This is a genomic window from Acidicapsa ligni (assembly GCF_025685655.1).
GTDB lineage: Bacteria > Acidobacteriota > Terriglobia > Terriglobales > Acidobacteriaceae > Acidicapsa > Acidicapsa ligni.
This window is the reverse complement of the sequence record NZ_JAGSYG010000003.1, coordinates 173,015-230,197: the sequence shown is the minus strand read 5'-3', so window position 1 is coordinate 230,197 and position 57,183 is coordinate 173,015. Positions and strand designations below refer to the sequence as shown.

Annotated in this window: 52 protein-coding genes (2 of these 52 only partly in view); 24 read left to right on the top strand and 28 right to left on the bottom strand. The window is 56.2% G+C overall.

What is annotated here, in order from left to right; genetic code table 11:
- From metX to OHL19_RS11450, 4 genes are all read left to right on the top strand, one after another.
- Positions 1-1,148: the 3' portion of a homoserine O-acetyltransferase MetX gene (metX, locus tag OHL19_RS11465; RefSeq protein WP_263357835.1), read on the top strand. The gene continues 28 nt to the left of window position 1, outside the view; the window shows 1,148 of its 1,176 coding nt (coding positions 29-1,176); its start codon lies beyond the left edge, outside the window; the stop codon is at positions 1,146-1,148.
- 172 nt (positions 1,149-1,320) lie between these two features.
- Positions 1,321-2,640, top strand: a complete 1,320-nt coding sequence (locus tag OHL19_RS11460) for a tetratricopeptide repeat protein (protein ID WP_263357834.1) — start codon at positions 1,321-1,323, stop codon at positions 2,638-2,640.
- Positions 2,641-2,712: 72 nt separating this feature from the next.
- Positions 2,713-2,976, top strand: a complete 264-nt coding sequence (locus OHL19_RS11455) for a hypothetical protein (protein WP_263357833.1) — start codon at positions 2,713-2,715, stop codon at positions 2,974-2,976.
- Positions 2,977-2,991: 15 nt separating this feature from the next.
- Positions 2,992-3,915 carry a hypothetical protein gene (locus tag OHL19_RS11450; protein WP_263357832.1) on the top strand — a complete coding sequence of 308 codons (924 nt, stop codon included), beginning with the start codon at positions 2,992-2,994 and terminating at the stop codon, positions 3,913-3,915.
- A 141-nt stretch (positions 3,916-4,056) separates the two neighbouring features.
- On the opposite strand, the gene OHL19_RS11445 is transcribed toward OHL19_RS11450, so the two are convergent.
- The gene (locus OHL19_RS11445) at positions 4,057-5,010 is read right to left on the bottom strand and encodes a site-2 protease family protein (protein ID WP_263357831.1); all 954 of its coding nucleotides are present in this window, start codon (positions 5,008-5,010) and stop codon (positions 4,057-4,059) included.
- A gap of 186 nt (positions 5,011-5,196) precedes the next feature.
- Positions 5,197-5,499 (bottom strand): HU family DNA-binding protein, encoded by a 303-nt coding sequence (locus tag OHL19_RS11440; RefSeq protein ID WP_263357830.1) that lies wholly within the window; start codon positions 5,497-5,499, stop codon positions 5,197-5,199.
- 189 nt (positions 5,500-5,688) lie between these two features.
- On the opposite strand from OHL19_RS11440, the gene dcd reads away from it, so the two are divergent.
- From dcd to OHL19_RS11410, 6 genes are all read left to right on the top strand, one after another.
- On the top strand, positions 5,689-6,243 hold the full coding sequence (gene dcd, locus OHL19_RS11435) for a dCTP deaminase (RefSeq protein ID WP_263357829.1): 555 nt from the start codon (positions 5,689-5,691) through the stop codon (positions 6,241-6,243).
- Positions 6,244-6,457: 214 nt separating this feature from the next.
- A complete protein-coding gene (locus OHL19_RS11430) occupies positions 6,458-7,123 on the top strand; it encodes a response regulator transcription factor (protein WP_263357828.1) in 666 nt (221 codons plus the stop codon).
- A gap of 805 nt (positions 7,124-7,928) precedes the next feature.
- Positions 7,929-8,630: a lipid-binding SYLF domain-containing protein gene (locus tag OHL19_RS11425; protein ID WP_263357827.1), complete on the top strand. Its 702-nt coding sequence runs from the start codon at positions 7,929-7,931 to the stop codon at positions 8,628-8,630.
- 328 nt (positions 8,631-8,958) lie between these two features.
- Positions 8,959-9,861, top strand: coding sequence for a lysophospholipid acyltransferase family protein (locus OHL19_RS11420; protein WP_263357826.1), 903 nt, complete (start codon positions 8,959-8,961; stop codon positions 9,859-9,861).
- Between the two features lie 88 nt (positions 9,862-9,949).
- A complete protein-coding gene (lpxD, locus tag OHL19_RS11415) occupies positions 9,950-10,945 on the top strand; it encodes a UDP-3-O-(3-hydroxymyristoyl)glucosamine N-acyltransferase (RefSeq protein ID WP_263357825.1) in 996 nt (331 codons plus the stop codon).
- Between the two features lie 126 nt (positions 10,946-11,071).
- Positions 11,072-12,235 (top strand): ATP-grasp domain-containing protein, encoded by a 1,164-nt coding sequence (locus OHL19_RS11410; RefSeq protein WP_263357824.1) that lies wholly within the window; start codon positions 11,072-11,074, stop codon positions 12,233-12,235.
- A gap of 34 nt (positions 12,236-12,269) precedes the next feature.
- Here OHL19_RS11410 and OHL19_RS11405 read toward each other — a convergent pair whose 3' ends face one another.
- Positions 12,270-13,616: a nucleotide sugar dehydrogenase gene (locus OHL19_RS11405; RefSeq protein WP_263357823.1), complete on the bottom strand. Its 1,347-nt coding sequence runs from the start codon at positions 13,614-13,616 to the stop codon at positions 12,270-12,272.
- A 162-nt stretch (positions 13,617-13,778) separates the two neighbouring features.
- On the opposite strand from OHL19_RS11405, the gene OHL19_RS11400 reads away from it, so the two are divergent.
- Positions 13,779-14,609 carry a 3-keto-disaccharide hydrolase gene (locus tag OHL19_RS11400; protein ID WP_263357822.1) on the top strand — a complete coding sequence of 277 codons (831 nt, stop codon included), beginning with the start codon at positions 13,779-13,781 and terminating at the stop codon, positions 14,607-14,609.
- Between the two features lie 53 nt (positions 14,610-14,662).
- Positions 14,663-15,604 (top strand): SDR family oxidoreductase, encoded by a 942-nt coding sequence (locus OHL19_RS11395; protein ID WP_263357821.1) that lies wholly within the window; start codon positions 14,663-14,665, stop codon positions 15,602-15,604.
- Between the two features lie 69 nt (positions 15,605-15,673).
- Here OHL19_RS11395 and OHL19_RS11390 read toward each other — a convergent pair whose 3' ends face one another.
- On the bottom strand, positions 15,674-16,057 hold the full coding sequence (locus tag OHL19_RS11390) for a hypothetical protein (protein ID WP_263357820.1): 384 nt from the start codon (positions 16,055-16,057) through the stop codon (positions 15,674-15,676).
- Positions 16,058-16,184: 127 nt separating this feature from the next.
- On the opposite strand from OHL19_RS11390, the gene OHL19_RS11385 reads away from it, so the two are divergent.
- The 5 genes from OHL19_RS11385 to OHL19_RS11365 all read left to right on the top strand — a co-directional run bounded on the left by OHL19_RS11385 (position 16,185) and on the right by OHL19_RS11365 (position 23,723).
- A complete protein-coding gene (locus OHL19_RS11385; protein WP_263357819.1) occupies positions 16,185-17,528 on the top strand; it encodes an amidohydrolase family protein in 1,344 nt (447 codons plus the stop codon).
- A 155-nt stretch (positions 17,529-17,683) separates the two neighbouring features.
- Positions 17,684-20,218 (top strand): polysaccharide biosynthesis/export family protein, encoded by a 2,535-nt coding sequence (locus tag OHL19_RS11380; protein WP_263357818.1) that lies wholly within the window; start codon positions 17,684-17,686, stop codon positions 20,216-20,218.
- A 55-nt stretch (positions 20,219-20,273) separates the two neighbouring features.
- The gene (locus OHL19_RS11375; RefSeq protein WP_263357817.1) at positions 20,274-21,527 is read left to right on the top strand and encodes an O-antigen ligase family protein; all 1,254 of its coding nucleotides are present in this window, start codon (positions 20,274-20,276) and stop codon (positions 21,525-21,527) included.
- 22 nt (positions 21,528-21,549) lie between these two features.
- Complete coding sequence (gene murJ / locus OHL19_RS11370; protein WP_263357816.1) at positions 21,550-22,950, top strand: murein biosynthesis integral membrane protein MurJ; 1,401 nt, start codon at positions 21,550-21,552, stop codon at positions 22,948-22,950.
- Complete coding sequence (locus tag OHL19_RS11365) at positions 22,947-23,723, top strand: DUF2334 domain-containing protein (protein WP_263357815.1); 777 nt, start codon at positions 22,947-22,949, stop codon at positions 23,721-23,723. The genes murJ and OHL19_RS11365 overlap by 4 nt, the downstream gene beginning before the upstream one ends.
- Positions 23,724-23,771: 48 nt before the next feature.
- Here OHL19_RS11365 and OHL19_RS11360 read toward each other — a convergent pair whose 3' ends face one another.
- Together OHL19_RS11360 and OHL19_RS11355 are read right to left on the bottom strand one after the other, a co-directional pair.
- Positions 23,772-24,896, bottom strand: a complete 1,125-nt coding sequence (locus OHL19_RS11360; RefSeq protein ID WP_263357814.1) for a glycosyltransferase — start codon at positions 24,894-24,896, stop codon at positions 23,772-23,774.
- Complete coding sequence (locus OHL19_RS11355) at positions 24,893-25,987, bottom strand: glycosyltransferase (protein WP_263357813.1); 1,095 nt, start codon at positions 25,985-25,987, stop codon at positions 24,893-24,895. Before OHL19_RS11355 ends, OHL19_RS11360 begins: the two co-directional genes overlap by 4 nt.
- Positions 25,988-26,180: 193 nt before the next feature.
- On the opposite strand from OHL19_RS11355, the gene OHL19_RS11350 reads away from it, so the two are divergent.
- Positions 26,181-27,422, top strand: coding sequence for a glycosyltransferase family 4 protein (locus OHL19_RS11350; protein WP_263357812.1), 1,242 nt, complete (start codon positions 26,181-26,183; stop codon positions 27,420-27,422).
- Positions 27,423-27,471: 49 nt separating this feature from the next.
- On the opposite strand, the gene OHL19_RS11345 is transcribed toward OHL19_RS11350, so the two are convergent.
- The 13 genes from OHL19_RS11345 to OHL19_RS11285 all read right to left on the bottom strand — a co-directional run bounded on the left by OHL19_RS11345 (position 27,472) and on the right by OHL19_RS11285 (position 41,721).
- A complete protein-coding gene (locus OHL19_RS11345) occupies positions 27,472-29,001 on the bottom strand; it encodes an NADH-quinone oxidoreductase subunit N (RefSeq protein WP_263357811.1) in 1,530 nt (509 codons plus the stop codon).
- Positions 28,998-30,572, bottom strand: coding sequence for a complex I subunit 4 family protein (locus OHL19_RS11340; protein ID WP_263357810.1), 1,575 nt, complete (start codon positions 30,570-30,572; stop codon positions 28,998-29,000). The genes OHL19_RS11345 and OHL19_RS11340 overlap by 4 nt, the downstream gene beginning before the upstream one ends.
- A gap of 3 nt (positions 30,573-30,575) precedes the next feature.
- Positions 30,576-32,552 carry an NADH-quinone oxidoreductase subunit L gene (nuoL, locus tag OHL19_RS11335; protein ID WP_263357809.1) on the bottom strand — a complete coding sequence of 659 codons (1,977 nt, stop codon included), beginning with the start codon at positions 32,550-32,552 and terminating at the stop codon, positions 30,576-30,578.
- Complete coding sequence (gene nuoK, locus OHL19_RS11330) at positions 32,549-32,860, bottom strand: NADH-quinone oxidoreductase subunit NuoK (protein WP_317890568.1); 312 nt, start codon at positions 32,858-32,860, stop codon at positions 32,549-32,551. The genes nuoL and nuoK overlap by 4 nt, the downstream gene beginning before the upstream one ends.
- Positions 32,857-33,357 carry an NADH-quinone oxidoreductase subunit J family protein gene (locus OHL19_RS11325; RefSeq protein WP_263357808.1) on the bottom strand — a complete coding sequence of 167 codons (501 nt, stop codon included), beginning with the start codon at positions 33,355-33,357 and terminating at the stop codon, positions 32,857-32,859. Before OHL19_RS11325 ends, nuoK begins: the two co-directional genes overlap by 4 nt.
- Positions 33,358-33,462: 105 nt before the next feature.
- Positions 33,463-34,509 (bottom strand): NADH-quinone oxidoreductase subunit NuoH, encoded by a 1,047-nt coding sequence (gene nuoH, locus OHL19_RS11320; RefSeq protein WP_263358367.1) that lies wholly within the window; start codon positions 34,507-34,509, stop codon positions 33,463-33,465.
- Between the two features lie 76 nt (positions 34,510-34,585).
- Positions 34,586-36,970 carry an NADH-quinone oxidoreductase subunit NuoG gene (gene nuoG / locus OHL19_RS11315; RefSeq protein ID WP_263357807.1) on the bottom strand — a complete coding sequence of 795 codons (2,385 nt, stop codon included), beginning with the start codon at positions 36,968-36,970 and terminating at the stop codon, positions 34,586-34,588.
- 186 nt (positions 36,971-37,156) lie between these two features.
- Positions 37,157-38,467, bottom strand: coding sequence for an NADH-quinone oxidoreductase subunit NuoF (nuoF, locus tag OHL19_RS11310; protein WP_263357806.1), 1,311 nt, complete (start codon positions 38,465-38,467; stop codon positions 37,157-37,159).
- Positions 38,460-38,975: an NADH-quinone oxidoreductase subunit NuoE family protein gene (locus OHL19_RS11305; protein WP_263357805.1), complete on the bottom strand. Its 516-nt coding sequence runs from the start codon at positions 38,973-38,975 to the stop codon at positions 38,460-38,462. Before OHL19_RS11305 ends, nuoF begins: the two co-directional genes overlap by 8 nt.
- On the bottom strand, positions 38,972-39,325 hold the full coding sequence (locus OHL19_RS11300; RefSeq protein WP_263357804.1) for a transcriptional regulator: 354 nt from the start codon (positions 39,323-39,325) through the stop codon (positions 38,972-38,974). Before OHL19_RS11300 ends, OHL19_RS11305 begins: the two co-directional genes overlap by 4 nt.
- Positions 39,326-39,495: 170 nt before the next feature.
- Positions 39,496-40,716 carry an NADH dehydrogenase (quinone) subunit D gene (gene nuoD, locus OHL19_RS11295; protein WP_263357803.1) on the bottom strand — a complete coding sequence of 407 codons (1,221 nt, stop codon included), beginning with the start codon at positions 40,714-40,716 and terminating at the stop codon, positions 39,496-39,498.
- A 106-nt stretch (positions 40,717-40,822) separates the two neighbouring features.
- On the bottom strand, positions 40,823-41,317 hold the full coding sequence (locus OHL19_RS11290; RefSeq protein WP_263357802.1) for an NADH-quinone oxidoreductase subunit C: 495 nt from the start codon (positions 41,315-41,317) through the stop codon (positions 40,823-40,825).
- Positions 41,317-41,721 (bottom strand): NADH-quinone oxidoreductase subunit A, encoded by a 405-nt coding sequence (locus OHL19_RS11285; RefSeq protein WP_263357801.1) that lies wholly within the window; start codon positions 41,719-41,721, stop codon positions 41,317-41,319. The genes OHL19_RS11290 and OHL19_RS11285 overlap by 1 nt, the downstream gene beginning before the upstream one ends.
- Positions 41,722-42,099: 378 nt before the next feature.
- Here OHL19_RS11285 and OHL19_RS11280 point away from each other — a divergent pair, with 378 nt between their 5' ends.
- Positions 42,100-42,432, top strand: coding sequence for a hypothetical protein (locus OHL19_RS11280; protein WP_263357800.1), 333 nt, complete (start codon positions 42,100-42,102; stop codon positions 42,430-42,432).
- A 35-nt stretch (positions 42,433-42,467) separates the two neighbouring features.
- Here OHL19_RS11280 and OHL19_RS11275 read toward each other — a convergent pair whose 3' ends face one another.
- The 4 genes from OHL19_RS11275 to OHL19_RS11260 form a co-directional block, all read right to left on the bottom strand.
- Positions 42,468-43,232 (bottom strand): cytochrome c oxidase subunit 3 family protein, encoded by a 765-nt coding sequence (locus OHL19_RS11275; RefSeq protein WP_263357799.1) that lies wholly within the window; start codon positions 43,230-43,232, stop codon positions 42,468-42,470.
- Positions 43,233-43,348: 116 nt separating this feature from the next.
- A complete protein-coding gene (gene pdxT / locus OHL19_RS11270; RefSeq protein WP_263357798.1) occupies positions 43,349-43,990 on the bottom strand; it encodes a pyridoxal 5'-phosphate synthase glutaminase subunit PdxT in 642 nt (213 codons plus the stop codon).
- The gene (locus OHL19_RS11265; protein WP_263357797.1) at positions 43,987-44,430 is read right to left on the bottom strand and encodes a type II toxin-antitoxin system VapC family toxin; all 444 of its coding nucleotides are present in this window, start codon (positions 44,428-44,430) and stop codon (positions 43,987-43,989) included. The genes pdxT and OHL19_RS11265 overlap by 4 nt, the downstream gene beginning before the upstream one ends.
- A gap of 3 nt (positions 44,431-44,433) precedes the next feature.
- Complete coding sequence (locus OHL19_RS11260; RefSeq protein WP_263357796.1) at positions 44,434-44,691, bottom strand: type II toxin-antitoxin system Phd/YefM family antitoxin; 258 nt, start codon at positions 44,689-44,691, stop codon at positions 44,434-44,436.
- Between the two features lie 189 nt (positions 44,692-44,880).
- On the opposite strand from OHL19_RS11260, the gene OHL19_RS11255 reads away from it, so the two are divergent.
- On the top strand, positions 44,881-45,645 hold the full coding sequence (locus tag OHL19_RS11255; protein ID WP_263357795.1) for a TIGR03435 family protein: 765 nt from the start codon (positions 44,881-44,883) through the stop codon (positions 45,643-45,645).
- 22 nt (positions 45,646-45,667) lie between these two features.
- Here the strand turns inward: OHL19_RS11255 and OHL19_RS11250 are convergent, their stop codons facing one another.
- Together OHL19_RS11250 and pdxS are read right to left on the bottom strand one after the other, a co-directional pair.
- A complete protein-coding gene (locus OHL19_RS11250) occupies positions 45,668-47,872 on the bottom strand; it encodes a glucoamylase family protein (protein WP_263357794.1) in 2,205 nt (734 codons plus the stop codon).
- A 251-nt stretch (positions 47,873-48,123) separates the two neighbouring features.
- The gene (gene pdxS, locus OHL19_RS11245) at positions 48,124-49,077 is read right to left on the bottom strand and encodes a pyridoxal 5'-phosphate synthase lyase subunit PdxS (protein ID WP_263357793.1); all 954 of its coding nucleotides are present in this window, start codon (positions 49,075-49,077) and stop codon (positions 48,124-48,126) included.
- Between the two features lie 408 nt (positions 49,078-49,485).
- Between pdxS and OHL19_RS11240 the strand changes: the two genes are divergently transcribed.
- Positions 49,486-51,912 (top strand): Orn/Lys/Arg family decarboxylase, encoded by a 2,427-nt coding sequence (locus OHL19_RS11240; RefSeq protein WP_263357792.1) that lies wholly within the window; start codon positions 49,486-49,488, stop codon positions 51,910-51,912.
- 344 nt (positions 51,913-52,256) lie between these two features.
- The gene (locus tag OHL19_RS11235) at positions 52,257-52,940 is read left to right on the top strand and encodes a DUF6843 domain-containing protein (RefSeq protein WP_263357791.1); all 684 of its coding nucleotides are present in this window, start codon (positions 52,257-52,259) and stop codon (positions 52,938-52,940) included.
- Positions 52,941-53,018: 78 nt separating this feature from the next.
- Here OHL19_RS11235 and OHL19_RS11230 read toward each other — a convergent pair whose 3' ends face one another.
- Positions 53,019-53,648 carry a TetR/AcrR family transcriptional regulator gene (locus OHL19_RS11230; RefSeq protein ID WP_263357790.1) on the bottom strand — a complete coding sequence of 210 codons (630 nt, stop codon included), beginning with the start codon at positions 53,646-53,648 and terminating at the stop codon, positions 53,019-53,021.
- 150 nt (positions 53,649-53,798) lie between these two features.
- Between OHL19_RS11230 and OHL19_RS11225 the strand changes: the two genes are divergently transcribed.
- Both OHL19_RS11225 and OHL19_RS11220 read left to right on the top strand, forming a co-directional pair.
- Positions 53,799-54,419: an FMN-dependent NADH-azoreductase gene (locus OHL19_RS11225; protein WP_263357789.1), complete on the top strand. Its 621-nt coding sequence runs from the start codon at positions 53,799-53,801 to the stop codon at positions 54,417-54,419.
- Positions 54,420-54,466: 47 nt separating this feature from the next.
- Positions 54,467-54,850, top strand: coding sequence for a hypothetical protein (locus OHL19_RS11220; protein WP_263357788.1), 384 nt, complete (start codon positions 54,467-54,469; stop codon positions 54,848-54,850).
- Between the two features lie 28 nt (positions 54,851-54,878).
- Here the strand turns inward: OHL19_RS11220 and OHL19_RS11215 are convergent, their stop codons facing one another.
- Both OHL19_RS11215 and xrtE read right to left on the bottom strand, forming a co-directional pair.
- On the bottom strand, positions 54,879-56,945 hold the full coding sequence (locus OHL19_RS11215; RefSeq protein ID WP_263357787.1) for a RecQ family ATP-dependent DNA helicase: 2,067 nt from the start codon (positions 56,943-56,945) through the stop codon (positions 54,879-54,881).
- 27 nt (positions 56,946-56,972) lie between these two features.
- Positions 56,973-57,183 carry the 3' end of an exosortase E/protease, VPEID-CTERM system gene (xrtE, locus tag OHL19_RS11210; RefSeq protein WP_263357786.1) on the bottom strand. It continues 1,328 nt past the right edge of the window, so only the last 211 of its 1,539 coding nucleotides appear in the window; its start codon lies beyond the right edge, outside the window — the gene reads right to left on this strand; the stop codon is at positions 56,973-56,975.

Genomic DNA, 57,183 nt, shown 5'->3' with positions numbered 1-57,183 from the left:
CAGAATTGCGGGAGAAGCGAGAAGTCCGGATTCCAGTGCCGACCTACGAGGGCGATTTTGTTCTCGAAGAGCATCTGCTGCTGGAGTGCGGGCGCACGCTGGTAAATCCGACGCTGCATTATGCCGTCTATGGGCGGCTGAATACGGCGTCGGGCGGTTCCAGCGAGAGTAATGCGGTGCTGGTTTGCCACGCTTTGTCCGGCTCGGCTCTGGTCGGCGGCTGGTGGCCGGAGCTGTTTGCGGATGGCGGCATCGTCGATCTCGCTGAGGATTGCGTGATCTGCGTAAATATCTTTGGCTCCTGCTATGGCTCGACGGGGCCGGGGTCTGTCGATCCGGAAACAGGGCAGGTTTACGGGCCACATTTTCCGCTGGTTTCCATTCGGGATAATGTGCGGGCCCAGGCGCGTTTGCTGGATTCGCTGGGGATTGCCCAGCTAAAGCTGGCGATTGGCGGATCGATCGGCGGCATGCAGGCGCTGGAGTGGTCGATTCTTTATCCGCAACGGGTGAGGCGAGCCGTGGTGATCGGGGTGGCTCCGCTCAACGCGATGGGGCTGGCGCTGAACCATTTGCAGCGGCAGGCGATTCAGAACGATCCGGATTGGCAGGGTGGGAATTATCTGCCGCGAAAGCAGCCTTTAAAGGGGTTGGCCCAGGCGCGGGAGATTGCAACATTGAGCTACAAATCTTCGGAGCTGTTTACGGAGCGATTCGGGCGCAATCCCAACCGAAACGGGGAAGACCCGTGGGCTCTGGACGATAACGGCGGTGGATTAGGCAATTTGCACGGGGGGCGGTTTGATGTTGCGGGGTACTTGGATCATCAGGGCAAGATCTTTCTGAGTCGGTTCGACGCCAATGCTTACCTGGCGATTTTGCGGACTATGGATATCTGGGATCCGGTGAATTCATCGCATGGGCATCGTGATCCGCTGGACATCTACGGGCGTATTACGGCGCATCTTACTTTTGTAGGCATCAGTTCGGACTGGTTGTTTCCTTCGCGGGAGGTGCGGGAACTGGCGCTGGCGGTACAGGCCTGCGGGGTTCGCGCCGAGTACCGGGAGATGACTACCGCGCATGGACATGATGCGTTTTTGGCAGAGCAGGCGGAACTGGTTCGCCTATTGCAATGGGAAGAATGATTCACCGCTTGTCACTTGGCGTTTGTGTTTCTATAATCCCCTCAACACCGCAAGGAAGGCAGAACGTGAAAATTCACGCTCTGTTCATCGGCTACCGGGGCAGCCCGGCTGTTTCTTTTTCTTGTAGGTGCATGATTTGTTTGCGATTTTCTTGATCTCCCAGGAGCATTGAATGAAGAAGTATTACCTCGCGTCCGTGTTCGCGTCTGTTTTGTTTGCAGGGATCAGCCTTGCCACAGCGCCTACTCTTCTGGCTCAGGCGGCACCCGCGTCCTCTGACCAGATCACAATTAAAGATCCTGCCGAGTTCAGCGCATATCAGAATGCGATTACGCAAACCGATCCAGCGGCCAAAGCTGCTGCCAGCGAAACCTTTCTTTCAACCTACCCCCAGAGCGTGGTGAAGAAGTCGGTTCTGGATGGGCTGATCGACGCTTACATGGGCGCCAAGGATCTGGTCAAAGCCGCCGACGCCGCCAAGCGTATGTTACAGCTCGATCCCAACAATCTGCGTGCGATGTACCTGATTGTCGCGATCGATAAGCAACTGGCAAGCCAGGCAGCGGCATCCGATCCGGCCAAGCAGGCACAGTTGCTGGATGATGCGGCAGCGATGTCTCAGAAGGGCCTGGCCGCTACCAAGCCGGCTGATGTAAAGGACGAGGACTTCAAGAAGCAGAAGGAAGCGACTGATCCTGTCTTCGACTCAGCGATTGCGTACGACGATATTTTCTCGAAGAAGGACTTCAAGGCCGCGATTGAGCAGCTCCGTGCGGAACTAGAGGCCACTCCGGTAGAGCAGACAAAGGTCGTTCCGGCGTTGAACGATACGCTGACCCTGGGCGATGCGTACACGCAGTTGACCCCTCCAGATATGGTGAATGCGGTTTGGTTCCTGGCGCGCGCTCAGGCGTTTGCTCCTGACAACTTCAAGCCGGTGATCGATAAGAAGGCCAAGTACTGGTACAAGCGCTACCACGGCAGCGTGGATGGCTATGACGCCATCCTGGCGCAGGCCGCTACTTCGCTGTTCCCGCCTGCGGATTTCAAGATCAAGCCTGCCGATACACCGGCGGATATTGCCAACAACGTTGTCGCCACGACTTCAGACCTCTCTACGCTTGCACTGGGTGACAAGGAATTCATCCTGGCCAATGCTTCAAAGGAGAATGCTGACAAGGTCTGGGACACGATCAAGGACAAGACCAGCGAGATTCCGGGTACTGTCATTGCCGCGACCGCGAGCCAGCTTCAGATTGCTGTAACGGACGACGCCAAGCAGGACAAGAAGGCTGACTTCACGGTAAACATGAAGACTCCGCTTGCAGACAAGGCAATTCCCGCTGTGGGTTCGGATGTGAAGGGGCTGATCGGCACCTTTGATTCGTATACACAGAGCCCGGCTCAGATCATCCTCAAGGATGGCGAGATCCAGGTCGAGAAGAAGCCAGTTCACAAGCCCGCCGCAGGACACCGCAAACCGACGGCTTAGTTCGAAAATTGGACCAGGGTTAATCAAACCCAGTGAATCAAGAGGGCATCCTGATCAGGATGCCTTCTGTGTTTGCCTGATGCCCTGATCCTAACCATTGTTTTTGCCCTAGCCTTTGTTTTTGCCGTTGCCTTTGTTTTTGCTCTTGCTTTTGCGGTTGCCTTTCTAGTTGTCATTCCCGCAGGGAATCTGCTTCTGCCCTTGGCTTTTGCCGTTGCTGTTGCCCTTGCCCTTCTGTCTGTCATTCCCAAAGGCAATCTGCTTCACCGAACAACAACCACGCAACCCGTCCCAATATCAAAGAACAACTCCGGCAGCGGTAAAGGCCGCCGATGATAATCTGGAGCAGATATGAAGTCTTCCGCTTTGCTGATTGCGCTGCCTGTCGTAATGCTGGCCCTGGCTGGTTCGAGCTGCTATGCACAGAGTTCCGGTACTGCTTCCAATACCGACGCTGTTTCAGCGGAGAATATGCACGGCTTTCGCGTAAAGGAGATTCATCCTCCCTCGACGCCTACGCCGTTTCCGCTGGGCGTTCCATCGCGGACGCTGCAGGCGCTGGAGTTTCGATCGCCAGAAGCGATGACGGCAGCAGATCGCGCAGTAGTCGACGCGGACGAGGCAGAGATTACACGGCGCGCCGATTTGCAGGGCCTTGGGGTGGGTAAAGAGAGCCCCGTAGGGGGCAAGTGGGGATATGAGCAGGCTGTGTGTCCTGCGCTGCCGCAGCATGTGCTGCTGGAGTACAGCCGGGATAATGGCCGTGGCGACGTCACGCTGTTTGGAGTAGCTCTGCCACGAGGCGAAGGGCATGTAAGGGTGATTCCAGTCCGGCGGCGGAGTTATTCGCTGTTTACTCCGGCGTCGTCGAATGCGCTGACTATCAATGACTTTAACCACATTGTGAAGGAAGAACCAGCGGGGCTTGATCCGGACTGGTTCACGCTCGGTCTGTGCTATTCGGCGTTGGCAGGCGGGCATGTGCGGGCTGCGTTGCAGGTGTCTAATCCCACGGAAGAGCATTATCCGTTGCAGTTTCCTGCACAGTTGATGGTTTCAGGGCATGGCGGGGCTGAGGTGCATTTTGCCGACACTACTCCAGAAGTACGAAAGATGGATTGGGTTCTCAACTTTGCGCAGGATGGACGGCTCTTGAAGGTGAAGCATAAGGACTCGCACGAACTGAAGGAAGTACTGGCTAAGGGGCAGCAGGTCGACGCGCAGGGAGTCCCGGCCAAGGGACAGATCGTCGATGTAAATAAAGCGGGGAATTAGAGCATTTCTCCTATCGATGTAGCCTTCGAGACAACTGATTGCGTGGTTTTTCACCCGGAAAAAGCCACGCCTCGCAAGTCCTGACATGTGCATGTTAATTAGGAGAAATGTTCTAGGATCTTATATATCAAGTGCAGATATCTAGTGCAGGTAATAGAGCAGGGAACTGTCAGCAAAGGGCGTCAGCGAAAAGGTTAGAGCAAAGAGCAGTAGAGCGATCAGGCCCAGCGCCTTTCGCCCGCGATTCAATGTCGGCTCAGCCTCAACACGTGGATGGCGCATGGCGGGAATGAGTAGTATGAGCCCCCAGGCAATCCAGCCAATCCAGAAGAAGACGCCGCAAATGATCAGCACGGGCGGAAGCAGCAGTGTGCTGATGCGGTGAAGTCTGGGTGAGATGGCGTAGAGGATGTGCCCGCCGTCGAGTTGGCCGCCTGGGATGAGATTCAGGGACGTGATGAAGAGTCCGATCCAGCCGGCGATCAGGACGGGATGCCGGGTTATGTGCAGAAAACTGTTTCCAACGGGAACCAGGTGCGGGGCAATTCGATTGAGGAGCCAATAGACCCAATCAAGGGTAAGAGGCCTGCCAAACTGGATCAGCGCCGGCGTAGCGTCCCGCGGCGCCGGATGCGAGAGACAAAACCCTATGGCGATGACGATCAGAGAAGCTACATAGCCCCCTAGGGGTCCATAGACCCCCACATCCATAAGCGCCCGCCGACCGGGGATGCGGCTGCGAATTTGAATGACGGCTCCGGCGGTACCACTCAATGTAGGAGCAGGCAGAACCCAGGGCAAGGTAGCGCGAATGCCGTGGACGCGGCAAGCTATGTAGTGGCCGAACTCGTGGGTGAGCAGGATAAAAAGCAAAGTGAGCGAGAAAGACCATCCGAGGCGGAAGTTGGCGGGATGTTGCAGAAGCCAGGGCCAGGGCCACAGATCGGTTTCCGTGACCACGGAGGGTTGGTTATTGACAAAGTTTTGCATGAAGCGGGCGCCGATGGCCGTGGTGGTAACGATGCTGATGCAGAGCAGAAGCAGGGGCAGCGCGTATTCGCGTAGGGGATGGCCGAGATGTTTGCGTAGAGTCACAACGACGGGTGTTGGGTAGGTTTGGATGCCGGGCAGGCGAAGCTGTTACATCTGTTCAAGGAAGTTCAATGCAGGATGGAGGATGGGGTTGTGTAAACCTTGAATGGCACAGGATGCGAGGTGTTCACTGGTACGCGAACTGGACTGGGCACATGTATGCCGCTGTTGGATGGGCTGAGCCCATCTTTACGACTGAGCCGGCGTTCCCGAGGCCGTTCCGGAGTCCAGGACATGAAGTTCCTTGCCCGGCTTGAAACGTACGGCTTTGCCTGGTGCGATGCTGACTTCGGTGCCGGTGCGAGGATTGCGTCCGATGCCGGTCTTGCGCGGTCGCACGCTGAAGACGCCAAAGCCGCGTAGTTCGATGCGATCACCCGCAGCCAAGGCCTGCTTGAGGCCCTCAAAAACGGTGTCGACAGCCGCTTCGGCCTTGGCCCGCGGCAAACCGGTTCGCTCAATTACATGATGGACAATGTCCTGCTTAATCAATGTCGTCGCCCCTTGATCGAATGGATTTCTGCTGGAATCTTATACTGCCCACTGGCGAGATGCTATTGCGAGTTGGCCCCGTTGTCAATCTTTGCTTACTCCAATACGATAGGCAGATCGGGCATCACTCAATAGTAGCGCCAAGGCCGGGGAGCTTGAGCCCTGTCAAGGCCGGAGGAAAATCGCAGTATGTCGATCCAAAGTGATCGCTGGATCCGTCAGCAGGCATTAGAGCACGGCATGATTGAACCTTTCAGTGAAAAACAGGTGCGCGAGGGAGTTATCTCTTACGGCCTTTCCTCGTATGGGTACGATCTTCGCGTTTCGGATGAGTTCAAGATTTTTACCAATGTGAATAGCGCGATTATCGATCCTAAGCATTTCGATGAGCGTTCGTTCGTGAGCGTACAGGCGGATTCGGTGATTGTTCCTCCGAACTCATTTGCTCTGGCGCGCTCGGTGGAATATTTCCGGATTCCTCGGGACGTGATCAGCGTGTGCGTGGGGAAGTCGACGTATGCCCGTTGCGGCATCATCGTGAACGTGACTCCGTTCGAGCCTGAATGGGAGGGGTATGTGACATTAGAAATTTCGAATACGACACCTCTGCCTGCTCGCGTGTATGCAAATGAAGGGTTGTGCCAGATACTGTTTTTCCGTGGCAGCGAACCATGTGAGGTAAGCTATGCGGATCGCAAGGGCAAGTATCAAGGGCAGCAGGGAATCGTTTTACCTCGACTTTAAAGTTCGAAAATAGAACAGAGCCAATTTGGCACGGCAAGAGATTTTTCATTATGAAAATCTCTTGCTCATATCTCTTGTAATTGATACATTCGACACAAATCTTTACCAACAACTTTGCTGATTTATGACCAAGGGGGTATACCGGTCTTGCAGACTGGCCTGCCGTCTGTGCGGTTCTGTGTGCGTAGTTAAAACAAAAAATAGGCGGGCCGGGATGATTGCAAGTTCAGTTGTTCCCGCGACGCGGCTGGGGATTTGTACTACCGAGCCAATTCGTCTTGCGGGATTGTGCAGCGTATTTGAGGGGCATTCGATAATTCAGGCTGAATTTGGGGATTTGAGGATTTTGTTGGCCGATCCCTCAATGCAATATGTTGTGTTGGATTTATGTGGGAGTGTGGGGTGGTTGGAGATCGTTGCCATGGTGCGTCGAGCAAGGCCGGACATTCGTCAGATTGTTCTGGGCCCTGTGGTCAGTGATGAACTGATTGTGCGCGCTATCCATGCAGGGACGCGAGCCTATCTGAATGCAAATGCCGGTCCGCTTGCAGTGCGACAGGCGGTGGAAGCGGTATTGCAGGGGACGATCTGGGCTCCGCGACGACTGCTTTCTCTCCTGATTGACCGACTGCTTCAGGACGTGCAGCCGAGTGTCCCAATGACACCGCCAACACTGAGCCCGCGTGAGCAGCAGGTGTTGAGTTTGATCATGATTGCGCGTTCCAATCGAGAGATCGCGCAGGAGCTGGGAATCGAAGAAAGAACAGTGAAGGCTTATGTGGCCAGCCTGTTGCGAAAGACAGGCATGGATAACCGCGTATCTCTTTCTGTACAGGCAACTCAGATTTCACTTCGCGAGAGTCGAAGGTTGTCTTTTTAGGGTATCTCTATGCTTGATGAAGCATTGAGGTATCAAAAGAAACGTTCTGTGAGTGCAATAGACAAAATACTTAAGGCCGATCCCGCAAGGATAGAGGCTTCAATACGGCCGTTTCAGATGATTTCTTAGAAGATGTTTGGATATTTCATGTACTAATGGCAGGCGGATCAGCTTGCTTTGCCTGCACGTAATTACCATTTAGCTGGTTATCTAATTTTGCGTAGGAATCAAGATAGCTACCTCTTTGCCCTATGCTTGTTTTTCCATGCAGCACTATCTTTCCAGGAAGAGCTATTCTTGTAACTCATAACAGGACTTATATGTCAGGTAACTTATATATATGCATATAAGTTACCGTGGTAGGTTACTTACATACAATGCCCGTTCGTCATATTGCCGCCTGTTTCGAAATGACACATGATAGCTAAAGTAACAACGCAGATCTGGGGAAAGGACTTCCCTGGAATCATGGAATACATGGCGCCAGGGAAGTCCTCTTTTTTTAGGGCATGTTTTTATGAACCACCACTACTCTTTATTAGTTAGTTCAAAGTTGCATATTTATAGTCCGGGACATGCTTTAGCATCGTCCAACCTTTTACTGAAATTGAGCGTCTTAATTGTAGACATGTTTTTATCATGATCTGCGCAGTACGCCTGCGACTTTGCGTTTCGTTTTGAGGCGCGGGGTGAGGTGCTGGTTGTTTAGCCAGCACTCAAGTTTCCGTGTTAGGTGCGAGGGCACCGGACCGGATAGAGTTCTAAATGGAGTGCCGTTTGAACTCCAATAACGAGGGAGATAAAAATGAAAAAACTCATTACCCCAATTCTCAGTATTTGCATGGGCATTCTTATTCCCACTGCGTCCTTTGCCGCATCGTCGCATGATGATTTGCAGGACCGTGTGGATGCGGCCAAGATTGTACTCGACCAGATTCTGGGTACGCCTGACAACTCGATTCCGTTGAACATTCTTGAGCAGGCGACGTGTGTTGCTGTGATCCCAAGCTTGAAGAAGGGCGCTTTTCTGATTGGCGCTGAGTATGGACGCGGTGTTGTTACCTGCCGCACAGGACATGGTTGGAGCGCACCGGCGTTCATTACGCTGGCGGGCGGATCCTTTGGGTTCCAGATTGGTGGACAGGCGACGGACCTGGTGCTGGTGGCGGTGAATGATCACGGATTCCAGGATCTGTTGAAGAGCAAGTTCAAGCTGGGTGGCGATGCTGCTGCTTCTGCTGGTCCAGTTGGCCGTAACTCCCAGGCGGCTACGGACTGGAAGATGAATGCGGAACTCCTGACGTATTCGCGCAGCAAGGGGCTGTTTGCCGGTATCGATCTGAACGGTGCTTCGGTTACACAAAGCATGGATGATACGACGGCTTACTACGGTGCTTCGCATGGTTTCCGCAGCATTTTGAAGGGTGATGTGCCAGTGCCTGAGGGTGCGGTTCCTTTTGTTCGTACTGTGGCCAAGGCGTTTATCCAGGCAAAGACGAACAACTAACGTACAGGGAATAGAAATAGGAATAGGGCTTCTTCTTTTGGGATTGCGGTTTTGTTGCAATTCTTGATTGAGGGGGTCCTATTCTTTTTTGCTTTTGGTGTGGGATGAGGGTAAAGGCAGAGGATGAAGCAGATTCCCTGCGGGAATGACAGACAGAAAGGCAACTGCAGAGGCAAGGACAAGGGCAACTACAGAGACAAGGGCAAACGCAACTGCGACGGCTAGTGCGACAACGAAGGGTGATGATCTGATTTTAGGTTTAGTCTCTTGCTTTTGTTCGTTGCTTTTTAGGCGTTTACACTAGATTGGAATTGCTTGTATTCGCGGAATGCAAAATAGTCTTGAATTCATGCTGGTTTGGTGTGTTGCGCGTGGTCTTGGATGGCTGCCGCGTACGGTTGCGCGAGCGATTGGAGCGGTGCTGGGCCGGGTTGCCTATCTGATGCTGGGACGGTTGCGCAGGACAGGGTTGCGTAATCTGCAGTTGGCTATGCCACAGATGCCGCAGACGGAACGCGAGGAGATTTTGCGCCGGATGTATCGCAACCTGGGCTGGCAGCTCGCGGAGTTCTGCAGGATGGAGCGCTATACACGAGCGAACACTGCTGACTTGATTCACTACGAGGGATTGGAGAATTTTCTCAGCGCTGAGGCGGCTGGCAATGGTGTGCTGGTGTTGACGGGGCATCTGGGGGCCTGGGAGCTTTCCAGTTTTTATCATTCGTTGATGGGGCATCCGATGGGGATGGTGATTCGGCGATTGGATAACCGAGCGCTGGATGGGTTCGTCAATGGCATTCGCTGCATGCATGGGAATCGGGTGCTGCATAAGGATGACTTTGCACGCGGATTGTTGACGGCGATGCGGCAGGGCGAGACGGTAGGAATTTTGATGGACACGAACATGACTCCGCCGCAGGGGGTGTTTGTCGATTATTTTGGAACAGCGGCGTGCACGGCTTCAGGATTGGCGCGCGTGGCGTTGAAGACGGGAGCGGCGGTGGTGCCGGGCTTTCTATTGTGGAAGGCTGCGGAGCGGCGGTATGTTTTGCATTTTGGGGAGCGGGTCGAGTTCGAGGCGACGGATGATCCGGAAGCGGATATTCTTGCTCTCACGCAGAAATGCACTTCGGTGATTGAGGCCTGGGTGCGGCGGTATCCGGATCAGTGGTTGTGGATACATCGCCGGTGGAAGACGCGGCCTGCTGGGGAAGCGCCGATTTATTCCTGATGGGCTTTGCCTGATTATCGCTATCGTTATCGTTTGCTGGGCCTACCCATTTTCAATAGCTATGGCTACAAATCTGTAGGAGACTTCATTGACTATCGGCGAACTGATCGAGAGGCTTGGCGGTGAGTTGTTGCAGGGGAATGCTGCGACGAGGCTTCTGGGCGTGCAAGAGGTTGCTGCGGCGCGGGCCGGTGATCTTGTTTTTGGTGAGGATGCTGCGGCTGTTGCGAGGGCTGTCGGGAGCGCTGCGAGTGCGGCTGTTGTTCCGATGGGAAGTGTGGTTGCTGACGGCGCTATTGCGGTAATTGCGACGAAGCAGCCGAGGCTTTGGTTTGCGAAGGCTGCGCGATTGCTGCTGGTGCCGGAGGCGGCCAGTGGCGTGCATCCTGCGGCTGTGGTCTCGCCGGATGCGGTGCTGGGAGATGGAATTTCGATTGGGGCTGGAGCGGTGGTCGGCCTGCGGGTTTCGATTGGAGCGCGGTCGCGGGTTGAGGCTGGAGCGGTGATTGGCGATGGCGTAACGATTGGCTCGGATTGCCGGATCTATCCTCGCGCTGTGCTCTATGCGCGGACGGTGGTTGGGGATCGAGTGATCGTTCATGCGGGTGCGGTGTTGGGAGCGGATGGGTTTGGGTATGTTCGCGATCGCGGGACTGGGGCTTATACGCAGTTTCCGCAGCAGGGCGGGTTGGTGATCGAGGACGATGTGGAGATTGGGGCTAACACTACGATCGATCGCGGGGCGCTGGCTGAGACGCGGATTCGGCGCGGGGTGAAGCTGGATAATCTTGTTCACATTGGACATAACTGCGATATCGGTGAGGATGTGGTGATTGCTTCGCAGACGGGGATCTCGGGGTCTTCGACGGTGGGCAAAGGCGCGATTCTGGCGGGGCAGGTGGGGATTGGGGATCATGCGCATGTTGGCGCTGGGGTGATTCTTGGCGGACAGGCCGGGGTGCTTTCGGGGAAGACGCTGGAGACGACGGGGACGGTGCTTTGGGGTACTCCGGCGAAGCCGCTACGGGAGTATTTGCGGGAGCTGGCTACGCTGGGGCGATTGGCGCGAAGGAAGCGGGAGTAAGTAGAATTCGTGGGAGTGCGGCTGGCGGTGATTGGAGCTTCGGTTGACAAATAGAAGGCTTCGCTGCTGGAGTGGTTGGGCGCGTCCGGATAACGGGTTCGTAGTTTGCTGGGTCAGGGTCTATAAATGGATGCGTTGATTGTAGGGCGTGCGATCAGCTTGATGTGGTCGCTTCCTTCTCTTCTCTCAAGATCCGGATTCAATGTGGATGCAATTACGACGAGCAGCCTGCTGCGCGTCAGTAAGTTTGTGCGGAAGGTCGACCGAGCGGGCAGCTATGACGAAATGGTGCGGCTGGCGTACGCACGTATTTGCAATCGCGCCATTCCTTACGATTGGGTGATTGCATGTGACGATGATACTGTCCGCGATCTGAGCAGAATGGATTGGCCGGAGGGATTCGAGCCGAGGTATCTGCCGCGAACAGAGGTTGGGCAACTTTCGCATATCTATTCGAAGATTGGATTGTCGCAGGTTCTGTCGGCCGGAGGTGTGAAGACACCGCTATTTCGCGTGGCGACAAACTGCCAGGACGCTGTCGCTGCGGCCAATGAGCTTGGCTATCCGGTGCTGATTAAAGCGGACTCTGGGAATGGCGGGAACTGTGTGTGGGAGTGCAAGAACGACCGTGACGTGCGAAAGCTGGAGGATGTGTTCAAGGCTGAACCGATGCTGGTGCAGCGCAGGATCGAGGGGCGTGAGCTGGATCTTTCCGCAATCTATTTTGAGCAGAAGCTGGTGCATTTTGCTTACTCCGTGATCGAGTGGAGTCTTCCGCAATTTGCTCCATCGGTTATACGCACGTATTACCCGCTGCCGCTTGTGGCTGAAGAGATATTTGAAGAAGTGTCTACGCTTGGGCGAGTGCTGAATGCGAATGGATTTGTCACGATTGGATGTATAGAGGCGGCCGATGGCTCGGGACGATATTACTTCGAAGCCGATATGCGGACCAATGTGTGGATCGACTTTTCATCGTTCTATGGGGAGGATGAAAAGTCGAGGATTCGTGCGTGGTTCTCAAACGGAGCGTATCTGTGCAAGGAAAATATCAGGGGGGATGCTGGTTGTCTGCCGGTTACGATTCCATATTTTCAACGGATTGCGTTATGGGAGTTGATGGTGAATCGATATCACGTCTGGAAGTACATTCCGTGGACGGATACAAAGATGATTTTGACTCTGCTGTGCGCTCATGCCGTGATGCCCGTGGCCAGGACGATGATGCCGTCGCGGCTGCGGCAGATGGTGAAGCGGAGGATGCTGGCTGTAGGAGTACCGTTTCCGTAGCGGACAAATCCTGAAACGGATGCGAGTTTCCGTGCTAACAGCGGAGGATCTTTTCGCTGATTATGCCTTTGGTAGCGTTGCGGGTGTCGATCACTAACTTCGATTGGTCGACTATTTCTTTGTAGTTGTAGGTGGTGTGGTCGGTGACTATAACTACGGCGTCGTAGCTGCCGATGTTATCCAACGAAGTGTTGGACATGTTGAGGGCGTAGTGGCGGCCGTGGCCTACGGTGGGGAAGTAAGGATCGTTGTAGGCGACTTTGGCGCCGCGAGCGCGAAGGAGTTCGAGGATGGTCAGGGACGGAGATTCGCGAAGATCGTCTACATCGCGTTTGTACGCCAATCCCAGGACCAGAATCTTTGAGCCTTTGATGGATTTGGAGTGTTCATTGAGACCGGCGGCGATCTGGTCGAGAACGAAGTAGGGCATGGCGGTGTTGACTTCGCCGGCCAGCTCGATGAAGCGGGTGTGGAAGTCGAACTGCTTGGCTTTCCATGAGAGATAGAACGGGTCGATTGGGATGCAGTGACCACCGAGACCTGGGCCGGGATAGAAGGCCTGGAAGCCGAAGGGTTTGGTCTTGGCGGCGTCGATGACTTCGTGAATGTCGATGTCCATCTTCATGCAGAGCTGCTTGAGTTCGTTGACCAGTGCGATATTGACGCAGCGATAGATATTTTCGAGGAGCTTGGTCATCTCGGCTACAGAGGGCGAGCTGACCGGGACTACTTTGCGGAAGATCGCACCGTACATAGCTGCAGCCAGTTCTGAAGCTGCGGGGCCGCAACCGCCTACTACTTTAGGGATGTCGTGGCGAGCTACGGTGTCGTTGCCTGGGTCTTCGCGCTCGGGGCTGAAGGCTACGTGGATGCCGAGATCCTCTGCGTTGCGAGCGACTTTGAGATTGCGGCGATTGCCGCTTTCGAGGCGCGGGACTACGAGCTCTTCGGTGGTGCCGGGGTAGGTGGTGCTTTCGAGCACGATGAGCTGGCCCTCTTTGACATAGGGCGCGATGGACTCGACGGTGCCGGTGACGTAGCTGAGGTCGGGCTCGTGATATTCGTTCAACGGGGTTGGAACGCAGATGATGACGGCGTCCATTTCAGCGACATCGGCATAGTTAGTCGTCGCACAGAAGCCGGCTTTCTGGGCTTGCTGGATGGACTCAGGCGTGATGCGGACGATGTAGGAGCCGCCATTGTTCAAGGTGGCGACTTTGGCGGCCTCGATATCGAAGCCGGTGACGCGGAAGCCTTCGGCGCTGAAGAGCAGGGTAAGGGGCAGTCCAACGTAGCCCATGCCAACGATGCCGATTCTGGCTTCGCGGGTTTCCATCTTGCGTTTTAACTCTTCTAAACGGCCGGTCAATACGGTAGTCATATCTCTTTGATTGTAATTGCTGGCGCGGATGACGGCATGGTTAGCGCCAAAGAGAAGAGATCAGGCCTCCGGCAGCGATGAAGGAGCCACCGACGGGATAGAATTGCTCCGCGAATACTTCAGGGCTCCAGTGTGAGCCCAGATACATGGGAGTTAACAGAGATGAAGATTGGGATCGGGATTATTGCTGCTATGCGCCTGTCATTGAGGCGGATTCTTTGCCTTTTGGTTGTTGCGACTGCGATTGCGCGATGTGGGTTTGCTCAGCAGTCGGGGCAGATTCCTGCGCATGGCAAGATGGTCAAGCTGTTTGATGGGAAGGATCTGTCGGGCTTTGACGTACTGCTGAAATCGAAGGGATTGAATCACGATACGGATCATGTCTTTCAGGTTGAGAAGGGTGTGATTCATGTATCGGGCGATGATTTTGGCGGCATTGTGACGCAGAAGGAATATGAGAATTACTACCTGCGCGCTGAATTTAAGTGGGGCGAAAAGACTTATCAGGATCGTGTGGGAAAGGCTCGGGATTGCGGGATTCTTTACAACGTTACCGGGCCGGTTGCGGTGGGAACGGATGTGTGGCCGCGCTCGTTTGAGTTTCAGATTGTTGAGGGAGGGACGGGGGATATCTGGCTGGTGAAAGGTGCGAGTCTCAAGGTCAAGGGGCAGGTTGTGTCCAGTGACGAGAATGCCGACGGACACCAGTATGTGAAGTCACCTCGTTTTGGCGAAGGACCGTGGGTGAATGTGGCGGGTTATCGCGACCCGGCAGGCGAGGTTGAGAAGCCGCATGGGGAGTGGAATCTGCTGGAGCTGGTGGTGGATCATGACCACGTTCGATATTTTGTGAACGGCAAGCTGGTGAATGAGGCTACGGATCTGAACGCGACGAAGGGGAAGATACTTTTCCAAACCGAGGGAGCTGAGACTTTTTATCGTCATTTGGAGATTGCGCCGCTTAAGTACAGGCTTTTGCCGATGTGTTCCTGAGTGGACTTGCTGCCAGATTGTATGCTGAGAGTTTGAGCGTTGAGGAGAGTGCGTTGGCGAAGTATCTAGTTACAGGTGCAGCGGGGTTTATTGGCAGGTCGATTGCGGCTGCGTTGATTGCACGTGGGGATTCTGTTCGCGGGGTGGACAACTTTGCTACCGGCAAGCGGGCGAACCTGATTGGCCTTGAGGCGATGGAGTTTGTCGAGGGCGATCTCGCTGATCTGGATGTGGCGAAGGCGGTTTGTACCGGGGTAGAGGTTGTGTTTCATGAGGCGGCGCTGCCGTCGGTGCCGCGGTCGGTGGCTGATCCGATTGCTTCGAATATCGCGTGTGTCGATGCTACGGTGAATCTGCTTTGGGCGGCCAAAGAAGCGGCAGTGCGACGCGTGGTGTATGCGGCTTCTTCTTCGGCATATGGCGATACTCCAACGCTGCCGAAGCATGAGGGAATGTTGCCGAATCCGATCTCTCCGTATGCTGTGGCGAAGCTGACGGGGGAGTATTACATGCGTTCGTTTGCGCGGGTGTATGGGCTGGAGACGGTGGCGCTGCGGTACTTCAATGTGTTTGGGCCTTACCAGGATCCTACTTCGCAGTATTCAGGGGTGCTGGCGGTGTTTTGCCGGAAGATGCTGGCGGGCGAAGTGCCGACGATTTATGGCGATGGCGAGACGAGCAGGGACTTTACGTTTATCGCGAATACGGTTGAGGGAAATCTGCTGGCTGCTGCTGCAGATGCGGACAAAGTTTCGGGGCGCGTGATGAACGTGGCTACTGGGTTTCGCATCACGCTGAATGAAGTTGTCGAGGTGTTGCGCGAGTTGACTGGATATGCGGGCGAGATCAATTACGCTTCTGAGCGGGCGGGAGATATCAAGCATTCGCTGGCGGATATTTCGCTGGCGAAGGAGTTGCTGGGGTATGCGCCGCTGGTGGATTTTCGCGAGGGATTGAGGCGAACTTTGGAGTGGTATCGCGAGGCTGGGGTTTAGGGTGGGGTTTGTCGATCAGAAAGATATAACAGTTGCCGTTTCCATTCAGTCGCCACTAACGAAATACCATCATTTCTTGGAAATGGCAGGTTTCACAGCAAGTTTTGAGACTGACTGAATGCAAACCATCTGCATTGCGCCTTTTCGTTCTGGAGTGAAGGGACACACCTCGAAATCGCCGAAGACTTCTTCATCACCTTGGATGACTTTCCGCATATTGTTGGGGTAGATTGGATCATCTGCGTCGTCCGCAATCGGTCCCGCCGTAACTCCTAGCATTCGTTTCGTGCCGATTGGCCATATCCTTAACGCTGGCGTTCCTGGTCCGAAGGTGGCCCGACCATGTACGATGAAGCACGCTTTGACTACCTTAGGATTGTCCTTGCACACGCGACTTTGGCCGAACAAAGGCGCAACGACCAAGAGAGCCACTGCAAATACTTTAATGTGCATGTACATTGCTACTCCAAATTAACTCTGAATTATATCGGAACGCAGTGCTTGACTTGATCAGGTTGTCAAAATCGTAGGCTAATGGAACTTCTTACTTTGAAGCCTCGTAGCTCTCCACATGATCAGAGTGGCTTTCCTCCTGATATTGGGTGCTTCGTTTGTGTTCCATCCTGCGTGGGGACAGGGTCGACTCGTCATTTCAAATATCACTGTCATTGATGGAACTGACCATCCTCCGCGTGTACATTCCACGGTTGTCGTGCAGGGGAAGAAGATTGTCAGTATCTCTGGAGAGGGTGCTAAGCCGTTGGAAGGAGCAACGGTCGTTGATGGTACCGGGAAGTTTTTGATTCCGGGGCTCTGGAACAATGATTTACATGGTCCAGCATATGGCGAGGCGAAGCCGCAGCTTTCCGGGCTGGTTGCTTATGGAATTACTACGGTGCGAGACATGGGTGCTTCTTTAGAGGATATCCTGCGTCTTCGAGAGGCGACTGCTTCAGGAGCATTGGTTGGGCCGCGTTTGTTCATTGCAGGCCCACTTATGGAAGGGCCGGTCCCGATACAGATGTCTCTCATTGTGGATCTCTTCAGCGAAGGCCAGGCCAGAGATGAAGTCAGAACTCTCAAACTCCACAATGTCGACTATGTTGAGGTGGATACAACTCTCACTCCCGAGCTCTACTGGGCAATTGCAGATGAGGCGAAGCGCGAGGGGCTGCCGCTGGTGGGCCACATACCGGCCAAGATCGCAGCCGGAGATATCGTGAATGCTAATCAGAAAAATGTGGAGCACCTGGGCGGCCGTTTCTTCAATGTTCTCGTCGCTTGTTCCAGCGATGAGGCTTACTTCAACCAGGTTATAGCCAAAACATACGACGAACTGCTGATTGCGGTGAAGGAGAACCGGCAGATAAACGAACCTCAGTTCCGCGCTGATTTCGATGATCGGCTTCTCAGGACCTTCGACGACAGCAAGGCGCAGCGACTCTATCGGCTTTACGCACAAAAAGGTGTGGTGCAGACGCCTACTCTCTATGTTCTGAACACACTCTGGCAAAGCAATAAAGATAGTGACAAGTTGAACGATGAGGACATGGATGCGGGGAAGAAGATTTTTGCTAAAGACCTTGAGGTGGTTGGCAAGATGAAGCGTGCCGGGGTTACTATTCTCGCCGGAACGGATGGTCCATATTCCCAGGGCGGCGACGCTCTTCACAGCGAATTGGAGCTACTGGTTCAAGCAGGCTTGTCACCGCTTCAGGCTCTTCAGGCAGCTTCTCGCGACGCAGCCCAGGCTATGGGCGTATCGAACGAGGTGGGCACGATCGAAGCCGGGAAAGTTGCAGATATGGTGATGCTGGAAGCGGATCCCATCAAGAGCATATCCAATACTCGCAGAATCGCAGGCGTAATTCTTCAAGGGCATATGTTTACCAAGGAAGAGCTTTCGGCAATGGCGGCACGTTAGATTCATTCTTTGTACTTCGTTATGGCTCTTGACGGAACCGGTGGAATGCTTGAGACTTCTCCTAACATCCACTTGCAACTCTTGTACTAACTTTTCCCAATCTGCGCAGAGACCCTGCTGGAAGATTCTTCCGGCCTTGAGGCTATTTTTGCGTGGTGGATTCGCCTGAATCCGAAGTTGAACGAAAGCTGACACCGGTCGCTGATGAGGCGCGCGCGGGGTCGTCTATATATTCCATTCACAAACTCATGGATATGGCTACGCGACGGCGCTGGTTTTTGCTGAGTACGATCGGCGGATTACTGCTGCTTTGTGGACTGTATTGCATTGTTGCGCCGAATCAATATGAGGCTTCTTCGACGGTGGCGCTGCGGATACAGCCGGTTTCTGCGCTGTCTATCGATGGTGCGGAGACGGTTGCTCCGGCTTCGATCCTGAGCACTCCGATGCAACTGGAGACGCTGGTGAACGTGCTTCGCAGCGAGCAGTTGGAGTGGCGGGTGATTACGGAGTTGAAGCTGTATGAGAAGCCAGCATTCAGCAGGAACTTTGGGCAGAGGTTTTCGGGGTTTCGTGCGGCGGCTGCTTCGCCGGAGGCACAGGAGTATTTGCTGAGTACATTTGGCAAGCGGCTGCATGTGCGTACGCTGCCGCGGACTTTGCTGGTTGAGATCAGTTATCGAAGCAAGGATCCGGCGATGTCGGCTGCTGTGGTGAATACGCTGGTACGGAGCTACATGGAACTGGAGAGCAAAGCACATGTAGACGCCACGGATAAGGCTTCTGGGTGGCTTGAGGGGCAGCTAACGATACTGACGGCGCAGGTGAAGCGCAATGAGACGCATCTTGCTGAATTTGAGCGGCAGCATGAGTTTATGAGCGCGGAGCAGGCTGTTCCCGGAGGTGCTTCGGTGGAGAGTCTGCATGAGTCTGCGACGTTGCAGGTGGATGAGGTCGGGCGCTTGCTGGCGACGGCGAGTGGGGATCGCATTCTGCGCGAGGCTCTCTACCGTGAGGCACAACTGGGTAATCCAGAGCAGGTGCTGGCTGCGAATCCCGAGGTGCAGGCGGAGATGGGTGCGAGTGGAGCAACGATGGCGCAACAGTTGCGCATGCGAGCGAGTGAATTGGATGTAGAACTGGCGCAGTTGAGGGTGGAGCATGGGCCGAAGTTTCCGCGTGTGGTGGAGCTTGAACGCGCTATGCAGGATATCGATGGGCAACTGAAGGAGCAGGACGCGAATCTACTGGAAGCGTTTCGGCGAACGTGGAAGACGGCGCAGAATCGTGAGCAGTTGTTGCAGGGGCAACTGGATGCGCGCACGGCGGATGGGATTAGACAGAATAGCGCGATGATTGAGTACGCGGCGCTGCATGAACAGGTGGTGGCAGGGCGCGAGCTTTGTTCGCGGTTGCAGAGAAGGATTGACGAGGCGGGACTTTCGGCGGGAGTGCGTGCGTCGAGCATCGTTGTGGTGGATTATGCGCGGCAGCCGTTCAAGTCCGTGGCTCCGAATGCGGCACTATATCTGGCGATTACTTTTGTGACAGGGTTATGGCTGGCGATGGGAGGCGCGTTGTTGCTGGATGGTTTGGATGCATTGCGGCAGACGCGTGTGAGGCGGTTGGCAGCGCTGTTGGTCGCGCTGGCGATGTCGGGGTTGAGTGGCTATGGGCAGGCTCCTACGCCGAATACCTCAGGGTTGCCGAGTGGGGTGGTTCGGCTGCCGAAGGATGAACCGCTGAGTCGTGCGCCTGATCCTAAGCAGGCTCCTGCAGTATGGAATGCGGTTGCGCCGAGTGGAACTGCGTTGGAGACGGATACGGTACCTCGACCCGGCGGGGTGGCGATGGTATTGCCGATTGGTGCGGGGGATTTTCTGGATGTGAGTGAGTTTCATACGCCGGAGTTTCATACGTCGGTTCGCGTGGCGGCAGATGGAACGGTGCTGCTACCGCTGGTGGGTGCGGTAAAGGTTTTGGGGCTGGGCGAGCGGCAGGCATCGGCGGTGATCGAGAAGGCGTTTGTGGATGAGGGAATGCTGCTGCATCCGCAGGTGTCGGTGATGGTGACAAGTGCGGTGGGGCAGGATGTGAGCGTGCTGGGCGAGGTAGCCCGGCCAGGGGTGTATGCGTACACGGTGCATCACCGGCTGCTGGATTTGATTTCAGCGGCTTCGGGGCTTTCAACGAATGCGGGGCGACTGGTGAGTGTCTATCATCGCGACGATCCGCATACGGCTCATGCGATTGTTTTGGACCCGAGTGGTGTTGATAGCAAAATGGAGCACAACCCGGAACTGGCTCCGGGAGACACTTTGCAGGTGAGCCGCGCGGGACTGGCGTATGTGATTGGCGATGTGGTGCGGCCGGGTGGCTTTGCGGTGGATCCAGTGCAGGGATTGACGATTGTGCAGGCGCTGTCGCTGGCCTGGGGAGCTACTCCCAACGCGGCTGCTACTAAGGCGATTTTGATTCGCGATCAGGCGGGTGGACGCACGTTAACGACTCTGAATCTACGGCGAATGATTCGTGGGCAGGATCCGGATCAGGCGGTGCGGGATCGAGACATTTTATTCGTGCCGGATAGCGTGGCGAAGAACCTGATGAACAAGAGCCTGGAGTCGGCGATCCAGTCGGCGATTGGGGTTTCGATTTATGCAGGGCTGGTTTATTCGCAGAGGTTTTAGGTGCAGGTAATTGGGATCATGATCTCGGGAATAGATCGTTGGTGATAGGGGGACTGTGACGCGGCTGATGAACGTACTGCTGATGTTATTTGCGTTTGCTGTACCCTGGGAGTATTCGCTGAATCTTGGCGAGCCCTTTGGCAATGTGGCGCGGATTGCGGGCGTGTTGTTGCTGGTGGCGGGGATTCCTGCGGTGCTGATGAGGCGCGGTATTCGGATGCCGGGGATGTTGCAGTGGCTGGTGTTGGCGCTCTATCTGTATTTTGCTTGCAGTTACTTTTGGACGATCGATTCGGATGTCACTACCGATAAGATTCGCGCTTATTTTCAGGTAATGATGGTGACCTGGATCGTTTGGGAGTTTTGTGAGACGCAGGGCGATCTGCGGAATATGATGCGAGCACTGGTGGCAGGGTGCTGGCTGCTGGTGGTGCTGACGGTACTTGATTTCAGTGCTGCGAGTGCGTCAGCGGCGGAGCAGATTCGCTTTGTAGCCGAGGGGCAGGATCCGAATGATGTGGCGCGGTTTCTGGATCTGGGTTTTCCGTTTGCGGCACTGCTGTTTGCGATTGAAAAGGCATGGCCGATTCGTTTGCTGGCGCTGGGGTATTTGCCTGCGGGGTTGCTGGCTGTATTGCTGACAGCATCGCGAGGTGGGTTTTCGGCAGCTCTGGTTTCGTTGTTAGGGACGGCGATTTTGCTGGTGGTGTGGAGGCCGCGAGCGGCATCGGTGATCCTCATAGGGGTGGCAATTACGGCACTGGTGCTGTGGATGTTTGTGCCTGCGGGCTCGCTGGACCGGTTGGCGACGATTCCGGAGCAACTGGGGTCGTCGGATTTGAACGATCGCTACAACATCTGGATTGCGGGCTGGCGTGCGTTTACACAAAGGCCGTGGATGGGGTATGGGGCCGGAAATTACACGGCTGCTGCGCGGTTGGCTACCGGAGATACGGCGCACAACACGGTGATGGCCGTGCTGGTCACGGGCGGGCTGTTTGCGTTGACTCTCTGCGGCGCAATTGTGGCTGGCGTCGCGTGGTCGATTGCGCGAACTTCGGGGTTGTTGCGGATTGCTCTGGCTACGGTGCTGGCGGTGTGGATCATTACTTCGATGGTGGGGTCTGTGGAGGAGAATCGCATTACGTGGCTGGTGTTTGGAATGATGGCGCTGGCGGGCCGATTGGCCTGTGAGGCAACAAAGTCCAAAGCAACGTGCCCCCTATATGCGGACAAAAGTACGCGGCAGGTTTCACTTGCTGGGATCTTTCACGGCCGTCCCGTCGGTGCAGGTGGTCCAATAGACTAGCGAAAGTATGGAGTTTACGCCTTTGCAGCCTGCAATTCTGGATATCGATTCTCAGCCGCTGAAGAGTGGCGGGGTAAATCGTGTTCCGGACGGCGGTCCGAGTGTCAATCGGCGTATTTTTCGTGCGGCGGTAATTGTTACGCTGGCGGGCATTCTGGTGAAGCTGGTTGCTACGTTCAAGGAGTTCGCGATTGCGGACATATTTGGGCGCAGCGATGCGATGGATGCGTTCCTGATCGCGTTTCTGATTCCGGGGCTGCTGGTGAATTTGTTTTCGGAATCGATGAACCAGGCGCTGGTTCCGACCCTGGTTAAGGTGCGGGAGTTCGACGGGCATCCGCGGGCGCAGGAGTTATTGTCGAGCGCGATGCTTTGGACTTGTATGTTGTTGACCGGCGGATCGCTGGTAATGGCAGCCGCGGCACACTTCTTTTTTCCTTTGCTGGCCGCGCATTTTCCTGCGGCAAAGCTGTTGCTGACGGAGGAACTGTTTTACGGGCTGCTGCCGGTGGTAGTAATTGCGGGTATCGCCTCCAACTGCTCGGCGGTGCTTAATACTTTTGACAGGTTTGCGTGGCCGGCGCTGGCTCCGATGGCTACTCCGCTGGCGGTTGTGATTGGGGCGTGGTTGCTTGTTCCGCGATTTGGCATCTGGTCCCTGGTGTATGGGAATGTTGTCGGGGCGCTGATTCATGCGGTGATTATGGTGTGGATGATGCACGCGCATGGCTATCGTTTTGCGCTGCGCTGGCATGGCTTCAACCCGGCGATTCGCGAGGTCGCGGGGCAGTACGGACCAATTCTGCTGAGTGGACTCGTGGCGTCGAGTGGATTGCTCGTCGATCAGGGGATGGCAGCAACGCTGCCTTCGGGGAGCGTGTCCACACTGGTATATGCCAATCGTTTTGTGAGCGTGGTTGTGAACCTGCTGGCGGGTGCGGTGGCGACTGCGGTCACGCCTTACTTTTCTCAGATGGTGGCGCGACGGGAATGGGCTGCGTGCCGTCATACGCTGAACACGTATGTACGCTTGACGGCGTTGATTTCGGTTCCGGTGGCGATGACGATGATCTTCGGTTCGCACCTGCTGATTCGGCTTACGTTTCAGCATGGGGCGTTTGGTCCGCAGGATACGGCGGCGGTGGCTCCGGTGCAGGCGATGTATGCGATTCAATTGCCGTTTTTTATTGTGAGCCGCGTGTTCTATCGCTACCTGGTGGCGATTCGAAGGACTTCGCTGATTTTGTACTGCGGGATGATCAACCTGGTGTTGGACGTGATTCTGAATATTGTTTGCATGCGATGGATGGGCGTGGCGGGGATTGCGCTGGCGACATCGCTGTGGACGATCAGCACGTTTGCTTTTCTGTGCTACTGGGCATATCGGTTGCTGCCTCCGCCGGAGAAGCTGGATGCGGCATGAAGAGTGATTCGGAGACCCGCTATTTGCTGCGATTCGATGATCTTTGCCCAACGATGGATCGCGGGAAGTGGCAGCGGTATGTGTCGATGCTTGAACGGTATGAAATTCAGCCGATACTGGCGGTGATTCCAGAGAATGCAGACCCGGCGTTTGAAGTTGAGGCGGCTGATCCGAGGTTTTGGGCGCAAATGCGCGAATTGGAGATGACCGGGGCGACGATTGGTCTGCATGGCTATAGGCACGTTTGTCGGGCGAGGGGACGAGGCCTGATTCCGTTGCATCGATTGACGGAGTTTGCGGGTGCCGCGGAAGAGGATCAGCGGCGATGGATTCGCGATGGGTTGGAGGTTTTGCGGAGGCATGGACTGAGTCCGCGAATCTGGGTGGCTCCCCGACATGGTTTTGATCGCACTACGCTTGGGGTTTTAAAGGATGCGGGGATTGATGTGATTTCGGATGGCTTTGCTGTGGGGCCGTTTGGATGGTATGGGATGGTGTGGTTTCCGCAGCAGCTTTGGGGGCCTCGCGAGAAGACTTCGGGTGTATGGACAATTTGTGTTCATGCGCAGACGGCCAGCGATGCGACTGTTGCTGAGTTGGAGATGTTTCTGGAGAGGTATGCTTCGCGGTTTACTTCAGTGGAGCGTGTGTTGGCTGAGGGTTCGGTGCGGCCTCGTTCGCCGGGGGATAGGCTGTTTCATTTTCGGATGATGCTGCGGATTCGGTTGGTTGGAATCAAGCGACGGCTGCTGCTTCGAATGGGTAAGGCATAGGCAATGCCATCCAAACGGGGATTTGTGGATGCCTGGATCGGAGGCAATCTAGTGCCAGCGGGTTGGATGAGGATGTTTTGTCAGTAGGCCGATGTAGAGGGTTTCCCATTGTTGCGCGATTTTCGTTAGTTCGAAATTTGCTTCTACAAACCTGCGGCCTAAGTTGCCCATCCTGTTGCGATCTTCGCTTGTCATGGTCATGATCTGGGCCATGGCTGAAGAGAGGGCAGCTACGTTGGCTACGGGAACGATGAGGCCGGTCTGGTTGACGAGCATGGCTTCGCGGGTGCCTGGACCGTCTGTGGCTACGATGGGCAGGCTTGCGGCTGAGGCTTCGAGGATGCCCATGGGCAGGCCCTCCCATCGAGAGGATAGGACGAAACCGTCTGAGTTCCTGAGCAGGCCCGGCACGTCTGGTTGAAAGCCTGCGAAGTGGACTCGGGAATCAATTTTCAATTCGTAGGCCAACTGCTTCAAGGCTGCTTCTTCGGGGCCGGTACCGGCGATGAGGAGTGTTGCGTTGCCGGGGAGTCTGGCGAAGGCATAGAACAGGGTTGGATAGTCCTTTACAGCGGCCAGGCGGCCAACGGCTAGCCATTTGAAACATTGGAAGGATAGTTCTCTCGTTGTTGCGGGAGCATGCGTGGCAGGGAGCACAACTCCGTTTGGGAGCACGGTTAGCTTGATTTTGCGAGCCATTCTGGCGGCGAGTGTGGCGTCGGCGACTGGGTTGCTAACGCAGGTGGTGTGGGTGCTGAGCCATTCGCTGAGACGGTAGCTGAGGCGCCTGGCGATGCCTCCGGTGTTGCTGGTGTGGATGGTATCTATCAGCACGGGCACGGGTGCGAGCAGGCGAATCCATCGAGCAAACCATGTGGCGTGGGGCAGATGAGCGTGGACTATCTGTGGCTTGTGGCAGCGATGCCATGCAAGGTATCGCTGCCAGCCGCGTGAGTCGATCCAGGCTTTGCGCATTTCGAGAGAGAGGTGTTCTACGCCTGCGTTGACAAGTATTTCGCGGGTTTGCTGGTTGGACGGTGAGGTCGGTCCGGAGAGGCTGATGATGGTTACTTGCCAGCCGCGTGTGGATAGTTCGCAGGCGAGAAGAAGAAGCTGGCGCTCTGCGCCGCCGATCTGATCGATGGTGGGAATGAGCATGGCGACGTGCTTCATGCGTGGGCCTCATGGGCTATCGAGAGCAGGAATGCTTCCCAGGTACTGATCGCGTTGGTGAGTTCGAAGGGCGCGAGGAAGGCGTGGGTGAAGCGTGCTGGCTGTTGCGGATAGTCAGCGGTTGCTTCAAGCGCCGTGAGAATTGATTGCGCCAGGGCTGGGGCCGTAATTTCGTGGGAGAGCCACGTGCCGGGAGCGTTGGCGAGGAGTTCGCGGACGCCTTCACAGCAGGGGGTTGAGACGAGAGGAAGTCCTGCTGCAGCGGCTTCGAGCAGTGCGTTGGGCATGCCTTCATAGCGGGACGGCAGGACGAAGAGGGTGGTCTGGTTGTAGTAGTTCGCGGGGATGTCGTGGCCGGCGAAGTGGACTGCGTTTGTGAGGGCGAGTTTCTCGCTGAGCGTGGTGAGCGAGTCGCGGAGAGGACCGATGCCGAGGATGGTTAGTTTGGCCTGCGGATAGATTTGCCTGACTGTGGGCAGTGCGTACAGTAGGAGGTCGATGCCTTTCTCCGGGGCGAGCCTGCCGATGCTGAGCAGATGTGGGCCGGTGTGAGAGCTTTCGGTTTGTGATGTTGCGGTTTGGATCGCTTCCGTGTCGATGGGATTGGGAAGTACTTCGATGCTAGTTGGCGGCAGTGAGAAGTTGATTGCGAGATCATTTGCCATCGCTGCGGATTGGCAGATTATGCGGTTGGCGCGGGGGTAGAGGTGGCGATATATCCAGCGTGCGGAACGCATTTTTGCTGAGGCTGAGGCGGTGGTGTTCTGGCGGACCAGGAGCTTTGTTTTGGCGGGCAGCAACGGCTTGAGCAGCAGCAGCAGAGCGTTGAGATGGACCATGCCGGATAGCACTATGGCTGGTCGCAGATTCCAGATGAGCTTTACGATTTGCAGCCATGAGGATCGCACGCGGGTAGCGTGAAGCCGATGGATGCTGACCCATTCGGGTGGCGGTTCTGCACCTGGTGCGTCGTCGGTGATGAGGGCTAGATGAATCTCGAAACGATCTGGGTTGAGATGACGCGCGAGTTGGGCCGTGACGCGCTCGGCGCCGCCTCCGCCGAGGTGGGGAATGATGAGGAGCAACTTCAAGGATCGCGTCAATTCAAACTTTGAGATGGATTTGCTGCAAGATTACTCGCATTGGCGAGAGATAGCTAGACGTGGCAGTTCCATTACGATACGATCATCCCAATAACTTCCTCACGATTGACTTATTCCAAGCTTTTCGTAATTTTGCTGGTCTTTCCTCGTCCTGCCGCGTTTTGAATAAGGTATTCGACAGATGGCAGAAATCGGCGATGAAGATACTCTTGCGTGCAGGATTGTGCAGCCTCGCGAGCAAAGCTATAGCGATCTGATAACGGACCAGACTGATTCGGCGCGGCCTGCGATGCCGCTGCTGCGCATGGTGGTGGGCGTCACCAGTGCGCAGACTTGCCTGGTGTTGACCGGGAGGCTTGGTGCGCTACGGCGTGCAGGGCTGGAGGTCACGTTGGTTTCTTCGCCAGGAGAGCTGTTGGATCGCACAGCGGAGAGCGAGGGAGTGGCTGCGCATTCGATTCAAACGCAGCGAGGAATTGCGCCTATTTCGGACCTCTTATCTTTTTTTCGTGTGCTGATTTTTCTCGCGCGGGTCAAGCCGCTGATTACGGATTTCAGCACGCCAAAGATGGGGTTGCTGGGGAATGTGGCTGCATGGATGCTGCGGGTTCCGCATCGGGTGTATACGCTGCGCGGGCTCAAGCTGGAGTCGTCGCGGGGATGGAAGCGCAGTGTGCTGCTACGGTCGGAACGGCTCGCGGCCTGGTGTGCGCATGTGGTTTTGTGCAATAGCGAAAGCCTGCTTTCGGAGGCTCAACTGCTGGGAGTCGCGCCGAAGCGAAAGTTGCATGTGCTGGGCAACGGTAGCAGCAATGGTGTGGATACCGATCGATTTTCCCCGGGTGTCAGTTCGATTCGTGGTGAGTTGGGGATCGCAAAGCGAGACGTGGTTTTGGGATTTGTGGGACGGTTGACTCGGGATAAGGGCGTTCCGGAGTTGCTGATTGCTTTTGATGCGGTGTTAGGCCGGGAGCCTGATTGCTGGTTGTTGCTGGTGGGTTGGTTCGATGCGGCTGAGGATGCTTTGGAGGAGCGATGGCGGGAGCGGATTGCCGGGCATCCACGCATACTGCACGTCGGATTTGTCGCGGATACGGCGTCGTACTATCGCGCGATGGATATGCTGATTTTACCGACGCATCGCGAGGGGTTTCCAAATGTTGTGCTGGAGGCGGCGGCTAGCGGGTTACCGGTCATTTCGACAGAGTGCACAGGCGCGCGGGATGCGGTGTTGCCGCAGGTGACAGGGTTGCTGGTACCTCCACGGGATGTGAGAGCGATTGGCGATGCAATTCTGGCGCTTGTACAGGATTCGGAGATGCGACTGAGGATGGGAGCTGCAGGAAGGAATTGGGTTATGCGGGGGTTTTCACGAGACAGGGTTTTGGAGCTTGCGGTGCGGTTTTATCAAGAGCTGCTTTAATGTCCAGCGTTCCTCCGATGCGGGGAACGCCGAACCTATTTCGACTGGCTTAGCGAACCCACTGGACGGTTGCTGGGTCTGGTGCTGAATCAGGAGCAGAGAGTGGCTGGGAAGCGGTGACACCTGCGTTCATAAAGCTGTGTGCACCTGCCTGTGCCGCTCCGAGGATGCGGGAGGGAGCAATGCCTAGAACCAGTGTCGCGATGACGGACAGCGCCAGGGCTGCGGTAACGGCAATGCCCATGCGCGGCGCGGGTTGCGGCTGGGCGTTGGCAGCGGGTTTTTGCGAGACGCTGAGAGCCAGCTTGAGGTAATAGGCAGCGGCGAGGCCGGAGTTGAGCAGGCCGATGAGGACCAGCCACGCTGCTCCGCCTTGCATGGCGGTGTTGAAGGCGTAGAACTTGGCGAAGAAGCCGCCGGTGAAGGGGATTCCGATGAGGGAGATGAGGAAGAAGAGCAGCGTGCCACCAAGGATGGGTGAGCGGTAGATGAGGCCGCGGAAATCCTGAATGAGCGGGAGGTGTTCTTCGTAGCCACTGACCACGGTGACGACGGCGAAGATGCCGACGTTCATGGCGGCGTAGGAGGCGATGTAGAAGCTGGCGGGCGCGATGCCTGCGATGCCAAGTCCGGCGAAGGCTGCGAGCAGGTAGCCTGCGTGCGCGATCGAGGAATAGGCCAGCATGCGCTTCACGTTGTCCTGCCGGAGAGCGGCGAGATTGCCGACGGTCATGGAGAGGACAGCGATGATCCAGAGCAGAGGCGTCCACATGGGCTTGAGGGTTGGGAAACCACCGTAGAGGACGCGGATGAGGAGCGCGAAGGCAGCGGCCTTGGGTGCGGTGGACATGAGGGCGACTACAGGCGAGGGTGAGCCTTCATAGACGTCGGGTGTCCAAACGTGGAAGGGAGCGGCAGAGACTTTAAAGAGAATGCCGACCAGCAGAAGCGCGAGAGCCAGGACGACCAGCGAGTGCGATTGTGCGGTTGGGATGAGGGCGGCAATCTCGTTGATCTGGGTGGTGCCGGTGGCTCCGTAAATCATGGCTACGCCGTAGAGCAGGAAGCCGGTGGCGAAGGAGCCCAGGAGAAAGTACTTGATGGCAGCTTCTGGGCCTTTACCGGTATGTTTGCGGTATCCGGCGAGGATGTAGGTAGAGATCGAGGAGATTTCCAGGGCGATGAAGACTACGAGGAGTTCAACGGCCGAGGTAAGCAGGCACATGCCGACTGCGCCGAAGGTGATCAGGGCGTAGTATTCGCCAGCGTGGTGCTGGTTGGCAGGGAGCGAGTCGAGCGAAAGCAGGATGGTCGCTATAACGATACCGCAGACGAGGACGTGGAAGAAAACGCTGAAGCTGTCGGTCTGAACGGTTTTGTAGAATGCGTAGCCGGCGGGCAGTGAGAGCTGCCAGAGGCTGGCCCAGAGAGCGGCAGTGACTCCAAAGGCGGATACCCAGCCGAGGACACGGCGGCTGGCAGCTTTGGGCATGGCGGCATCGACCATCATGACCAGGACACCGGTCAGGGTGAGGACTACCTCAGGCAGGATGCGGAAGATATCGGGAACGGTGTTCATTGCTGGACTCCTGCTGTCGCCCGATCATCCTTGATGCTTAATGTGAGCATATGTTTTGGGTCTAACTTCACTTGAGGTTGCTCGTAAGCCGATCTGCTGGACAGAGGCTTAATTGCTGTTTCAATTCCGTTGAGCCAGAGATTTGGCACGACGCCCATAATGAGCATGAGGATCGCGAGGGGCCAGAGGATGAGCTTTTCGCGCGCGTAAAGATCGATTCCCGAGTTGGCATTCACGGCTTCTGATGTTGGGCCGTAGAAGACCTTCTGGATCAGGGTGAGCATGTAGGCGGCGCTCAGGATGACTCCGATAGTTGCAGTTACTGCCCAGCCTTTGTTCACTCCGGTGAAAGTACTGGAGAGGACGAGGAATTCGCCGATGAAGCCGTTCAAGATGGGCAGGCCGATAAGAGCCAGGCTGACGATAACGAAGAGCGTTACAAGGGACGGAGTCTTTCTGGCGAGGCCCCCGTACTGGGCTATCTGGCTGGTGCCGAAGCGATCGTAAAGGACGCCGAAGAGCACGAAGAGCGCGCCGCCGATTATGCCTTCGTTGACCGTCTGGAAGACTGCGCCGTCGACGCCTGCGAGGGTGAATCCGTAGATGCCGAGGGTGCAGAAGCTGAGGCTGCTGATGGTGCCGTAGGCAAGCAGCTTCCAGAAGTCTTTTTGCACAAGGGCTACGAGTGCGCCGTAAAGAATGCCGATTGCGCCGAGAGCGATGAGCCAGGGAGCAGCTTCGCGGGCCTGGACAGGGAAGAGACCGATGTGGAAGCGGATGAGCGAGTAGAGGCCAAGCTTACCGGCAACAACCATGCCCATGGCCACTGGCGCTTCAGAGAAGGTGTCGGGGAGCCAGCCGTGCAAGCCGAGGACCGGGACTTTGACGGCAAAGGCTATCAGGAAGGCAAAGGCTGCCCAGCAGAGCGGTCCGGCGGGGAACTGGCCGGAAGCGATTGCGGCTTGGAGAACCGCAAAATCGAAGCTGTTGGTGCGTCCATATAGCCAGAGAATTGCTACCAGCAGCGGCGCTGATGGAATGAAGGTGTAGAGGAAGAAGCGGAGAGCTGCTTTCGATCCGCCGTTCTCGGTGATGTTGCGGCCATACATGGCGATGAGGATGGCCATGGGAACGAGCGAGAGTTCCCAGAAACCGTAGTAGAGCATCAGGTCGAGTGAGACGAAGACGCCGACCATCGCGGTCTGCTGAAGGAGAAAGAGGGAGTAGAAGACTTTACTGCGGGTCTGGATGGTCTTCCAACTGGCGAGGACACCGACAGGCGCCAGCAGCCCGGTGAGGACGATGAGCCAGAGGGATAGGCCGTCTACACCTACGTGGTAGTTGATGGCGGGATTGCTGATCCAGGCGATGTTCTGGACGAACTGAAAGCCGCCTTCGCTTACGACATAGTGTGCTGGCAAATGCAGCGTGAAGACAAAGGTGACCAGAGAGGTGATGAGCGCAATGGACGCGGAGATCTTGCCCTTGTCGGGGAGGATGAGTATCAGCAACGCTCCGACGAGCGGGGCCAGCAGGATGAGCGAAATGATTGTCGTGTTCAAACTATCCATGATCTATCGCCCCATCCAGTTGAGATGAATCCCGGTTCCGCTGGCTCCCATGGCGTAGGAGGCAGCTAAGAGAAGCAATACGGCAGCTCCGGCGGCAAGCCATCCAGCATAAGAACGGAGGTTGCCGGATTGCCAGCGTCGGACGAATTCGCCGAGGAGTGTGGCTATTCCGGCGAGAAGCCATGCCGAGCCGCGAATGATGACACCTTCGCCGATCCAGCCGAGGATGTACTGTGAGCCGAGGACGAGAGGCTTGACAACGGTGTATCCGTAGAGCTCGTCGATGGCGTATTTCTTTTCGAGCAGCGTATAAATGCCGGGAACGGCAGCAGCGAACTGCGCAGGCTTGTCGCTCTTGCGGCGGTACAAGAGATGCGCTACGTACCAGCCGATGAGGGCAGTTGCAACGGCGACGACGCTGAGTCCGATGTCGAGAGCCTTGCCACCGGATTCGAGGGCAGGGTCAAGGACAGGGCCTACTACTGGGGCGAGGAAGCTGCCGAGGCGCTCAATGCCGATCCACCCGCCGACGACCGAGAGCAGAGCGAGGATGACCAGCGGCCCGAGCATGATCCAGGGGCTTTCGTGAGCGTGTGGTGTATGTGCATCATGACCGTGCGCGACGGAAGTCTTTGCCTCGCCGAAGAAGGTCATGTACCAGAGGCGGAACATGTAGAAGCTGGTCAGGAGCGCCGTGACCAGGCCGACGAAGTAGAGTGCTTTGCCGAGCGTACCGTGCTGGAAGGCTTCGTAGAGGATTGCGTCTTTGGAGAAGAATCCAGCGAAGGGGAAGATGCCGGCGATGGCGATTACGCCTGCGGTCATGGTCCAGAAGGTAACGGGGAGTTGCTTGCGGAGGCCGCCCATCTTGCGCATGTCTTGTTCGCCGCCGAGGCCGTGGATAACGGAGCCTGCGGCGAGGAAGAGCAGGGCCTTGAAGAAGGCATGCGTCATGAGATGGAAAACAGCGGCTGAATACGCGGCTACTCCGCAGCCGAGGAACATGTAGCCGAGCTGCGAGATGGTGGAGTAGGCGAGTACGCGCTTGATGTCGGTCTGAACGAGGGCGATGGTGGCGGCGAAGAACGCTGTTGCCGCGCCGATGATGGCGATCGTTGCAAGTGCAAAGGGTGAGCGATCGAAGATGCTGTGCGTGCGGGCGATCATGTAGACGCCAGCGGTGACCATGGTGGCGGCGTGGATGAGCGCGGAGACAGGAGTTGGGCCTTCCATCGCGTCGGGAAGCCAGATATAGAGGGGAATCTGAGCGGACTTGCCGGTGGCTCCGACGAGCAGGCAGAGGGCGATGGCGGTATAGATGCCGCCCTGGACGCCGGGATGCGCTGCGAGGTTGACGCCGATATTGCCAAAGCTCAGGCTGCCAAATTGGAAGAGCAGCAGGAACATGCCGAGAAGAAAGCCAACGTCGCCGATTCTGTTGACGACGAATGCCTTTTTGCCAGCGTTAGCAGCGGATTTGCGGTCGTAGTAGAAACCGATGAGCAGATAGGAGGCTAGACCGACGCCTTCCCAGCCGACGAACATGAGCAGATAGTTCTCTGCGAGGACCAGGATGGTCATGAAGAAGAGGAAGAGATTGAGGTAGCTGAAGTAGCGCCAATATCCTTCTTCGTGGCCCATGTAGCCGACGGAGTAGAGGTGGATGAGGAAGCCAACGCCGGTGATGATCAGCAGCATGATCATCGAGAGCTGATCAAGGGCGAAGCTGAAGTCGACGTGGAGCAGTCCTGCGTTGATCCAGCTTCCGGCGAAGTTCTCGACGTAGGGAAGAGCAATCAAGCCGTTGCCGGGCCACGCCATCAACACAGCGCGGAGGACGACTACGAAAGCAGCCAGAGGCGCGACAAGCGCGATGGTCGACACGAGCGCCTTGGGCAGGTGACGGCCGAGGATTCCGTTGAGCAGGAATCCGACGAAGGGCAGTATCGGGATCAACCAGAGATAGAGATGTATGTTCATAGTTTCATCAGGTCGATCTGGTCGACATTCAAGGTGGCGCGAGCGCGGAAAATTGCAATGATGATGGCGAGGCCTACTGCTGCTTCCGCTGCGGCGACCATCATGACGAAGAAGACGAAGATCTGTCCTTTGACCTGGTGCCACTCATGGGCAAAGGTGACAAAGGAGAGGTTCACCGCATTGAGCATGAGCTCGATGGACATGAAGACGGTGATGAGGCTGCGCTTAATGAGAAAGCCGATCACTCCGAGAGTGAAGAGCAGTGCGCTGAGGATCAGATACCAGGAGCTTGGGATTGCATCCATCATTGACCGCCATCCTTTCGTGCCAGGGCGACTGCGCCCAGAATGGCAATGAGTATCAGGACTGAGGTGAGTTCGAAGGGAAGCAGCAGGTCGGTGAAGAGTACCTTACTGAGTTCCTGCGTGGTGGTGATCTTGTCGCTGAGATTCACGACGCCGAGATGCTTTTCAGCCTGCAGAATCACGGTCGAGATGACACCGAGGACGACGACGACGGCAGGGAAGCCGATGGCCTTGGCGACCTTGCTGCCGTGAGTTTTCTCTTCAACGCCGACATTGAGCAACATGACTACGAAGGTGAAGAGCACCATGATGGCTCCGGCGTAGACGATGATCTGCGCGGCGGCGAGGAATTCCGCGCCGAGGAGCAGATACAGGACGGCCAACGAGCTCATCACAACGATCAGCGAGAGTGCGCTGTTGATCGGATGAGTCTGCAGGAGCAGGTTGATTGCGCCTGCCAGGCAGAATGCCGCGAAGATGAGGAAGAGCACCAGGTGCATCGAGCTATCAGTCCTTTAACAAATCATGCTGTTACTGCCGCATGGTTCAGGTGTGATTCGCTAAGGTTGGGTGGACAGAGTTGTCCGGCCAAACCCGATTGTAACTTATAGAAACGCAAGCCAGAGGCTGGTTCCCAGGATGTTCAAGATTGCTGCGGGCAGAAGGAATTTCCAACCGAAGCTCATGAGCTGGTCATAACGGAAGCGTGGCAGCGTGCCGCGCACCCAGATGTACAGAAAGAGGAAGCTGAAGACCTTGGCGACAAACCAGAGAATCGGAGTGATCGCCTGAAGGAGAATGTTGTGCGGTTCGGGGATGAGGCTGCCGAAGGGGCTGGTCCATCCACCGAGAAAGAGCAGTGTGGCGACACAGCCGACCATGATCATGTTGCCGTACTCGGCCATGAAGAACATGGCGAATTTCATGGAGCTGTATTCGGTGTGGTAGCCGCCGGTGAGTTCGGTCTCCGCTTCTGGAAGATCGAAGGGCGCGCGGTTGGTTTCGGCGTACGCAGCCATGAGATAGATGAAGAAGGCAAAGATCTGCCCGCCGCCGAGGATGTTCCAACTGAGGATGCCGTGGGTTCCCTGAACATTGACGATATCGGCGAGGGAGAGCGACTGCGAACGAAGTACAACGCCGACAAGCGAGAGGCCGAGGGAGAGTTCGTAGCTGATCATCTGTGCCGAGGCGCGAAGAGCTCCGAGCAAGGAGTACTTGTTATTCGAAGACCAGCCGGAGAGCGCGATTCCGTAGACGCCGATCGATGTGACGCCGAGGATGACGAGGAGGCCGATGTTGAGGTCGGCTATCTGGAAGAGCTTGATGCCATGGAAGGTCAGCGGCGCGCCGAAAGGCACGACGGCAATCGACATGAGCGAGCAGCCAAGGGCGATAAGCGGAGCCAGAAGAAACAGTGGCTTATAGACGTTAGCGGGGATGATGTCTTCTTTGAGGAAGAGCTTAAGACCGTCGACGAGTGGCTGCATCATGCCGAAGGGGCCGACGCGGCTGGGTCCCCAGCGATTCTGGATACGTCCTACGAGTTTGCGCTCCAGCAGCACCGTGTAGGCGACCGATGTCAAAAGGACGACGGTTACCACGATGACTTTCACGATGCTTACCAACAAAAACAGCCAGATGTTCAAGATCTGAACCTCAGGGGATCTAGCCCCATGGATAGTGTTGCCGTTATGTACGGGCTCACGCCCATACCGTTCAAAGCGCTTAGTCTGCTGCGGTTTCTGTGACCACAGGATGTTCGAACTGGTGCTGATACTGATTCAATTCCTGCAGGGCCACGGTGTGCGCACCGAGGATGCCGGAGGTGAAGAGGCCGTCATGCGACGGAAGGATCAGGTCGCGGGCTGAAGCGATGCTGCTGACTGGAACAAAGCCCGGTTCGCTGGCGACGTCGTTGCCGCCGAAGAGATTGAGCCTGTCCAGTTTATAGGCTGGAATGAGGCGCTCGATCTCGTCAAGGACGGCGAGTGGGTCGAATGGGCTGAGGCGCGGTTCGAGATGATTCGCGGTAAGCCAGACGGCGTGACGGTCGGCTTCGCCGGATTGCGCTCCGCGGGACTGGCCCATGTCTGCGCTGACACCGTTCGTCTTGCCGAAGGGAACGAGTTTCTTGACGTCGATGCCCATGCCGCCGGCGATGCGGACGATGATTTCAAAGTCGGGCTTAACACCGGCTTTGTCCGCAGCCTTTTTGGCGAGTTGGACATCGCCGTAGCTATTGGTGACGGTACCTGTCTTTTCGTAGAGGCTGGCTGAGGGAAGAACAACGTCGGCCAGTGCTGCGGTTTCGGTGAGGAAAATGTCCTGCACGACTACGAAGGTGCTCTTCAGGGCAGCGGGATTTACGCCGAAGGTGGCTACGGGATTGGAGCCGACTACATAGAGCGCTCCGAGTTCACCGTTGCCCGCTGCGTCGAAGATCTCGACTGCGTTCTTGCCTGGAGCGGTTGGAAGACCGATGTACTCTTCGGTAAAGGCTGCGGGTGAGGCGACGGGGACATAGCCGGGAAGCAAGTTAGGGAGCAGGCCCATGTCGGCTGCGCCGCGCGAGTTGGCGTAGTCGCCGAGGTAGGCAAATTTGACGCCTGCCTTCTTGAGACCCCATTTCACGAGGGATTCGATGGCCTGGCCGCGATATTCTTCGCCGAAGATTACGATGAGCGATTCTTCTGCTTCAATAGCTTCGCGGAAGGACTTGGCTTCGGAGGTTGCCTCGATGGCAGAGTCGCTGCCGTTGAGAAATTCGGTGAAGGCTTCATAGCCGTTGGACTCAAGGCCTACGGGGAGTTGCAGGGATTTGATTGCCTGCCGCTCAAGCTTGATGGGGCTGTCGGTGGTGATGTAAAGACGAGACTGATTGAGACGGAAGTTGGTGCGCAGGTTCCAGGCGAGGAGGGGATGCTCTTCGGTGGGGTTGCCGCCGATGAGCAGGACGGCTTTCGCGGTCTGTGTATCTCGCAGGCTGGCTGTGCGACCTGTCGTACCAGCCAGGGCGTGGGCGAAGCCTGCGTAATCCGTGGTGCGCTCGTGGTCAATATTATTGGTGTTGAGCGCGGTGCGAGCGAACTTTTGCAGGAGGTAGTTCTCTTCGTTCGTGGTGGTGTTGGAGCCGATCACACCGATGGAAGAGCTGCTCGCCTTATCGCTATTGCGGTCGCGGACTTCTTTGAACTTGCTGGCGACGAGGCGGATGGCCTGCTCCCATGTTGCGGGTTCAAGCTTGCCTGCGGCGTTGCGGATAAGAGGCTTGGTCAGGCGATCAGCGGACTCGACAAAGTCGAAGCCGAAACGACCTTTAGCGCAGAGGAAATCACCGTTGATGCCAGACTTGTCACGATTGTCGGCCCGGACGATTTCCGCACCGTCGTTGACCTGGCGAATGCCGAGTGTGGTCTTGCAGCCGTCTCCGCAATGAGTGCAGACGGTGGCTACGTGGTTCATCTCCCACGGACGGGTCTTGTAACGATAGGTGCCGCTGGTGAGCGCGCCTACGGGGCATGCATCGATGCACATGCCGCATTGTTCGCAGTCGAGATGATCGCCACCGTTAGGAGCGATGATGGCGGAGGCACCGCGGTTCTGAATGCCGAGAGCCCAGACATCCATGCCTTCACCGCACATGCGAACGCAGCGATAGCAGAGGATGCAACGGGGGCGATCGAAGTAGACAGCGGGGGACCACTTCTGTTCTTCGCGATGCTGCTTGGCCTCAACATAGAGGCTTTCACCGGCACCGTACTTGAAGGTCATATCCTGCAGTTCGCACTCACCGCCAGCGTCGCAGACGGGGCAGTCGAGGGGATGGTTGCCGAGGAGCAGTTCGATGGTGGCTTTGCGAGCCTGGGTGATCTCGGGCGATTCGGTGATGAAGCTCTGACCTTCGCCTACCTGGACGGTGCAGGCGGTCTGGAGCTTAGGCACTTTTTCCTGGCGTACTACGCACATGCGGCATGCTGCCTGCAGGCTGAGGCCGGGATAGTAGCAGAAGGCCGGGATTTCGATGCCCGCTTTGCGGCAGGCCTCGATGAGCAGAGTGCCTGCGGGGGCGGTGAGCTTTTTGCCGTCTACTGTGAAAGTTACGTCTGCCATTGATTTTCCTTATGCTGCCTGATGTGCGCCGCTGGGCTGCAGTATGGCTTTTCTGGTCGGTACTTAGTTTCCAGCCATCTGTTCCAGTATTCGTCTGACTACTCTGGCTTCATCGTGATCCTTACGATTGAATCACTGATCACGGGGAATTAAATTTTGCTGCCGTGCTTCTCTACGGAAGCTTGTTTAAACCAGCGCTACTTCTACGTGTTTGGCGTATGGGCACGATTTGCCGTTGATGTGATCTTCGAATTCCTTGCGGAATTTTTTAACGAAGCCGATGGTGGGCATGGCTGCTGCGTCGCCGAGCGGGCAGAAGGTGCGCCCCATCATGTTTTCGGCTAGGTACTGAATGTTGTCGATGTCCTGAATGGTGCCGAAACCAGCGTGGAAGCGAGTGAGCGACTTCTTGAGCCAGTCCGTTCCTTCGCGGCAGGGAATACACCAGCCGCAGCTTTCGTGAGCGTAAAAGCTGATAGTGCGCAGGGCAAACTCGACGATGCAGGTCTGATCATCGATAACAACTACGCCGCCCGAACCCAGCATGGAGCCGGCTTTGCCTACCTGGTCGAAGTCCATGCCGAGGTTTTCGATTTCTTCCGGCAGGAGAACTGGAGTCGAGGAGCCGCCTGGAACTACAGCCTTGAGCTTGCGGCCACCGCGAATGCCACCGGCTACTTCATAGATCATTTTCTTGAGGTTGTAGCCCATGGGCAACTCATAGATGCCGGGGCGTTCGACGTGACCGCTGATTCCGAAGAGGCGCGTTCCGCCGTTACGCTCTGAGCCTACGGCTGCATAAGCTGCGCCGCCCATCGCAAGAATGTGTGGAACTGCGGCGATGGTCTCTGCGTTATTGATGACCGTGGGGCCACCGTAGAGGCCGACGACGGCGGGGAATGGCGGCTTGATGCGTGGCACGCCGCGCTTGCCTTCGAGCGACTCCATGAGGGCAGACTCTTCGCCTACTTCATAGGCTCCGGCGCCGCTCTGAACGATGACCTGAAATTCGGTTTCGCTGCCAAAAATATTGGTGCCGAGGAAGCCTCTGGCATATGCATCGGCCACAGCTTTTTCGACGATCTGGATGAGATAGCGATACTCGCCGCGCAGGTAGATAAAGCCGGTCTTGGCGCCGATGGCGAGGCCAGCGATGATGGTGCCTTCGATAATAGCGTGCGGATCGTGCAGGAAGATGAGGTGATCTTTGCAGGTGCCAGGTTCGGACTCATCTCCGTTGACGAGAACATACTTGGGCTTGGCAGACTGCTTGGGCACGAAAGACCACTTGAGACCGGTGGGGAAGCCTGCTCCGCCGCGACCACGCAGGCCGGAGGCCTTCATCTCGTTGATGATCCATTCGGGGCCTTGCGCGAGAGCTTTCTTCACAGACTCGTAGCCACCGAGTTCGATAAAGCGGTCGATGTCTGTTGCTCCCATGCCAAAACGGCGGGAGATGATTTTGACTTCGTCGGGATGCGAGACAAGCCTAGGCATTGGTCGTAGCTCCCTTTGCTTTTGCACGGTAGGTTGCGAGCACTGCGTCTACCTTGTCGTTGGTGAGTTCATCGTGAAAATCGTAGTTGACCTGGATGGCGGGCGCCCAGCAGCAGGCTCCGATGCACTCGACTTCTTCGAGTGAAAAAACGCCGTCGGCGGTGACACCTTTGTGGCCGATGCCGAGAGTGCCTTGCAGATGGTCGAACAGGTCGTATGCTCCGCGCAACATGCAACTGATGTTGGTGCAGACCTGCACGTTGTATTTGCCTACGGGCTTGAAACGCAGCATCGAGTAGTACGTTGCCACGTTGCGCACATCCAATGGAGTGATCGAAAGACGATCGGCGATCTCGGCAATGACGGCATCAGAGACGTAGCCGATTTCATCCTGTGCGTAGAGCAACATAGGAACGAGTGCGGATCGTTTGACGGGATACTTCAGTACCAGCGCGTCAAATTTGGCCGCGAGTTGCGGGGAGAATATGGACATCGTTTCTGTACTCATTGCATCAGCTCCCGTGCCCAGGCTTCGGCTTGCATATCCATCTCTTCTTCTCCGGCTACGGACTTCAGTTTGCCGTCTTCCGTTAAGTTCATCGTTCCGGTGGTGCCGTTTTCGCTTGTCCAGATGACTTCAGAGGCTTGTCTATCGAGACGTAACCAGCGAAGTCCTGCGCGTACTGTGATTGTGCCTTCGCCTAACTCTACCGTGGCCTGCTCTTTGCGGTTGAGGCCATGGGCTGCGGTGTAGCTGCGGAGCAGGGAAGCGAGCGATACCCAGAACTCGCGCCAGAGGACTTCTTCCTGATAGACCGGCTCCGCATTTCGAAGTTCGATTGGATTTGCGGCGCTCATTTGATTTCCCTCTGGGACTAAAGCTCTCAGAATCTTTTTGTTGACTTCTTGTTTATGCACGGGCTGAAGCCCGTACCCTATTAAAGCCCCTGTGATCTCTCGGGCTGATTCACGAGCCTAAAGGCTCCTGTTCCCTTCGGGGTGGCAACTCTTTCCGGTGAAGCAAAAAGCTAGCGGTCGATTTCGCCGAGAACTACGTCGATGGAACCGATAACTGCTACTACGTCTGCCAGCATGCGGCCCTGGCACATGGTTTCGAGTGCCTGCAGGGATGCGAAGCTGGGGTTACGCATGTGTACGCGGTAGGGCTTGGCGGTGCCGTCGGAGACGACGTAGTAGCCCATCTGTCCACGTGAGGATTCAATGCCTTGATAGACCTCGCCTGCGGGTACTGCGAAGCCTTCGGTGACAATCTTGAAGTGATGGATGAGCGACTCCATCTGGGTCTTCATCTTTTCGCGATCGGGCAATACGATCTTGGGTGCGTCGGCTTTGACGGGACCCTGGGGCATTCCGTCGAGAGCCTGTTGAATGATCTTGACGGACTCGCGCATCTCTTCGAGACGAACGAGGTAGCGACCCCACACATCGCAGCGATCCGAGGTGGGAACCTTGAACTGGAATTTTTCGTAGCTGGAGTAGGGCATGTCGCGGCGGAGATCGAAGTCAACTCCAGAAGCGCGCATGGGTGGTCCAGTTACGCCGAGCGCAATGGCGTCTGCCGCGGAAAGGTGGCCTACATTTTGCAGACGATTGACGAAGATCGGATTGCCGGTGAGCAGGTTCGAGTATTCGTCGATCTTTTCCGGGAAGGTCTTGATGAAGCTCTGCACGCGGTCGAAGAAATCGAGAGGCGGCTCCATCGCAAGACCACCGATGCGGAAGTAGCTGGTCATCATGCGCTGGCCGGCTACATGCTCAAAGATGCGGAGGATGTCTTCGCGTTCGCGGAAGGTGTAGAGGAAGACTGTGAGTGCGCCAATGTCCATGGCGTGGGTGCCGAGCCAGACGAGATGAGAATTGAGGCGGGTGAGTTCGGAGAGAAGAACACGAATCCACTGGGCCTTGTCTGGGATGGGCAGCTCGATGAGCTTTTCGACGGCCAAACAATAACAGAGATTGTTGTGCATCGGGCTGAGGTAGTCGATGCGATCGGTGAGGGGAACTACCTGCTGATAGAACTTGGCTTCGCAGGTTTTTTCGATACCGGTGTGCAGATAGCCGATCTCGGGGTAGAGCTTGGTGACGATCTCGCCGTCAATTTCCAGCACGAGGCGAAGGACGCCGTGGGTGGACGGGTGCTGCGGGCCCATGTTGAGAACCATGGTCTGGTCGTTGGAACCCTCGGCGATGGCGGCTTCGAGAATCGGCGTTGCCGTCAATTGTGCCATGAAAGCTTTTCTCCCCTGCGTGTTGCCGGTATTGCTGCTGGATGATCTTCAATAAAGAGCTAACAGTTAAGAATACAACGCAGGACTCGTCCAGGCGCTGATGATTTTACCGATAGCCTTCGACGGGATAGTCCTTACGCAGTGGATGACCTTCCCATTCCTCGGGCATCATGATGCGGCGCAGATTGGGATGGCCATCAAAGCGAATGCCGAAGAGGTCGAAGACTTCGCGTTCGTAGTAGTTGGCCGAGGGCCAGACAGAGGTAATGGTATCGAGCGAGGGACGTTTGTCATCGACCATGACTCGCAGGCGGATGCGCTCTTTGTGGGAGTGCGAAACGATGTGATAGCTGACCTGGAAACGCGGTGAGGCGGGCAGCCAGTCGACAGCGGTCACATCTTCGAGGAAGTTGTAACCCGCTTTCTGGACGGCGAAGCCTGCGCCTACGATTTCTTCGCGAGCAATGGTGAGGGTGAGTTCATTACGGTCCCAGCAAGCTTCAGCTAATGCTTCTGGTTTCCAGTTGATGATGGCGACGACTGCGGGATGATCCGCCTTTTCGCGCAGCACGGATTCTTTATCTGGCAGAGTGGTACTCATTACAAATCACCTTTGTCGTTGGACCAATCGAGAATGCCTTTTTTCACGATATAGAAGATGCCTACGCCGACGAAGCCCAGATATACGAGGATCTCTTCAAAACCGAAGAAGCGGCTGCCCGTGATGTTGTAGAGCTGGCGGTAGATGACTGCCCAGGGCATCATGAAGACGACTTCAACATCGAACAGGATGAAAAGCATGGCGACCATGTAGAAGCGCACGCTGAAGCGTCCGCGGGCGTCGCCAACGGCTTCAATGCCGCACTCGTAGGTGGCAAGCTTGGTCTTCGTATTGCGATGACGACCGATGAAGTATGAGCCGACAGCCATGCCGAGACCGAGGCCAAAGGCAACGAGTATCTGCATCAGAAGCGGAATGTATTGCCAGAAATAAGGAACTGTCATGCACTCTCTCGCCGATGGCTTTACCGGAGGTGACCGGACGGGAACACGGAACCCGATAACCATCTTTTGCGTTACCGCTAGCTTTGAGATTAGGTTTTCGCCCGCGCTGCGTCAAGCCGCGAATGAAGGAGAGAGAGGCGCTGTCCCGAGGTATGGAACTCCGGACGCGGAAAGTTTGATTGCGGACAAGTCCAATTCTTAAAAGAGTTTGAGTCTATTGGCGCACCAGAGAGCGTGCCAGGCAGCGTAAAAGCTGGTCTCTGGGCGAGGTTTGGAGAGATCACTTGCGTCTACGTTTTTGGAGATTGGACCGAGCGAATATCCTGGTTACCTATAGCTCTACCTTATGCAGCCGATGATGGAAATCAGGGGTGATGCATGGAAGGCGGCAAGGACGAGAGTACTGTTTCCCGATTTTCGGATACTTTCCCTGAGACGTTGGAGGTCGTTCGACGCAGACAGATAAGCCCGCAGCAGGGGCGGGCGATTGAGATGTTGGCGCATGCGATCGAGTATCTTGGCGATGAATTTGCCTTGGAGTGTTTGCAGAGTGGCTTGCAGGAGCTTTCCTGTATACCTCCGCAGATTGTCGCGATTCGAATGCTGATGGACAGGAATCGAGAGGTGTATTTCGCTTGTCCCGAAGTTCCTACGCTGATGGAGCGGCTGCGGTCCTGGTTACCACTCTTGAAGGCAGACACGCAGGATTAAAATCTGTAGGACGGGTAAGCGATAGCAATCGACGGTTAATCCAGTGCGAGCAGGGTGAAGAGCAGCAACCAGGCCAAGCCCATGGCATGCCAGTACCAGGTCACACTATCGACGGCGATCTGGCGGTATTCGACCTTACGCAGGAAGCCGAGAGCGCTGAGACATCCGACCAGCGCCAGCAGGCCGAGGACAAGGTGGGCGGCATGAACTCCGGTAATCAGGTAGAAAAAGTAACTGGCGGGCGTTGACCAGCGATCAAAGGCAAACCCCTGCACGGTGAGCTGAGTCCAGGCCATCCACTGCCCGGCGATGAAGAGGCCGCCGAGAATCAGCGTACCTCCCAGCCAGGGCAAGGTGCGGTACAGTGCTGGACGTCCCAGACCTAGCCATTCTTCGACGACGTCAAACTCGCGGAAGATGTTGCGGCGTGCGATCTCCATGGTGAGGCTGCTCAGCAGCAGGACTGCGGTATTGAGAAAGAGAATGGGCGGAATCTGGACGGGGTGCCAGTCGCCGATGAATTCCCGTGTGCGCGCGTCGAAGTGTCCTGTGCCCTGATGAGCGAAGAACATGACGGAGAGCGCGAGGAAGAACATCATGTCTCCGGCGAGCCCGAAGAAGATGATCATGCGAAAACGCTTGAGGAGTTCACGAGGGCCGCTGCGCCCGGAATGATGCCACTCGTCGTCATCTCCGCTGCCACCACCGCCGGTGGGCCGCCGGTCAACGGGCGGTTTGCCACCAATGCCGGGGTCTTTTCGTTCGGTTTCAACTGGATAGCGCGTGAAGGTCGTGGGCATGACAGCGAACCTCTTTTGCTGGTTACATGGTACTCCCGATGGAACTGAGATTACATGTCATTCACAGAGGATGCATAGGAATTACGAGAAGTTGTTTTTCTTGTAGAAAAATGGAATCAGGGCAAGGCTGCTGGCTGTTTGGTCGCGAGTAGAGCAGAAGCGCGATGCTTCTCGACTTCGGCGACGAATACGCGGTGAACGCGCCGATCTGTCGATAACTCAGGATGGAAAGTGGCGGCCATTGTCTTACCTTCACGAACCAGAACGGGAGAGCCGGCGCGTTCGGCAAGAACTTCTACATTTTGGCCTACCGAGAGAATACGGGGAGCGCGGATGAAGACGGTTTCGAGCGCGCCGCCGGGCAGCGTGGTATCCAGTTCGAGAATGGCGGAGTCGATCTGGCGGCCGTACGCGTTGCGTTCGACAGCGATATCGAGGACGGCGAGGCTGGCCTGATGCGGATTGCGGACGTCTTTGGCGAGCAGGATGGCTCCGGCGCAGGTCCCGAAGACGGGTTTTTGCTGGGCAAATTCCTGGAGGGCGGCGAAAAATCCGTCGCGCTCCAGGAATTTGAGCATGGTGCTGGACTCGCCACCGGGCAGGATAAGGCCGTCGAGGTCGGAGAGTTCGCCCGGAGTTTTAACGAGCGAGGCTCGTGCGCCGGATTCTTCGAGGGCGGCTGCGTGGCGTTCGTAGTCGCCCTGAATGGCCAGGACGCCGATGTGCGGGTAATTGTTTTCTGATGATTGTTTCTTCACGCTTTATCTCGGGTGTCGTAGTGAAACGGGTTATAGGTTTGTAAAGTAAAGACGTCGGAGTCTGTTGTGAATCCTTCGAAATCTTTCGTGTTACGGGTCGCGACGATCAAGCGTCGCTCGCAGGCGGTAGCTGCGATCAAGGCATCTTCCCATGGATGCTTGGGCTTGTCTCTGGTTATCGTCGCCCATTTACGAAAGATAGCGCCGTCCGCGGGAATCACTTCATAGATTGCGGCGAGACGGTTGACCCATTGGTGTATTTCTTGAGCTTTGCCCACGTCTTTTTTGTACAGGCTTTCCAATCCGCGCTGTAATTCTCCCATCGTAACTGCTGATAAAAAAAGCTGTTCCGGCGGTACAGTACGAATCCAGGCAAGGACCCCTCCGTGAGGACGGGGCTTTCGCGTTTCAGAAATGATGTTTGTATCGAGTAGATACATCGTTTACTCAAACTCAATAACGGGTCGTTCGCCGGATTGACCACGGGGTTGCACGATGTCTTCAAAATGAGGCCCGTTCGCATCGAGCAGAATATCCTTCAACGATGGACGCGCCGATGCTTTGAGGCGGTTCCATTCGGCAATCGGAACTACAACGGCAGCCTCTACACCACGACGGGAGACTACCTGCGGTCCTTCGTTCATCGCTGCATCGAGCAGTTCGCTAAAGCGGGCTTTCGCGTCATAAACAGGCCAGATCATTGCGTGCTCCCAGATAGTCATCTATCTGGTCATAGTATAGCACTTTTGAATCTTGAACCTTTCAAGCTTTGCGGCCGTCATTGGTGTGCAGACTCTCTGTTTTTAACCCCTAATTGAAGGAATGCTGAAATGAAGACATGCGTTCGAATTGCGATATTCGCATTATTTACAGGATGCACAGGCGTAACCATGCCAGCTCAGAATGCGACTCAGCGGCCAAAAGCCCCCTCCTTCGACGTGGCTTCTATCCGAGAAAACAAGAACAACGATGGCCGTTGGAAGATGGAGTTCACGCAGGATGGCCTCACTGCGATGGGCGTTTCGCTGCGCTATGTGGTCAAGGAAGCTTATGGAGTTTACGATGACAAGCGCTGGTTAGGCGGCCCGGAATGGATGGATTCTGTGAAGTTCAATATCGAGGCGAAGTTTGATGGAACTGAGTACAACAAACTCACGCTCGATCAACGCCGGGCAATGCTGCAGGCGTTGCTTGCGGACCGATTCAAGCTGGTTGTTCACCATGAGATGAAAGAGTTTCCGCTCTATGCGCTGGTTGTGACGAAGAATGGCCCCACACTGCATGAAAGGAAAGCGGGGGAGCTTGGTCATTATGGCGTTGCCGATATGTCATGCCTGTATAAACGCAGCGGCAGAGACAATTTCGAGGTGGAAGGATGCAGCATGGCTGATCTGGCATCCAGTCTGACGACAGGCTTTGCCCATGATCTGGGGCGCACGGTGATAGATAAGACAGGTCTTACGGGCCGATATGATTTCGCGCTGCGCTGGGCGACTGAATCGGCTTCCGTCTCGACAGAGCCTGTGGCGCCTGAGGGTGCAGGTCCGTCTATTTTCAAGGCCCTTCCGGAGCAACTTGGTTTGAGGCTTGAGCCAACGAAAGGGCCGCTCGATGTAATTGTCATCGACCGTGCCGAGATGCCTTCCGAGAACTAAAGCATTGTGTTTGACAATGGGGCTAATCTTTATCCGGTTTGAGGCCGATCGCTTGCTGCACTGGCCGGATTTCGGGGCTGGACATGAAGGTTTTCCAGATGAGGCCGGTGCGCCCGTTCTCGATCATCACGGTCTGCGGCGCCTGGTTCAGGCCCATGGTGATGGTGGAGTACCAATCCTGCTGCTCGTTGAAGGAGTCGCGGAAACCGTAGATGGACCAGACCTGGGCGCCGAGATCGCGATACCAGTGCTTGAGAGCGGCCATTGAGGCTTCTGGAGTGTAGGCGTATGCGGCCATCGCCCCGGTTGGAGCAATGGTGCCGTCGTCTTCGGCGAAGGGCTTGTACTCGTGATAGCGATCATCCGGGCCGTCTGCGACAGTGAGTCCCCAACTGTCTGCACCATAGCCTTTAAAGTGGCCAGGGTTCGCTTTGGAATAGGCCTGGCTCATGAGCGATTCGTTGCGATTGTTGCGGAAGTAGTTGGTGAACTTGTCTCGTACTCCGCGAGGGTCGTAGCCAAGGAACGAGTATTGGGTGAAGAAGAGTGGGCCGGGTGAGTCTTTTATGTAGCCCTGCTCAAGCGGAATGCCGAAGTAGGTGTGCTTGATGCCGTAGTTCACCCCATCGACAGCGAGGCCGGGGTTGGCTGGGCCTGCGCCTTCATGGGTGTATCCCGTGGCGTAAAGGCTTGCCGGGACGGCATGCGTAGGCGATGCGATGGCGAGCAGGTAAGTGATCATGGTTTCATTCCAGCCCTCAAGGCGAAAAGCTATGTGGAATGCGTAATACGGCGACCAGTGCCAGTAGAGCGCGTCATGTTTGGCAGTGGCGTTGAACCAGTCCCACTCGACGCCACGCCAGAGAGTGTTGATCCTGTCGCGGAGTTCGCGTTCGGAGGGATCGTCCCTGCTGAAGTATTGACGAGCGGTGAGCAGGCCCTGCATGAGGAACGAGGTTTCAACGAGATCCGCGCCGTCGTCGTAGATGCCGAAGAGTGCGACAGTGTGGCCCGTCTTGCCGCTTATAAAGTGCGGCCATACCCCGTGAAAGCGATCTGCGTGCTCAAGAAAGCGGGTGATGCGGAGCATCCGCTCGACGCCTTGCTGGCGGGTGATAAAGTTGCGATCGACTCCGACTACAGTGGCCATGATGCCGAAGCCGCTGGCTCCTGTGGCGATGAGATCATCCTGGCCGGGCTGCGATTCGCGAGCCATGCCGGAGATCGGTTCTGCGGCCTCCCAGTAGTAGCGGAAGTTCGCTTCCTGCACCATGGTAAGGAGTTCGTCGTCGGTCATTGGATGGGTCTTGGCGGTGACGGCGGCGGTCTTGGCGGACTCGGCGAGGGATGACGTACGCGCGGTGATCTGGTAGCTGGCGGTGGCGTTGGGGTCGCCGATGTAGTCGGCGTAGCGGTCTACTCCGTAACGCTGGATGCCGATGGCTTTGTAGGGTGCGCCGTTGAGCGAGCGATAGATGACATACTGCGCGATGGTTGGATCGGCTGCGCCTTTCCAACGGAGATCTACGTGGCGTTCGTAGCCGCGGGCTTCGAGCTGCGTGGGAACTGCCGGGGCGCGATCTGTAGCGTGGTCACTCTCGATGCGAATGTCGTCGATGTACAGAGTGTGCATCTTGTTGTCTGCTGCGGCTTGCGAGAGGACGATGGAGTTCAGGCGATTGGGTGCGAAGGCGCGAACGTTGTTGTTCTTGAAGAGGCTGAGCGGGATTTTGATGCGGGTCCAGTGATCAGCTTTGAGTGCGCCGGAAAACTTTGCCAGTAGCAGGGGATCTGTGCGGCCTTCATCGAGGTCGGTGAAGGCGATCTGTGGCAGGTCTGCGGAAGCGATGGCTTCTTTGCTCCAGAGCCAGAGATAGAGCGTTTGACCGGCCCAGTCGATCTGGCGATTGCGCCATTGGGAGACGCTCAGTTGCGCATCCCATCCGCCGTTGGTGGCGGATTGCCAGGTAAGTTCGAGGGCGTTGGGACCGCTGATGTATTCGGAGGTCTCTACTGGTAATTTGCCATCGATCAACTTGAGCGTGCTGGGGGTGGAGACTTTGCCGTGACTATAAAAATAGGCGTTTGGGGAGAGGCTGTTGTCGAAGAAGACTTCCTGGGAGTAGTGCTGGTCGGCGTGCGCTGATTGAGCGGCAGCGACACAGATGGTAGCTAGTATCAGCGTCGCAGTATTGCGTATAACGTTGCCCAGGCGGGGAAGAGACATCTCATACTCCTGGGTATGATTGTAAGTCGTCGCGCTAGGCGTTGGATTGGGCTATATTTATGCGCCGAAAAACGATGGGCATCCGGCTTCGCGCTGCATGCGGATTTGCAATAGCAGATTCCCTGCGGGGAATGACAGAAAGAAAGGCAACGGCAAATACAAATTAAGAAGCCGGAGGTGCGTTGGCATCTCCGGCCTGTTTGCGGTTTGGCTTTTGCGCCTGATGGGCGCGTTTGCCTGGACGGCAGGTCCTACCAGCCGCGGGTTTGGAGGAGGTGTTGCTCTTCGATTGCGGCGGCGGCCAGGCCCTTCATGGTGCCGGTGACTTGTTCGCTTACTTCGGCGAGGACCTTTGGGTCGTTGAAGTGGGTGGTGGCCAGGACGATTGCCTTGGCGCGGGATACCGCTTCTTCGCGTTCCTTCTGGTTGTGTTCGACGTCGAGCGGGGTGGCGCGTTCTTTCATGAAGATGCCGGAGCCAACGAAGACTGTCTCTGCACCGAGCTGCATCATGAGGGCTGCGTCTGCGGGGGTGGCGATGCCGCCGGCGGAGAAATTGGGAACGGGCAGTTTGCCGGTCTTGGCGACGAGGCGGATGAGTTCGTAGGGCGCGCCGTGCTCTTTGGCTGCGTGGTAGAGCTCTTCTTCGCGGAGGACGGTGATCTGGCGCAGTTCGCGGGTGATCTGGCGCATGTGCTGCACGGCGTGAACTACGTCTCCGGTTCCTGCTTCGCCCTTGGTGCGGATCATGGCTGCGCCTTCGGCGATGCGGCGGAGTGCTTCACCGAGGTTGCGGGCGCCGCATACGAACGGCGTGGTGAAGGCATGCTTGTCGATGTGGTGTGCTTCGTCGGCGGGGGTGAGGACTTCGCTCTCGTCGATGAAGTCAACGCCGAGGGCCTGGAGGATCTGGGCTTCAGCGAAGTGGCCGATGCGGGCCTTGGCCATGACCGGGACGGAGACGGCGGCAATGATTTCCTTGATGAGTTTGGGGTTGGCCATGCGGGCTACACCGCCCTCGGCGCGGATCATGGCAGGTACGCGCTCCAGCGCCATGACGGCGACTGCGCCGGATTCTTCGGCGATGCGTGCCTGTTCTACGTTCATGACGTCCATGATGACGCCGCCTTTGAGCATTTCGGCCAGGCCTACCTTGAGGCGCAGGCTCGTGCTGGTAAAGCTCTCGTTTTGATTTGCTTCAGCCATTGTGTTTCCTCACTTCCATACGAAAATACCGTTGGCGCCCCGGTTCCTCATGGATCAGGTGCTCACGTTTTCAATCTTTTGTTTTCAACTTTCAAGTGTAGCAGCGATGTGGGTGTCCGGTGGATGTGGCGGCAGAATCCTACAGCAGCCATAAAACAAATGTGTGGCGAGAGTGGGACGCTCGATTTTATTTGTTTTTTGAGGTCGTACAGGGATGCGCATAAGCTGCTCATATTGTTAGATTTATGCTTACCGTAAAAGGAGAATAACGAATCCCGGTTGTTGCTGGGGAATGAATTTGGCTGGTTGGGATTTGATGGGGGCAAACGGAAGCGCTTTTGGGTTGTAGGATTAGAAGCGGTCTGCTGATTTTGGGGACCTCTTTTTGTAGAGAAAGTGTGAGGTGGAATGGACGAAGGGCGTTGGGTACTGCTGATTGCCAGCGAGGTTGGTGGCACGGATTCGGTTTCAGACCGGGCAATGGAACGGCTGGTGGATGCAATCAGGAAAGAGGGTTACGAGGTGGTTCGTACCTCTACGCCAGAAGACGGTTTGTCGCTGGTGAAATCCGACCCATCGCATTCGGCTATTCTGCTGGACTGGGATCTGGAGGGCGAGAACCAGTTTGACGAGAGAGCCGCGCTGCGAATTATTCGCGCGGTGCGCCGTCGCAATAAGAAGGTGCCAATCTTCCTGATCGCAGACCGTACGCTGGTCAGTGAGCTTCCGCTTGAAGTGGTGCGACAGGTCCATGAGTACATTCATCTCTTTGGCGATACGCCGGCGTTTATTGCGAGCCGCGTGGACTTTGCCGTAGAGCGCTACAACGAGCAGTTGCTGCCGCCATATTTTCGCGAGCTGAAGAAGTACAACGACCAGGGCGCTTATAGCTGGGATGCTCCGGGGCATATGGGCGGAGTGGCGTTTTTGAAGCATCCGGTAGGCATGGAATTTCACAAGTTTTTTGGTGAAAACATCATGCGCTCCGATCTGGGTATCTCTACTTCGCCGCTGGGTTCATGGCTGGATCATATCGGGCCTCCAGGTGAGTCGGAGCGGAATGCTGCGCGTATTTTCGGCGCGGACTGGACGTTCTATGTGCTGGGCGGATCTTCAACTTCAAACCAGATTGTCGGGCATGGGGTTATCGGGCAGGATGACATTGTTATCGTCGATGCCAATTGCCATAAGTCGATTTGTCACTCGTTGACGGTGACAGGTGCGCGGCCCGTTTATCTGACGCCGACACGCAACGGTTACGGGATGATCGGGCTGGTCCCGTTGAAGCGGTTCAGTCCTGAAGCGATTAAAGAACTGATTGCGAAGAGTCCGTTCAGCGCGGGGGCTAGCTCGCAGGAGCCGGTTCATGCGGTGGTTACGAATTCGACTTATGACGGGCTTTGCTACGACGTGAATCGCGTGGTGACGGAGCTGGCGCAGTCCGTGCCGCGCATTCACTTTGATGAAGCGTGGTATGCGTATGCGAAGTTTCATCCGATCTATCGCGGGCGCTTTGCGATGGATGTTTCGGATGACATGCCGAATCGTCCGGCGCTGTTCGCGGTGCAGTCTACGCATAAGATGCTGGCGGCGTTTTCTATGGCGTCGATGGTGCATATCAAACTGAGCCCTCGTGCTCCGCTGGAGTTTGATCAGTTCAATGAAGCGTTCATGATGCATGGAACGACTTCGCCGTTCTATCCGCTGATTGCTTCGCTGGATGTTGCTGCGGCGATGATGGATGAGCCTGCAGGGCCGACGCTGATGATGGAAACGATCTTCGATGCGATCAGTTTCCGCAAGGCAATGTCTTCGATTGCGCATCGGTTGCGCGCGCTGGAGAATGGCGACGGCTGGTTCTTCCGGCTCTTTCAACCTGACAGGGTGGAAGACCCGATTGAACGCCTGACGTATCTTTTCGAGGATGCGCCGGATGAGTTGCTGGCGATGAATTCCAGTTGCTGGACACTGAAGCCAGGTGAGGATTGGCACGGCTATCAGGACGAGGATGTTGCCGACGAATACTGCATGTTGGACCCGACGAAGGTCACCATTCTGATGCCGGGCGTGAATGCGCAGGGCGTGGTGGCGGAGTGGGGAATTCCAGCGGCGATTCTGACGGAGTTTCTCGATGCGCGGCGCGTGGAGATTGCGCGTACTGGCGACTACACGGTCCTGGTGCTGTTCTCGGTGGGAACGAGCAAGGGCAAGTGGGGAAGCCTGCTGGAGAATCTTTTCGAGTTCAAGCGGCTTTATGATTCGGAAGCTACTCTGAGCGAGGCTTTGCCTGATCTGGTAACGAAATATCCGCAACGATACCGAAATGTTTCACTCAAGGAATTGAGTGACGAGATGCACGCGGCCATGGTTGAGTTGCGGCTGAGTGCTCTTGAAGGCGAGGCCTGCGAGTTGGATACGCAGGAGGTGTTGACGCCTTCGCAGACGTATCAGAAGCTGCTTCGGAACGGCACGGAAAAGGTGAAGTTCACGGAGATGGCCGGGCGCATTGCGGGCGTGATGCTGGTGCCTTATCCACCGGGAATTCCGGTTTGCATGCCGGGTGAGCGGTTGGGTGGGCCGGATAGTCCGGTGGTCAAGCTGATCCTGGCGCTGGAGGAGTTTGGCAAACGGTTCCCGGGCTTTGAGCGCGAGGTGCATGGCATCGAGGTGGACGCGGCCGGCGACTACTGGATGCGCGGCGTGATCGAGGCGACAGGGAAGCGAAGCAACGGAAAGAATCGTCCGCCTAGTTCTGCACCGCCGGTAAAACGCAAACGCAGGAATGTGAAAGCTGCGGCGCTACGGCCTGAGACCGGGTTGGGCGAACAGCGGTAATTTATTTAGAACAAGATGCCGTGGATGCTCGTGTAGATTAGCGAGCGTTCACGGTTCATGTTTCTATTGTTAGATGGAAAAATTTTATTGAGGTTGAGGCAGGGATAGGGCTAACTAAACCAGACGTCAAAAATCGTATGCTACGCGCTTGGGATGCTGAAGAGACAGCTTCCACTTGTCAGAAATGCCGATTTTTGTGGACAAATGAAGCCGAGCATCACCTTGCTCAACTATCGCTACAATCATGAAACATGATCAGTGGATGGCTACTGGCACTTTGTATCGCTCTTCTCTCGGTATGGTTGTTGTTCCTCTGCCTGGCATTTGCAAAGCTCACAAGGAGGATGACGCCCACAAAAGAATGGAGATATTATGTAACCTCTTTGGCACTTGCGTGCGCCATGGCAGCGGTCGCCTCCCTGCTGGCTCTCCACCTCTCATGGGTATCCCCCGACGTATCACAGAGACTCGGCACAAATGGCATAAGGGTCTTTGGATTACTGCTTTTTTGGCCGACGATCCTAGGTCTTGTCGTCAGCGGGTTTGGAGTGGGGCCAATCCGCATTCTTAGCATCGTGACATGCCTCGTAGCAGGCTTGTGGTACTTCACATTGGTCACGACAGCTGCGATCTCGATGGGAGCATCCACAGTACGTCACCCATCCCGCTTCCTGATACCTAAGGGGTATGTAGGGTGGATCACTATCAAGCATGGTCGGGAAGGTGCTCCCTCCGCATTTTCAAATGGGAAGTACGTGTACCAGATCCCCGTTTCCGGGATCTTTGAGACGTCTTCAGCTGTTGAAGATGGCTGGGCTCATGACGAATACTTTTACTACACCAAGAATGGTCCGCTCGAAGAAGTTCCTAGCACTGGTTGGGGTCAGGGTGGTTTGATCTGGGGAGAAACGGTCGGAGTAACAACACCGGGTGAGTCTAGACCAAAACAAATGAGTGAGAAGTTCTACGTCGGTACTGAGGAGCAATTTCGTGCCAACGAAAGCCATGCAATTAGCGTGTCACAGTGATAACTGGCGTTCAGCGGTGGCGTTTATTTGTCCATGTAACGGGTTTCTCGTTCTAGTGAATGTATTGCGATTAATTATTTATGAAGCGGTCAGTACTGGTTCCGGTCTATGGGAGTTTGCCGATTGCAGGATAGGTAGAACCAGCTGCAGAATCTGCGGGACTGTCTCTTCTGGAGTGCTGTGGCCGGGGGTGTAGAACCATTCTTTGGCTGCTCCGTAGATGGCCCAGCTTGCGGCGGCAGCGACCATTTCCGGGGACAGGGAAGCTGGGTTGTCAGCCGACAGGTCAGCTTGCTTTTTAACTCCAACGGAGAGCACGCGGCGGATGGCGGTGGTAATCGCAGCGTCCATGAGCGGCTCGAATGCGCTTTGCCGGCTGCACGCTCCTCCGTGATGGGTCTGCGCCAGGTAGTCACATGCGGCGAGGATGATGGCGCTGGCGGCGGTGGGGCAGGTTCCGTCGTAGATGACATTGCGCTCGTGCAGCAGCAGGTGAAAACCGCCTGCGACCATGGCGTCCAGCAGGGCGAATTTGTCGGTGTAGTGATCGTAGAAGGTGGCGCGATTCACAGTTGCGACATCGGTGATGTCCTGCACGGAGATTTCTTCGAAACTCTTCGATTGCATCAGCGTTTGCAGCGCGCCCTGTAGAAGCTGGCGGGTGCGCCGGATACGTGGGTCACGAACTTCGCAATCGGAAATTGGCATCTGTTTTGGTTCAACTTTCAAACTCGGCTCTTTCCAAGGTAGCAAATTCGGAAAAACTTTATTCAAAAAGAATCTCTTGCACAACATCTGTCGTCTACTATGGGAGACAGATATTGTTTAAGCGACAAACGTCGCCTAAGGAGAATTTACATGCCTACATTGCTTCACCTCGATTCGAGCCCACTTCCTACCTCTATCAGCCGTGAGTTGGCTGCTGAATTTTCCAAGACCTGGAATCACAAGCATCCCGACGGAAAGGTAATTTATCGCGATCTTGCTACCAATCCGGCCAAGCCAGTGGATACGACGTGGATTTATTCTGCCTACACTCCTGAGGATGCACGTTCGGCGGAGCAGAAGTCAGCGCTGGCTCACTCTGACGAACTGATTGCCGAGCTGGAACAGGCGGACGAGTACGTGATTGGCGTAGCTATGCACAATTTCTCGATTCCTTCCGTTCTCAAGCTCTGGGTGGACCAGATTGCCCGCAATGGACGGACTTTCTCTTATGGTTCTGCTGGTCCTGAGGGTCTTTTGAAGGGCAAGAAAGCGACGCTGATTGTGGCGAGCGGCGGCGTCTATGAGCCGGGAACGCCGATGGGTGCTTATAATTTCAGCGATCCTTATTTGAGGACTATACTTGGCTTCCTGGGCGTGACGGATGTCCATGTCATTTCAGCCGGTGGAGCGGCACAGGTGATGACCGGTGCTGTGGATCGTGGAACGTTCCTCAAGCCGAGCCTGGACGTTGTTCGCAACGCTGTTGCATAAATTGAACCAAGCATCATCCATTCGCAGTACGCATTAAGGAGACAACAATGAAGATCGCTGTCCTGATCGCGCGTATTTTGCTTGGCCTGGAGTTTCTTATCTTTGGGCTAAACGGATTCTTCCATTTCCTGCCTATGCCTCCCACACCCGGGGCGGCTGGGGAGTATCTGGGCGTACTGTTTACTGCGCATATGCTGGTGCTGCCGTTTCTGCTACAGACCGTGGGCGGCTTGCTGCTGTTGGTGAATCGCTTTGTGCCACTGGCGCTGATACTGCTGGGACCAGTCCTCGTTAAAATCCTGGAGTTTCATATCCTGCTGGCACCTGCGGGACTACCGATGGCTTTGATCACTCTGCTGCTTTGGCTGGTGATTTTCTTCGGAGTGAGACGCGCGTTTTCAGGTGTTTTTGCAGCAAAAACAGAGGTGTAACCGATCTGCAACCGGGCGTGGCTTTCGTCTACGCCTGGTTGCAGATTTCGAGAATCTGCTGGCCGTACTTTTCGACTTTGGCCGGGCCCATGCCTGAGATTTCCTGCAGCTGATTTGGGGTTGCCGGACGAGCATGGGCTATGGCTTGAAGAGTGCGATCGTGCAGCACGACGAATGGCGGCATACCCAGCTTTTTGGCGATTGTTGTGCGCCAGCCTTTAAGCGCCTGCTCCAGTTGCTGGGCCTCGGCGCTAAGTTCGATGAGTTGTTGTGGTCTGGTTGATTTAGATGGCGATTTCGTCGCTGTTTTCGTTACAGAAAGTTTACGGCTGGTAGCCGGGCGTTCGATCGTGGCGCCGGGTAGCTGAATCTCAAGCTGTGCACCGGGTTCAAGCTGATCGCCTTCGGCGGTGAGGCTTGCTTTGCGATAGAGAATTGTTTCGCCATCTTTGATCCACTCGGCGTCTTCTACGACGACGAAGCCGGATTTGGACAATGCGCCCAGGAAGCCATCCAACTCTTTTCGAGTGAGATCGCCGGGCAGCTCCTTTAATAACTTGCCGAGAGACTTGCCGCTGTTGCCGCGCAGAGCATCGAGGATTGCTTCCAGGGACTTTTCTTCCTGGCGAGATGCCGGGCGGTATTGTTGCGCGGAGCTATCGCTCGGGTTGCAGAAGTCGCAGATGCCGCAGCGAGTCTTGCCGTCTTCGACATCGCCGAAGTGCTGGACGAGTGCGGCCATGCGGCATTGGTGGCCGTCCACGTATTTCTGAACGAGGCCCATCTGGTTGCGCCGGTAGTCCGATTGGCGGGTATAGGGCTCGGACCACTTGTTTTTACCGCGTGTAGCGTTGTTGTTGTAGTCGACGTCGGCGCCGCCGTGAATGAAGAGTTTTTCAATGGCTTTGGAGAAGGTTTCATCGTCCATCTGAAGCTGAGCGCGGATGTCGTCGAGAGACGTTGGCTCATCGCTCAGGGCTTTGTAGACTTGCTGGAGCGTGTCGATGGGAGGATAGTCGCGCTTGAGGAAAAAGTCATGCGTGCGCTGGTCTGCGTAGGAGTGCATGAGGATGGTTTTGCTGGCGCGGCCATCGCGACCGGCGCGGCCGATCTCCTGATAGTAGCCTTCGAGCGTTGCCGGAAGTGCAACGTGGATGAGGGTACGTACGTCGGCTTTATCGATGCCCATACCGAAGGCGATGGTGGCTACTACGCAATCCAACTTGCCGCTCTGGAAGTTTTGCTGCACGTTCTCGCGAATCTCTGCCGGCAGGCCGGCGTGGTACGCGGACGCGGTACAGACCTGCGAGAGCTGCGAGGCTAATTCTTCGGCGCGTTTGCGGGCTGGGGCATAGATGATTGCGGGACGGCGCGCGGGGTCTTTGAGTAGTTCGCAGACGAGGTCGGCACGCATGGGCATCGGGACTTCGACTACTTCGATGGCGAGGTTGCTGCGGCGGAAGCCGTGGATGAACTTTTTCGCTTTGGCGAGGCCGAGCTGGGCTACGATGTCGCGCTGGACTGCCGGTGTTGCTGTTGCCGTGAGCGCGATTACCGGAGCAGGGCGCAGCGCGGGAAGGTACTGGCCGAGCATGCGATAGTCGGGGCGGAAGTCGTGTCCCCATTGTGAGATGCAGTGGGCTTCATCGATGGCAATGAGGGCGGGTTTGCGCTTGGCGAGCATTTCAGGAAAGCCGGGAACGCGCAGGCGTTCGGGGGCGATGAAGAGGAATTGCAGCGTGCCGTTGAGGTAATCGACGCAGGCCTGGCGGCTGACGGAGCGGTCGAGACCGGAGTGAATGCGGGCTACTGCAAATCCGAGCGAGGTGAGTTTGGCGCACTGATCTTCAATGAGTGCGATGAGTGGGCTGATGACGAGAGCTGTGCCGCCGCGGGCAATGGCTGGGAGTTGGTAGCAGAGGGATTTTCCTGCTCCTGTGGGCATGACGAGCAGTACATCCTCGCCGTCCACGGTGGCGCGGCAGACTGCTTCCTGATTGGCGCGAAAGGTCGGGAAGCCGAAGAACTTATGGAGCAACTCCGCAAGCGAGAGAGATTCATTCGGTATGGGATCAACAATCGCGAGGGAGGCCACAGTCTCCAGTGTAAGCGACCTGCGGGTCTACCAGAAGCTCCAATGGCCGCCTATGAGTACCCAGGCAGCTAATAGCAGATTGCTGGTGGCATGCGCAGCGATGGCGTCGCCGATTTTGCCGCTCCTTTTGAGAATCAATGCATAGACCAGACCGGCGATGATTCCGACGACCCAGTGCTGGCCGTGCATGAGCCCAAAGGCGGCAGAGGAGATTGCGATAGCGAGATAGGTGAGTCGG

Excerpts from the sequence above, each read along its gene's own strand:
- OHL19_RS11460 (WP_263357834.1), top strand. The coding sequence starts at position 1,321 with ATGAAGAAGTATTACCTCGCGTCCGTGTTCGCGTCTGTTTTGTTTGCA.
- OHL19_RS11450 (WP_263357832.1), top strand. The coding sequence starts at position 2,992 with ATGAAGTCTTCCGCTTTGCTGATTGCGCTGCCTGTCGTAATGCTGGCC.
- dcd (WP_263357829.1), top strand. The coding sequence starts at position 5,689 with ATGTCGATCCAAAGTGATCGCTGGATCCGTCAGCAGGCATTAGAGCAC.
- OHL19_RS11430 (WP_263357828.1), top strand. The coding sequence starts at position 6,458 with ATGATTGCAAGTTCAGTTGTTCCCGCGACGCGGCTGGGGATTTGTACT.
- OHL19_RS11425 (WP_263357827.1), top strand. The coding sequence starts at position 7,929 with ATGAAAAAACTCATTACCCCAATTCTCAGTATTTGCATGGGCATTCTT.
- OHL19_RS11420 (WP_263357826.1), top strand. The coding sequence starts at position 8,959 with ATGCAAAATAGTCTTGAATTCATGCTGGTTTGGTGTGTTGCGCGTGGT.
- OHL19_RS11410 (WP_263357824.1), top strand. The coding sequence starts at position 11,072 with ATGGATGCGTTGATTGTAGGGCGTGCGATCAGCTTGATGTGGTCGCTT.
- OHL19_RS11405 (WP_263357823.1), bottom strand. The coding sequence starts at position 13,616 with ATGACTACCGTATTGACCGGCCGTTTAGAAGAGTTAAAACGCAAGATG.
- OHL19_RS11400 (WP_263357822.1), top strand. The coding sequence starts at position 13,779 with ATGAAGATTGGGATCGGGATTATTGCTGCTATGCGCCTGTCATTGAGG.
- OHL19_RS11390 (WP_263357820.1), bottom strand. The coding sequence starts at position 16,057 with ATGCACATTAAAGTATTTGCAGTGGCTCTCTTGGTCGTTGCGCCTTTG.
- OHL19_RS11365 (WP_263357815.1), top strand. The coding sequence starts at position 22,947 with ATGAAGAGTGATTCGGAGACCCGCTATTTGCTGCGATTCGATGATCTT.
- OHL19_RS11360 (WP_263357814.1), bottom strand. The coding sequence starts at position 24,896 with ATGAAGCACGTCGCCATGCTCATTCCCACCATCGATCAGATCGGCGGC.
- OHL19_RS11350 (WP_263357812.1), top strand. The coding sequence starts at position 26,181 with ATGGCAGAAATCGGCGATGAAGATACTCTTGCGTGCAGGATTGTGCAG.
- OHL19_RS11345 (WP_263357811.1), bottom strand. The coding sequence starts at position 29,001 with ATGAACACCGTTCCCGATATCTTCCGCATCCTGCCTGAGGTAGTCCTC.
- OHL19_RS11340 (WP_263357810.1), bottom strand. The coding sequence starts at position 30,572 with ATGGATAGTTTGAACACGACAATCATTTCGCTCATCCTGCTGGCCCCG.
- nuoL (WP_263357809.1), bottom strand. The coding sequence starts at position 32,552 with ATGAACATACATCTCTATCTCTGGTTGATCCCGATACTGCCCTTCGTC.
- nuoK (WP_317890568.1), bottom strand. The coding sequence starts at position 32,860 with ATGATGGATGCAATCCCAAGCTCCTGGTATCTGATCCTCAGCGCACTG.
- OHL19_RS11325 (WP_263357808.1), bottom strand. The coding sequence starts at position 33,357 with ATGCACCTGGTGCTCTTCCTCATCTTCGCGGCATTCTGCCTGGCAGGC.
- nuoG (WP_263357807.1), bottom strand. The coding sequence starts at position 36,970 with ATGGCAGACGTAACTTTCACAGTAGACGGCAAAAAGCTCACCGCCCCC.
- nuoF (WP_263357806.1), bottom strand. The coding sequence starts at position 38,467 with ATGCCTAGGCTTGTCTCGCATCCCGACGAAGTCAAAATCATCTCCCGC.
- OHL19_RS11305 (WP_263357805.1), bottom strand. The coding sequence starts at position 38,975 with ATGAGTACAGAAACGATGTCCATATTCTCCCCGCAACTCGCGGCCAAA.
- OHL19_RS11300 (WP_263357804.1), bottom strand. The coding sequence starts at position 39,325 with ATGAGCGCCGCAAATCCAATCGAACTTCGAAATGCGGAGCCGGTCTAT.
- nuoD (WP_263357803.1), bottom strand. The coding sequence starts at position 40,716 with ATGGCACAATTGACGGCAACGCCGATTCTCGAAGCCGCCATCGCCGAG.
- OHL19_RS11290 (WP_263357802.1), bottom strand. The coding sequence starts at position 41,317 with ATGAGTACCACTCTGCCAGATAAAGAATCCGTGCTGCGCGAAAAGGCG.
- OHL19_RS11285 (WP_263357801.1), bottom strand. The coding sequence starts at position 41,721 with ATGACAGTTCCTTATTTCTGGCAATACATTCCGCTTCTGATGCAGATA.
- OHL19_RS11280 (WP_263357800.1), top strand. The coding sequence starts at position 42,100 with ATGGAAGGCGGCAAGGACGAGAGTACTGTTTCCCGATTTTCGGATACT.
- OHL19_RS11275 (WP_263357799.1), bottom strand. The coding sequence starts at position 43,232 with ATGCCCACGACCTTCACGCGCTATCCAGTTGAAACCGAACGAAAAGAC.
- OHL19_RS11265 (WP_263357797.1), bottom strand. The coding sequence starts at position 44,430 with ATGTATCTACTCGATACAAACATCATTTCTGAAACGCGAAAGCCCCGT.
- OHL19_RS11260 (WP_263357796.1), bottom strand. The coding sequence starts at position 44,691 with ATGATCTGGCCTGTTTATGACGCGAAAGCCCGCTTTAGCGAACTGCTC.
- OHL19_RS11255 (WP_263357795.1), top strand. The coding sequence starts at position 44,881 with ATGCCAGCTCAGAATGCGACTCAGCGGCCAAAAGCCCCCTCCTTCGAC.
- OHL19_RS11250 (WP_263357794.1), bottom strand. The coding sequence starts at position 47,872 with ATGTCTCTTCCCCGCCTGGGCAACGTTATACGCAATACTGCGACGCTG.
- pdxS (WP_263357793.1), bottom strand. The coding sequence starts at position 49,077 with ATGGCTGAAGCAAATCAAAACGAGAGCTTTACCAGCACGAGCCTGCGC.
- OHL19_RS11240 (WP_263357792.1), top strand. The coding sequence starts at position 49,486 with ATGGACGAAGGGCGTTGGGTACTGCTGATTGCCAGCGAGGTTGGTGGC.
- OHL19_RS11235 (WP_263357791.1), top strand. The coding sequence starts at position 52,257 with ATGACGCCCACAAAAGAATGGAGATATTATGTAACCTCTTTGGCACTT.
- OHL19_RS11230 (WP_263357790.1), bottom strand. The coding sequence starts at position 53,648 with ATGCCAATTTCCGATTGCGAAGTTCGTGACCCACGTATCCGGCGCACC.
- OHL19_RS11225 (WP_263357789.1), top strand. The coding sequence starts at position 53,799 with ATGCCTACATTGCTTCACCTCGATTCGAGCCCACTTCCTACCTCTATC.
- OHL19_RS11220 (WP_263357788.1), top strand. The coding sequence starts at position 54,467 with ATGAAGATCGCTGTCCTGATCGCGCGTATTTTGCTTGGCCTGGAGTTT.